Origin of the sequence: Leclercia sp. LSNIH3, from assembly GCF_002935105.1 — a bacterium.
Lineage (GTDB): Bacteria > Pseudomonadota > Gammaproteobacteria > Enterobacterales > Enterobacteriaceae > Enterobacter > Enterobacter adecarboxylatus.
The window spans coordinates 115,343-168,801 of the sequence record NZ_CP026391.1 but is presented as its reverse complement, the minus strand read 5'-3'; the positions used below and the strand labels follow the sequence as shown (position 1 = coordinate 168,801).

73 protein-coding genes and 3 pseudogenes (1 of these 76 cut by a window edge) are annotated in these 53,459 nt (G+C 48.7%); 20 read left to right on the top strand and 56 right to left on the bottom strand.

Features of this window, described 5'->3' with window-relative positions; all coding sequences use genetic code 11:
- The first annotated feature begins 813 nt into the window (after positions 1–813).
- From C3F35_RS25650 to C3F35_RS25605, 10 genes are all read left to right on the top strand, one after another.
- Entirely contained in the window at positions 814–1,197 is a 384-nt protein-coding gene (locus C3F35_RS25650) for a hypothetical protein (protein WP_050596975.1), read from the top strand.
- Positions 1,198–1,207: 10 nt separating this feature from the next.
- Complete coding sequence (locus C3F35_RS25645; RefSeq protein ID WP_032610479.1) at positions 1,208–1,462, top strand: hypothetical protein; 255 nt, start codon at positions 1,208–1,210, stop codon at positions 1,460–1,462.
- Positions 1,462–1,878: a hypothetical protein gene (locus tag C3F35_RS25640; protein WP_040113313.1), complete on the top strand. Its 417-nt coding sequence runs from the start codon at positions 1,462–1,464 to the stop codon at positions 1,876–1,878. Before C3F35_RS25645 ends, C3F35_RS25640 begins: the two co-directional genes overlap by 1 nt.
- Before the next feature lie 117 nt (positions 1,879–1,995).
- Positions 1,996–2,277 (top strand): hypothetical protein, encoded by a 282-nt coding sequence (locus tag C3F35_RS25635; protein ID WP_032610524.1) that lies wholly within the window; start codon positions 1,996–1,998, stop codon positions 2,275–2,277.
- A 185-nt stretch (positions 2,278–2,462) separates the two neighbouring features.
- Positions 2,463–3,017 (top strand): hypothetical protein, encoded by a 555-nt coding sequence (locus C3F35_RS25630; RefSeq protein ID WP_052134036.1) that lies wholly within the window; start codon positions 2,463–2,465, stop codon positions 3,015–3,017.
- Positions 3,018–3,076: 59 nt separating this feature from the next.
- Entirely contained in the window at positions 3,077–3,325 is a 249-nt protein-coding gene (locus C3F35_RS25625; protein WP_050596976.1) for a hypothetical protein, read from the top strand.
- Between the two features lie 124 nt (positions 3,326–3,449).
- Positions 3,450–3,782 (top strand): DUF5417 domain-containing protein, encoded by a 333-nt coding sequence (locus C3F35_RS25620; RefSeq protein WP_032610481.1) that lies wholly within the window; start codon positions 3,450–3,452, stop codon positions 3,780–3,782.
- Between the two features lie 44 nt (positions 3,783–3,826).
- Positions 3,827–4,396 (top strand): hypothetical protein, encoded by a 570-nt coding sequence (locus C3F35_RS25615; protein WP_040113312.1) that lies wholly within the window; start codon positions 3,827–3,829, stop codon positions 4,394–4,396.
- A gap of 23 nt (positions 4,397–4,419) precedes the next feature.
- Positions 4,420–4,770: a hypothetical protein gene (locus C3F35_RS25610; RefSeq protein ID WP_032610485.1), complete on the top strand. Its 351-nt coding sequence runs from the start codon at positions 4,420–4,422 to the stop codon at positions 4,768–4,770.
- Positions 4,771–4,809: 39 nt separating this feature from the next.
- Positions 4,810–5,016, top strand: a complete 207-nt coding sequence (locus tag C3F35_RS25605; protein ID WP_044713525.1) for a hypothetical protein — start codon at positions 4,810–4,812, stop codon at positions 5,014–5,016.
- Between the two features lie 232 nt (positions 5,017–5,248).
- On the opposite strand, the gene C3F35_RS25595 is transcribed toward C3F35_RS25605, so the two are convergent.
- From C3F35_RS25595 to relB, 3 genes are all read right to left on the bottom strand, one after another.
- The gene (locus C3F35_RS25595) at positions 5,249–5,407 is read right to left on the bottom strand and encodes a type I toxin-antitoxin system Hok family toxin (RefSeq protein ID WP_001447600.1); all 159 of its coding nucleotides are present in this window, start codon (positions 5,405–5,407) and stop codon (positions 5,249–5,251) included.
- Positions 5,408–5,477: 70 nt separating this feature from the next.
- Complete coding sequence (relE, locus tag C3F35_RS25590; protein WP_000323025.1) at positions 5,478–5,765, bottom strand: type II toxin-antitoxin system mRNA interferase RelE; 288 nt, start codon at positions 5,763–5,765, stop codon at positions 5,478–5,480.
- Positions 5,765–6,004: a type II toxin-antitoxin system antitoxin RelB gene (gene relB / locus C3F35_RS25585; protein WP_000534858.1), complete on the bottom strand. Its 240-nt coding sequence runs from the start codon at positions 6,002–6,004 to the stop codon at positions 5,765–5,767. The genes relE and relB overlap by 1 nt, the downstream gene beginning before the upstream one ends.
- Positions 6,005–6,028: 24 nt before the next feature.
- Between relB and C3F35_RS27205 the strand changes: the two are divergent.
- Positions 6,029–6,145, top strand: a pseudogene (locus C3F35_RS27205) (hypothetical protein); the annotation flags it as partial.
- Between the two features lie 121 nt (positions 6,146–6,266).
- Here the strand turns inward: C3F35_RS27205 and C3F35_RS25575 are convergent.
- Both C3F35_RS25575 and C3F35_RS25570 read right to left on the bottom strand, forming a co-directional pair.
- Positions 6,267–7,190: a cation diffusion facilitator family transporter gene (locus C3F35_RS25575; RefSeq protein ID WP_000167917.1), complete on the bottom strand. Its 924-nt coding sequence runs from the start codon at positions 7,188–7,190 to the stop codon at positions 6,267–6,269.
- Positions 7,191–7,389: 199 nt separating this feature from the next.
- Entirely contained in the window at positions 7,390–7,962 is a 573-nt protein-coding gene (locus tag C3F35_RS25570; RefSeq protein WP_001515348.1) for a cytochrome b/b6 domain-containing protein, read from the bottom strand.
- A gap of 506 nt (positions 7,963–8,468) precedes the next feature.
- Here C3F35_RS25570 and C3F35_RS25560 point away from each other — a divergent pair.
- A complete protein-coding gene (locus C3F35_RS25560) occupies positions 8,469–9,629 on the top strand; it encodes an IS30-like element ISCfr4 family transposase (protein WP_000830285.1) in 1,161 nt (386 codons plus the stop codon).
- A gap of 198 nt (positions 9,630–9,827) precedes the next feature.
- Here the strand turns inward: C3F35_RS25560 and C3F35_RS25555 are convergent, their stop codons facing one another.
- The 25 genes from C3F35_RS25555 to C3F35_RS25430 all read right to left on the bottom strand — a co-directional run bounded on the left by C3F35_RS25555 (position 9,828) and on the right by C3F35_RS25430 (position 27,740).
- The gene (locus C3F35_RS25555; protein WP_000589001.1) at positions 9,828–11,168 is read right to left on the bottom strand and encodes an ISNCY family transposase; all 1,341 of its coding nucleotides are present in this window, start codon (positions 11,166–11,168) and stop codon (positions 9,828–9,830) included.
- Positions 11,169–11,601: 433 nt separating this feature from the next.
- The gene (locus C3F35_RS25550; protein WP_015063019.1) at positions 11,602–12,207 is read right to left on the bottom strand and encodes a hypothetical protein; all 606 of its coding nucleotides are present in this window, start codon (positions 12,205–12,207) and stop codon (positions 11,602–11,604) included.
- Positions 12,208–12,443: 236 nt separating this feature from the next.
- Positions 12,444–12,725, bottom strand: coding sequence for a hypothetical protein (locus C3F35_RS25545; protein ID WP_040113311.1), 282 nt, complete (start codon positions 12,723–12,725; stop codon positions 12,444–12,446).
- A gap of 120 nt (positions 12,726–12,845) precedes the next feature.
- On the bottom strand, positions 12,846–13,022 hold the full coding sequence (locus C3F35_RS26950; RefSeq protein ID WP_162859439.1) for a hypothetical protein: 177 nt from the start codon (positions 13,020–13,022) through the stop codon (positions 12,846–12,848).
- Between the two features lie 10 nt (positions 13,023–13,032).
- Positions 13,033–13,386: a hypothetical protein gene (locus tag C3F35_RS25540; RefSeq protein ID WP_022652347.1), complete on the bottom strand. Its 354-nt coding sequence runs from the start codon at positions 13,384–13,386 to the stop codon at positions 13,033–13,035.
- 229 nt (positions 13,387–13,615) lie between these two features.
- Positions 13,616–13,822, bottom strand: coding sequence for a hypothetical protein (locus tag C3F35_RS25535; protein ID WP_040113310.1), 207 nt, complete (start codon positions 13,820–13,822; stop codon positions 13,616–13,618).
- 34 nt (positions 13,823–13,856) lie between these two features.
- Positions 13,857–14,081 carry a hypothetical protein gene (locus C3F35_RS25530; protein ID WP_022652349.1) on the bottom strand — a complete coding sequence of 75 codons (225 nt, stop codon included), beginning with the start codon at positions 14,079–14,081 and terminating at the stop codon, positions 13,857–13,859.
- Between the two features lie 49 nt (positions 14,082–14,130).
- Positions 14,131–14,334 (bottom strand): hypothetical protein, encoded by a 204-nt coding sequence (locus tag C3F35_RS26945; RefSeq protein ID WP_022652350.1) that lies wholly within the window; start codon positions 14,332–14,334, stop codon positions 14,131–14,133.
- A 569-nt stretch (positions 14,335–14,903) separates the two neighbouring features.
- Positions 14,904–15,395, bottom strand: coding sequence for a DUF3085 domain-containing protein (locus C3F35_RS25515; protein ID WP_040113309.1), 492 nt, complete (start codon positions 15,393–15,395; stop codon positions 14,904–14,906).
- A 4-nt stretch (positions 15,396–15,399) separates the two neighbouring features.
- The gene (locus C3F35_RS25510; RefSeq protein ID WP_022652352.1) at positions 15,400–15,711 is read right to left on the bottom strand and encodes a DUF957 domain-containing protein; all 312 of its coding nucleotides are present in this window, start codon (positions 15,709–15,711) and stop codon (positions 15,400–15,402) included.
- Between the two features lie 199 nt (positions 15,712–15,910).
- Positions 15,911–16,291 carry a hypothetical protein gene (locus C3F35_RS25505; protein WP_015063021.1) on the bottom strand — a complete coding sequence of 127 codons (381 nt, stop codon included), beginning with the start codon at positions 16,289–16,291 and terminating at the stop codon, positions 15,911–15,913.
- Between the two features lie 84 nt (positions 16,292–16,375).
- Positions 16,376–16,624 (bottom strand): hypothetical protein, encoded by a 249-nt coding sequence (locus tag C3F35_RS25500; protein WP_022652354.1) that lies wholly within the window; start codon positions 16,622–16,624, stop codon positions 16,376–16,378.
- A gap of 33 nt (positions 16,625–16,657) precedes the next feature.
- Positions 16,658–16,894 (bottom strand): hypothetical protein, encoded by a 237-nt coding sequence (locus C3F35_RS25495; protein WP_022652355.1) that lies wholly within the window; start codon positions 16,892–16,894, stop codon positions 16,658–16,660.
- Positions 16,895–16,938: 44 nt separating this feature from the next.
- Positions 16,939–17,636, bottom strand: a protein-coding gene (locus tag C3F35_RS25490) for an IS1-like element IS1B family transposase (protein WP_103178130.1) whose coding sequence is annotated in 2 segments (ribosomal slippage) — positions 16,939–17,387 and positions 17,387–17,636 — 699 coding nt in all. Because the reading frame shifts where the segments join, the coding sequence is not laid out codon by codon here.
- A 190-nt stretch (positions 17,637–17,826) separates the two neighbouring features.
- The gene (locus tag C3F35_RS25480; RefSeq protein WP_233211677.1) at positions 17,827–18,441 is read right to left on the bottom strand and encodes a DUF6012 family protein; all 615 of its coding nucleotides are present in this window, start codon (positions 18,439–18,441) and stop codon (positions 17,827–17,829) included.
- A 24-nt stretch (positions 18,442–18,465) separates the two neighbouring features.
- Positions 18,466–18,990 carry an HNH endonuclease gene (locus C3F35_RS25475; RefSeq protein WP_040113339.1) on the bottom strand — a complete coding sequence of 175 codons (525 nt, stop codon included), beginning with the start codon at positions 18,988–18,990 and terminating at the stop codon, positions 18,466–18,468.
- A gap of 33 nt (positions 18,991–19,023) precedes the next feature.
- Positions 19,024–19,332: a hypothetical protein gene (locus tag C3F35_RS25470; RefSeq protein ID WP_040113307.1), complete on the bottom strand. Its 309-nt coding sequence runs from the start codon at positions 19,330–19,332 to the stop codon at positions 19,024–19,026.
- On the bottom strand, positions 19,329–20,027 hold the full coding sequence (locus C3F35_RS25465; protein ID WP_187116898.1) for a hypothetical protein: 699 nt from the start codon (positions 20,025–20,027) through the stop codon (positions 19,329–19,331). The genes C3F35_RS25470 and C3F35_RS25465 overlap by 4 nt, the downstream gene beginning before the upstream one ends.
- A 138-nt stretch (positions 20,028–20,165) precedes the next feature.
- Positions 20,166–20,390, bottom strand: a complete 225-nt coding sequence (locus C3F35_RS25460) for a hypothetical protein (protein ID WP_022652360.1) — start codon at positions 20,388–20,390, stop codon at positions 20,166–20,168.
- Between the two features lie 57 nt (positions 20,391–20,447).
- Entirely contained in the window at positions 20,448–20,942 is a 495-nt protein-coding gene (locus C3F35_RS25455) for a hypothetical protein (RefSeq protein ID WP_015063025.1), read from the bottom strand.
- A 181-nt stretch (positions 20,943–21,123) separates the two neighbouring features.
- Positions 21,124–22,530, bottom strand: a complete 1,407-nt coding sequence (locus C3F35_RS25450; protein WP_223866369.1) for a hypothetical protein — start codon at positions 22,528–22,530, stop codon at positions 21,124–21,126.
- A gap of 153 nt (positions 22,531–22,683) precedes the next feature.
- Entirely contained in the window at positions 22,684–23,013 is a 330-nt protein-coding gene (locus C3F35_RS25445) for a hypothetical protein (RefSeq protein WP_000140246.1), read from the bottom strand.
- A 204-nt stretch (positions 23,014–23,217) separates the two neighbouring features.
- A complete protein-coding gene (locus tag C3F35_RS25440) occupies positions 23,218–25,932 on the bottom strand; it encodes a P-loop NTPase fold protein (RefSeq protein WP_157843391.1) in 2,715 nt (904 codons plus the stop codon).
- Positions 25,933–26,056: 124 nt separating this feature from the next.
- A protein-coding gene (locus C3F35_RS25435) for an IS3 family transposase (RefSeq protein WP_087855188.1) occupies positions 26,057–27,207 on the bottom strand; the annotation gives its coding sequence in 2 pieces (ribosomal slippage) (positions 26,057–26,949 and positions 26,949–27,207; 1,152 coding nt in all).
- 44 nt (positions 27,208–27,251) lie between these two features.
- The gene (locus C3F35_RS25430) at positions 27,252–27,740 is read right to left on the bottom strand and encodes a P-loop NTPase fold protein (RefSeq protein ID WP_023280967.1); all 489 of its coding nucleotides are present in this window, start codon (positions 27,738–27,740) and stop codon (positions 27,252–27,254) included.
- Between the two features lie 858 nt (positions 27,741–28,598).
- Between C3F35_RS25430 and C3F35_RS25425 the strand changes: the two genes are divergently transcribed.
- Both C3F35_RS25425 and acuR read left to right on the top strand, forming a co-directional pair.
- Positions 28,599–28,895, top strand: coding sequence for a helix-turn-helix transcriptional regulator (locus tag C3F35_RS25425; protein ID WP_017384073.1), 297 nt, complete (start codon positions 28,599–28,601; stop codon positions 28,893–28,895).
- 423 nt (positions 28,896–29,318) lie between these two features.
- Complete coding sequence (gene acuR / locus C3F35_RS25420) at positions 29,319–29,975, top strand: acrylate utilization transcriptional regulator AcuR (RefSeq protein ID WP_023280966.1); 657 nt, start codon at positions 29,319–29,321, stop codon at positions 29,973–29,975.
- A gap of 62 nt (positions 29,976–30,037) precedes the next feature.
- Here the strand turns inward: acuR and acuI are convergent, their stop codons facing one another.
- The gene (acuI, locus tag C3F35_RS25415; protein WP_023280857.1) at positions 30,038–31,021 is read right to left on the bottom strand and encodes an acrylyl-CoA reductase (NADPH); all 984 of its coding nucleotides are present in this window, start codon (positions 31,019–31,021) and stop codon (positions 30,038–30,040) included.
- Between the two features lie 400 nt (positions 31,022–31,421).
- Between acuI and C3F35_RS25405 the strand changes: the two genes are divergently transcribed.
- The 5 genes from C3F35_RS25405 (at position 31,422) to fghA (ending at position 34,995) form a co-directional block, all read left to right on the top strand.
- Positions 31,422–32,119, top strand: a protein-coding gene (locus C3F35_RS25405; protein ID WP_223195083.1) for an IS1 family transposase whose coding sequence is annotated in 2 segments (ribosomal slippage) — positions 31,422–31,671 and positions 31,671–32,119 — 699 coding nt in all. Because the reading frame shifts where the segments join, the coding sequence is not laid out codon by codon here.
- A 113-nt stretch (positions 32,120–32,232) separates the two neighbouring features.
- Complete coding sequence (gene frmR / locus C3F35_RS25400) at positions 32,233–32,508, top strand: formaldehyde-responsive transcriptional repressor FrmR (RefSeq protein ID WP_017384071.1); 276 nt, start codon at positions 32,233–32,235, stop codon at positions 32,506–32,508.
- 34 nt (positions 32,509–32,542) lie between these two features.
- Complete coding sequence (gene frmA / locus C3F35_RS25395) at positions 32,543–33,652, top strand: S-(hydroxymethyl)glutathione dehydrogenase (protein WP_017384070.1); 1,110 nt, start codon at positions 32,543–32,545, stop codon at positions 33,650–33,652.
- Between the two features lie 43 nt (positions 33,653–33,695).
- Positions 33,696–34,094, top strand: a complete 399-nt coding sequence (locus tag C3F35_RS25390) for a VOC family protein (protein ID WP_012561111.1) — start codon at positions 33,696–33,698, stop codon at positions 34,092–34,094.
- 64 nt (positions 34,095–34,158) lie between these two features.
- A complete protein-coding gene (gene fghA, locus C3F35_RS25385; RefSeq protein WP_012561110.1) occupies positions 34,159–34,995 on the top strand; it encodes an S-formylglutathione hydrolase in 837 nt (278 codons plus the stop codon).
- A 199-nt stretch (positions 34,996–35,194) separates the two neighbouring features.
- Here fghA and C3F35_RS25380 read toward each other — a convergent pair.
- The 15 genes and pseudogenes from C3F35_RS25380 to C3F35_RS25295 form a co-directional block, all read right to left on the bottom strand.
- Positions 35,195–35,471: pseudogene (locus C3F35_RS25380) on the bottom strand (IS3 family transposase); the annotation flags it as partial.
- 16 nt (positions 35,472–35,487) lie between these two features.
- The gene (locus C3F35_RS25375; RefSeq protein WP_000227969.1) at positions 35,488–36,564 is read right to left on the bottom strand and encodes an IS110 family transposase; all 1,077 of its coding nucleotides are present in this window, start codon (positions 36,562–36,564) and stop codon (positions 35,488–35,490) included.
- Between the two features lie 272 nt (positions 36,565–36,836).
- A pseudogene (locus C3F35_RS25365) lies at positions 36,837–37,004 on the bottom strand (DDE-type integrase/transposase/recombinase); the annotation flags it as partial.
- A gap of 430 nt (positions 37,005–37,434) precedes the next feature.
- On the bottom strand, positions 37,435–37,746 hold the full coding sequence (locus tag C3F35_RS25355; protein WP_032610398.1) for a hypothetical protein: 312 nt from the start codon (positions 37,744–37,746) through the stop codon (positions 37,435–37,437).
- 84 nt (positions 37,747–37,830) lie between these two features.
- Entirely contained in the window at positions 37,831–38,085 is a 255-nt protein-coding gene (locus C3F35_RS25350; RefSeq protein ID WP_022652197.1) for a hypothetical protein, read from the bottom strand.
- 129 nt (positions 38,086–38,214) lie between these two features.
- Positions 38,215–39,126: an HNH endonuclease gene (locus C3F35_RS26940; RefSeq protein WP_022652196.1), complete on the bottom strand. Its 912-nt coding sequence runs from the start codon at positions 39,124–39,126 to the stop codon at positions 38,215–38,217.
- A 185-nt stretch (positions 39,127–39,311) separates the two neighbouring features.
- Entirely contained in the window at positions 39,312–39,515 is a 204-nt protein-coding gene (locus tag C3F35_RS25340; protein ID WP_022652195.1) for a hypothetical protein, read from the bottom strand.
- Positions 39,516–39,547: 32 nt separating this feature from the next.
- Entirely contained in the window at positions 39,548–39,955 is a 408-nt protein-coding gene (locus C3F35_RS25335) for a hypothetical protein (RefSeq protein WP_015063157.1), read from the bottom strand.
- A 114-nt stretch (positions 39,956–40,069) separates the two neighbouring features.
- Positions 40,070–40,705 (bottom strand): HNH endonuclease, encoded by a 636-nt coding sequence (locus C3F35_RS25330; protein ID WP_327062019.1) that lies wholly within the window; start codon positions 40,703–40,705, stop codon positions 40,070–40,072.
- A 268-nt stretch (positions 40,706–40,973) separates the two neighbouring features.
- Complete coding sequence (locus tag C3F35_RS25320) at positions 40,974–42,179, bottom strand: hypothetical protein (RefSeq protein ID WP_015063155.1); 1,206 nt, start codon at positions 42,177–42,179, stop codon at positions 40,974–40,976.
- A 152-nt stretch (positions 42,180–42,331) separates the two neighbouring features.
- Positions 42,332–42,562, bottom strand: a complete 231-nt coding sequence (locus C3F35_RS25315) for a hypothetical protein (RefSeq protein ID WP_022652194.1) — start codon at positions 42,560–42,562, stop codon at positions 42,332–42,334.
- A 409-nt stretch (positions 42,563–42,971) separates the two neighbouring features.
- Complete coding sequence (locus tag C3F35_RS25310; protein ID WP_022652193.1) at positions 42,972–43,364, bottom strand: hypothetical protein; 393 nt, start codon at positions 43,362–43,364, stop codon at positions 42,972–42,974.
- A 527-nt stretch (positions 43,365–43,891) separates the two neighbouring features.
- Positions 43,892–44,965: a competence protein CoiA family protein gene (locus tag C3F35_RS25305; protein ID WP_022652192.1), complete on the bottom strand. Its 1,074-nt coding sequence runs from the start codon at positions 44,963–44,965 to the stop codon at positions 43,892–43,894.
- A gap of 291 nt (positions 44,966–45,256) precedes the next feature.
- Complete coding sequence (locus tag C3F35_RS25300) at positions 45,257–45,898, bottom strand: hypothetical protein (RefSeq protein WP_015063153.1); 642 nt, start codon at positions 45,896–45,898, stop codon at positions 45,257–45,259.
- A 176-nt stretch (positions 45,899–46,074) separates the two neighbouring features.
- Positions 46,075–46,287, bottom strand: a complete 213-nt coding sequence (locus C3F35_RS25295; protein WP_022652191.1) for an Hha/YmoA family nucleoid-associated regulatory protein — start codon at positions 46,285–46,287, stop codon at positions 46,075–46,077.
- A gap of 216 nt (positions 46,288–46,503) precedes the next feature.
- On the opposite strand from C3F35_RS25295, the gene C3F35_RS25290 reads away from it, so the two are divergent.
- Positions 46,504–47,685 carry a tyrosine-type recombinase/integrase gene (locus C3F35_RS25290; RefSeq protein WP_015063151.1) on the top strand — a complete coding sequence of 394 codons (1,182 nt, stop codon included), beginning with the start codon at positions 46,504–46,506 and terminating at the stop codon, positions 47,683–47,685.
- Between the two features lie 24 nt (positions 47,686–47,709).
- Here C3F35_RS25290 and C3F35_RS25285 read toward each other — a convergent pair whose 3' ends face one another.
- From C3F35_RS25285 to C3F35_RS25235, 10 genes are all read right to left on the bottom strand, one after another.
- The gene (locus C3F35_RS25285; protein WP_015063150.1) at positions 47,710–48,054 is read right to left on the bottom strand and encodes a hypothetical protein; all 345 of its coding nucleotides are present in this window, start codon (positions 48,052–48,054) and stop codon (positions 47,710–47,712) included.
- Positions 47,990–48,898, bottom strand: coding sequence for a hypothetical protein (locus tag C3F35_RS25280; RefSeq protein ID WP_022652181.1), 909 nt, complete (start codon positions 48,896–48,898; stop codon positions 47,990–47,992). The genes C3F35_RS25285 and C3F35_RS25280 overlap by 65 nt, the downstream gene beginning before the upstream one ends.
- A 10-nt stretch (positions 48,899–48,908) precedes the next feature.
- Entirely contained in the window at positions 48,909–49,868 is a 960-nt protein-coding gene (locus C3F35_RS25275; protein ID WP_022652180.1) for a DNA replication terminus site-binding protein, read from the bottom strand.
- A complete protein-coding gene (locus C3F35_RS27200; RefSeq protein WP_015063147.1) occupies positions 49,858–50,466 on the bottom strand; it encodes a hypothetical protein in 609 nt (202 codons plus the stop codon). Before C3F35_RS27200 ends, C3F35_RS25275 begins: the two co-directional genes overlap by 11 nt.
- Positions 50,459–50,905 carry a hypothetical protein gene (locus tag C3F35_RS25260; RefSeq protein WP_015063146.1) on the bottom strand — a complete coding sequence of 149 codons (447 nt, stop codon included), beginning with the start codon at positions 50,903–50,905 and terminating at the stop codon, positions 50,459–50,461. The genes C3F35_RS27200 and C3F35_RS25260 overlap by 8 nt, the downstream gene beginning before the upstream one ends.
- A 16-nt stretch (positions 50,906–50,921) precedes the next feature.
- Positions 50,922–51,458, bottom strand: a complete 537-nt coding sequence (locus tag C3F35_RS25255) for a hypothetical protein (protein ID WP_015063145.1) — start codon at positions 51,456–51,458, stop codon at positions 50,922–50,924.
- A 73-nt stretch (positions 51,459–51,531) separates the two neighbouring features.
- The gene (locus tag C3F35_RS25250; RefSeq protein WP_015063144.1) at positions 51,532–51,789 is read right to left on the bottom strand and encodes a hypothetical protein; all 258 of its coding nucleotides are present in this window, start codon (positions 51,787–51,789) and stop codon (positions 51,532–51,534) included.
- Between the two features lie 7 nt (positions 51,790–51,796).
- On the bottom strand, positions 51,797–52,333 hold the full coding sequence (locus C3F35_RS25245) for a hypothetical protein (RefSeq protein ID WP_223203164.1): 537 nt from the start codon (positions 52,331–52,333) through the stop codon (positions 51,797–51,799).
- Between the two features lie 109 nt (positions 52,334–52,442).
- Positions 52,443–52,712, bottom strand: coding sequence for a hypothetical protein (locus C3F35_RS25240; protein ID WP_015063142.1), 270 nt, complete (start codon positions 52,710–52,712; stop codon positions 52,443–52,445).
- A 408-nt stretch (positions 52,713–53,120) separates the two neighbouring features.
- On the bottom strand, positions 53,121–53,459 hold the 3' portion of the coding sequence (locus C3F35_RS25235; protein ID WP_022652178.1) for a hypothetical protein. The gene runs 618 nt beyond the window's last position; the window shows 339 of its 957 coding nt (coding positions 619–957); the start codon falls outside the window, past its right edge; the stop codon is at positions 53,121–53,123.

Below are 53,459 nucleotides of genomic sequence, written 5' to 3'. Positions count from 1 at the left end.
AATCTATCTATCGCTATAAAAGAATAACCGGGATCACTGTCGAACATCTCAACGCGGGGCAGGTAGAATGAGGGAATTAAAATCGGGCCAGGCTAAATCTGCCCGGCCATCGGGAAAGGATACGGCGGCATGGGTCTTACACGAGATAATGCGAATGTATGGTCTTTTCCGGTTGCGACTGTTGGGTTTCTTTCTCACCTGTGGCTAACCGTCGGTATTCGGCGTCACAAAACATCCGTAAGTTGGTAAAGACTTTCTCCATAAACTCAGCGTGAGCAAACGACTCACCCGGGGATTGTGTACGTTCTTTCATACATTCCTTTTTAATCATGTCGACACCTTCGGCACAGGTTGCAGCGGGTACGTCAGCGGGTCACCGGCTGGCGCTGATAATTCGTGAATCCGGAATAGTATTCTACCCTGTTCGCATGCCACATCTGGTCGATAAGCGGGGAATTTCAATCCTATATTGAACCCAGCGACCACCGCAGGGAGAAGGGGCACATTCTCCCCCGCTCTTCTTCCGTCTGCGGGAGGTCACACTCGGCGCGGTGTCCCCGGGCAGAATCATGCTGTGACGGCTGGCGTCCATATCAAGATGTCAGCTCCTGGATTAAACCGCCTCCATCTTCTGTAAATGCAGGGGCTAATGACTGTGTGCAACTGAATTTACCGCAGCATCCGTCCTGTATAAAAAATCCTCAAAACGTTGTTTTCTATTGTATTGACAATAGAAGTTCAGAAGATCATAGTAATCCCATGGCGCGGCATCCGCACCAACGCCCCGGCGTTTCCGGGCATAAGGTAAGCATCATGACCCACGATATCGACACCCTCATTCGTCTGTCCCAGCATAAGTCCCACATCGTCGCTGTACGCCGCCTGCAACTGGCCTTTGAGCTAGAGCTGCGCGACGCAAAAATCAACTCACGTGACGTCGCTGATGCGCTGGCTACCTTGAATGCGGCTATCAGTCTGGAAGAAGAGCTGAACGGCTCTGCGTATGACGATCTGCATTTTGACCTGACCGATGGCGCGAAAGTCGACGCAGCCGAACTGGCAGCGTACCGGGCACAGAAACCGGTGGCTTCCTGCATCGTGGCCGATGGCAGCATTGTGCCAGACGGTTTCGGTGATTACTGCGAGCCGCTGGCAGATGGGGCGCATGACTTGTTTGTCCGTCCGGTCTCGGCATAAGGAGCGATCCATGAGCAAAGAGACTCTGTCACTGGCAACCCGTTACGCAGGCAACTCCTCTGTGATTTCGGAAATGCAGACAGCGCTGGACGTAATGCCGCTGGTGACGGAAGCCGTTCAGAGCGTGTGCGAACGGGTTGAATGTGAGCCCACTGAATTTCTGGACGCGATGGCGCTTGTAAAACGTTTCCTGCTGGCAAAACAAGATGAACTCCGTGCGGAAAGCGTTTCAATCCGCAAGCAGCTGGGTGAGATGGGGGAATAATGATGATTAAGGCTACTATCAGCAACGATGCGCTTCGCACCCGTATTCAGGCGCTGCGTAAAACCAGTGCAAACACCCTTGTCAGCACGACGAAATTCGACGCTGATGCGCTGGAGGAGCTCCTGCGCCTGCGTACCGCAGTGAAGCTGAGACGAGTACGCGTGGTCCAGAGTGGCACCTGCGACTGCGAGGAGCCCTGTGAATGCATGCCCGGGCTGTATGTAACCGTCGACTCCGGCGTGGGTCACGGCCAGGCGGTCTGGACTTACCGGGACGACGGAAAATCCGGTCTGGCGTACTGGTGCGAATTTATGGGACTCGCTCCATTCTGGGCCGAAGACCAGATGCATGCCGCCGAACTGCTTCGCGAGAAGCTGGCCTGGCTGGGTGAACATGTCGAGGTGGTCCCGTGGTAATGAAGCTGTATTGCCCCGAGTGCCTGGCGTACCTTGAAGGGGGGGATGGAACGCTACAGGACTGTCACTGCGGCTGGAAACAGCCGGTCAGCTCTTCCACTGAAGAGGGCGATGATCATGACGCTGACTAACGCCCAAATTTATACTCTGCGTCGGCTGAATACCGGAACCCGCTACCTGATGCAGGGCAACGGAAAGAAAGGGATGGAGCAGCGTCCAGATTGCCTCAGTACGCTGGGATATTTTCCGGTTAATGCCCCCAGTCTGCCACCCCTCTTCCGGCTGGGCCTGATTGAGTTCACTCTGAAAAGTGGGTTAGAACAGAGCTGTTTCTATCGCGTACGGCTGACCGGGCGTGGGCAGGAGTTAGCCACAACGGCGGTGATCTCGGTGGGCTGACTCAGCCCGCTGCTGCACTGCTCATTACAACTTTAACAGTCTGATTTAAAAAATAAATACAGCTATCAGGTGGAAAAAGCACCCGTTGTTTTGTATTGACAAAACAACTCTGATTCTGTATATTTAATCACACAGCGGCACTCTGGCCGCACGCCCCGGCGTTTCCGGGCATACAGGATAACCCCATGAAACCGATGCTTAAATCCGCTTTCTTCTCAGCTGTTAAATCACTCCTCACCAACGGCTTCAGACCAACCTTCTACACCGTTAACTGTGGCCGAATCGGCATTATCGCCTTTACCGATAAAAACGGTTCTAAGCAGGTTGAACAGGTCTATTCCTGTACCTCGCTTGCCGTGAAGACCATTGCTCCCCGTTTCGAAAAGTGGTTTGCTGCTGCCGTGGCGGAATTTCATGCGGCCGCAGCTGAGACTCTGGAGTCGGGCCAGCGGGTCCTGGACAAGGGTACTGTTCGTACCGTGACGGGATTTCGAAGTGCATTCATCCGCAGCGCTAACGGCACACCCCGTGCCCAGGCACGGACTGGCATAGTCATGCTTGATCATCGGCACGAAGTTATGGCCGGTGATCTTGTTCGAATGGCTGACAATCCATCAGACACCGTCGTCCATAATACAGACCAACAGCCTGACCAGACAATTCATTCTAACGTGCAGAACGTTTCCGTAAACCTCGCCACAGGACTGGCCCCTGACCCGACGGTTTCAACAGCGACATGACACGGCTGCACTCTCCCCCTGGGAGCCGCACTACGCGGCTCTGTTTGACCGAGAACACTATGACCGATAACAATGAAAAGCACGTTAACGCGATCCATATGAAGGGCAACGATAACGCGAAAAAAGATGAGGCCGACAAAGCAACGGCACTGGTCCAGATGCGTATGACCCCGGAGAAAAAATCACGCTATGTCCGTGAGGCGAAGCGTAATGGCCTGACTATCTCGGCATGGATTCAGCGTCATATGGATCAGGTATGTGATGAGTCAGACGTAAACTATCTAAAGAAAAAGGCTGGCGAGCAATAGGCGACAGTCCACCAGCAGCAGCGAAAAGTTACTTTCCCGGTTGCCTGAAAAGGACCGCATACTGCAAACACAAGGTGTGAACATCACACCCCCGCCCCGGCGGCTCCGGGCAAAGGAGTATCCAATGAAACTTTCCCGCCAGACCACGAACGACACTGCTGTAATCGAAGGTACCCGCAGCCACTTCTGGGGTCGCTCGCTCTACTTCATCATTGAGAATGCGCCCAGGGCACACCTCGTCGCTATTGATGAATTGCTGGATGCAGCGGGTTGGGAAAGCGATCACTGTCCAAACTACGAAGATGACGATGCGTTTGGGCATGCCGGTTACAGCTGCGGGTACATGATTGAGATCGATGACGTGGCACGCTTCAGGGCTGACTATAAGCGCCTCAAAAAGCAGATTGCCGCCCATATCGCCGCCCAGCGTAAAGCCGCAGCCAAACAGACGGCATGAATTTTAATGCAAGCGTTGAGCCTGCATCTAAAAGGAACTGTGCAATGACCGAACAACTATCGGATGAAAAACTGCACCAGCTGGAAGGTGCTGCCGCAAATTACCGTACGACATACCAGGCGCACCTCGCTAATCCACTGGATGGCTCCGCAGTACAGGACTGGGATGAAGCGACCCGTCAACTAATGGCGGTCATCAATTACGATGAAGCCAATATTATCGCGCACCTACTGGCTCGCCGGGATGCAGATCTTGCCAGGCATGAAAGCGACATGACCCGGGCTATCGCAGCTTGGCAGACGGCATCCGTGAAGCTGTCCGAGCAGGCCAGCCAGCAACCAGAATTCCACCTCCGCCGTGTTGGTGGGGACGAGGAGCTCTATGCCCCTTGTGGAAAAGATTATCCACGGGGAAGAGCGTACTACGTTAAGCCGGTAGTGAGCCTGGTTACCGTAAATTCTCCGCCCTGCGACCAATGCTTTGATTCTGCCGACGCCGCAACGGCCTACCGGGATGAGCAGTGGAGACATGTGCTGAGTGAAGCTGGTGTGCTGGTTACGCCGGGGGAGACAGCCCCGGTTCAGCCCACTGAAGACAAGCCGCTTTCCAAATAGTGCGATTGAAAATGAAAACGAAGATGAAACAGCCCAAATCTGCACTTCAGAATGCGATGAAGGGCGAAGAGCCTGCGAGCGTACAAATTCAGATGCGTGCCACTGTAACAAGAAAAGAACGCTATAAGGCGCAGGCAATTCAGGAGGATCTGAATTTAACCGAATGGATGGCGAATCATCTGGACGCCGTCTGTGACGCCGCCGAAGGAAAGGCATCCGTCAGCATCTTTTCCCCGGTTGTACCGGAGAAGATCCCAGACAGCGTCTACCAGGTCATCTATCAGGAATGCGGCGGGTTCGTGGACTGCGATGCGAATGCCCAGACGATCTGGAATGCCTGCCGCCAGGCCATTCTGAAAAACGTGAAAGACTGAATACCCGGCGTCATTTTACCGGATGCAGCAAGGACAAACATGACCATAATTGAACGCCGTGCAGAGATGCGCCAGACGGCCATTAAAGCTCTGCTGGATGCTGAAGAAGCACTGACCGCACTGGCTATGTCCTATGAGCTACAGCCCAATGAGAAGACCAGTGCATGTCATCCACAAACCAGTACTCTCTCCACGACCAGCCAGGTTCGGAAAATGCGGCGGGTCCTCGAAAAATTGAGGCGTTGAGAATTAAACAGGACGCAGGAGGAGGTACCCAGTGCGAGCCGCAGCCGTTCTGGGGAGAATTTTAATCCGACGGTATTCCACTGAGACTGTTGAATGCCTTGGGTAATTGAGTGGCGGTCTGCCACCGAACGGAAGGAAAAAAGGGTTTCCCCGACCGGAGAAACCCTTTTCTAAAGGTGCTATTGGCTTGCTGGCCACATCTGAATCGAGGGGGGTTACCCCCCTCTTTCAGCTACTTACCGGATTCGTAGTCCATCACAGCCGACACTTCCCGCGTACCGTCTTTCAGCCGCAGTTCGCAGAGCGAATTGCGCGTAAGCCAGGTGAATATCAACAGCGTAAGACATACTATCAATACGCACAAAACAACGGGTTGGTTCGGCAGTTTCATGGCTTCTTCTCCTGTCAACGCAAAGCAGAAGTGTCACCATCGGTGCGAAACAGAGATGTCATGCTTTGGTTCAGAGAATGCGTTTGACCGCCTCGCTATATACTTCCGAGCGTTCTCTTTTCCCAACAGAAATCACGAAAACGACAACTTTCTCGTCTATAACCTGGTATACAAGGCGATAGCCTGAAGACCGGAGCTTAATCTTGTAACAATCAGGCATACCACGGAGCTTGTTTGCTTCAATCCGGGGTGACTCAAGTACTTCAACCAGCTTCTTTTTCAACTGTTCACGTACCGTCGAGCCCAGCTTTCGCCATTCCTTTAGTGCCCGCTCGTCAAAATCCAGAAAATACGCCATCAGAGTTCATCCAGCGTCACACGTACTGGCTTAGGATTACGAAGTCGTTCTTTCACTATCTCCACAAGTTCAGCATCTTCATCACTCAGGAGTGTCTGTTTGAACGGCAAGCGTTCATTGTCAGCGATATACTCGAGCATGAGACGAAGCGCTTCAGAAGGAGTTACGCCCATTTTTTCAAGCGCGGCGTAAGAACGCGCTTTAAGTTCATCGTCAATACGTAGGTTAATGCTACCCATGTCTTACACCCCTTGTAATTACAAATGTCATTACAAGTATCGCACTACAACATGCTTAGGGCAAGTCACGAAGTAAGTCAGAAAGTAGTCGTAAGAACGGTGATCACTGTCCGCTTTGTGCCAGAAGCGGACTTTTTAAAAATATTGCGTGCCCAACAATTGGGCGCAGGTCACATCAAGTACCCTCAGAATTATAGAGAATACCTGAAATTTTTGTAGAGCGAGGTTTGTTACCCTGCCCGACCAGCGACATGTGGTTAGTTTAGTGATCAGAAATGTCGAGCGTTTGGTCGTTCATTGACGCGGGATCTTCCAACGGTTCCACATGAGTGGTGATATGGATAAAAGGCAGTGCGGTGCGGATATCATTCTCTATACGCTCGGCCCAGTCGTGCCCATATTGAACAGTCCATCGCCCAGGAACTAGGATGTGCATTGTCATAAACGCCCGCCCGCCAGCCTGGCGTGTACGTAGTGCATGGAAATCAAGCCCCTGTTCACGATATCCTGCCAGCAGTGACTCGATTTTTTTGAGTTCTTCCGTGGGTAGCGATACGTCCATCAGACCTGCAGCTGAACGACTCATAAGCTGATAACCAGTCCAAACGATGTTGGCTGCGACCAGCAATGCAACGATCGGATCGACCCAAAACCAGCCGGTCAGATAAACCAGTCCGACACCAAAAATGACACCGACCGACGTCCAGACATCGGTCAGCAGGTGATGAGCATCTGCCTCAAGAGTGATAGAGTTGTGCTGCCTGCCAGCCCTTAACAAAATGCGAGCCGTCACAAAATTAAGGATTGATGCGACTGTTGAAACCAGTAATCCGAGACCAATCTCCTCAAGCGGCTGTGGAGTTAACATCCGCTCAACTGCGGTATAGGCGATACTGGCTGCCGCCAATAGGATCAGAAATCCTTCGAAAGCACTCGAGAAATATTCGGCTTTGCCGTGCCCATATGCATGGTTCTCATCGGCCGGAAGCGCAGCCAAGGTCAGCATCCAGAGCGCCATTAGGGCTCCTGCGAGGTTAACTACGGATTCGATGGCATCAGATAGCAGACCGACCGAACCGGTCATTTTCCACGCCACACCTTTGAGTCCGATAGTGGCAATAGCCGTGGCAATGGAAAGCCAAGCGTAGTGCGTCAGCGGACGAGGTAACCCTTTTGTTTTAGTCATTATTAACTTCCTAAAATAGGACGACTAACTCACATTTCTATCCATGATAGATAATTAAACAATCATTTCGCCATGAATATTTTTTCGTTTTTATTAAATTTAATTAAAAAGTCTCTGCAAGTGCTGTTTCATCTTCTAGTAAACTAAATTTTATTTTTAGGGTTTTCTTCAACTTGAAGTAATATTATCTCACAACAGATTAGTCACTTAGGTTAACTGAGCGGCTTTTATATTTTTCAATTAAAATATGCAAAACTCCCATTGCACCATGTGCATAAAAATAGACCTCAATGAAAGTAGTAAAGAACTTATGCCAGTGGATTACTGTTTCAGCCAGATTTGACTGCATGGTATTCAACAAGAACCATAGGCCACCTGAAAGTGCTACAATTAGCAATGCTAGAACTCCAAATCCTTGGATTGTACTGGCAATACCTCCCGAATGTGCATCGGGCAGTCGGAAACTAGTCAACGTTTTTATATCTTGCTTAATACCACTAAAGTCAAGCCCTACCCATGAAAAATAATAAGTAAAACCTCTTTGAGTAAGCATCCAACTTAACATAATAAAACCACAAATAATCAGTCCTAACCCTGAAATAATGTGCATCCAGGTTATAACTCCTTCAAGACTATGTTCACCAATTGCTTCGGTCTCTGTCAGATTAGAGTTAATAATTTGTGATAATATTAGAAATGCCACAATGATGTGAAGAATACGAAAAAAAGGAGCGTAATCATGGGGTAATAGATTCCAGAGTCGCAATTTCATTAATGAGTCCTTAGTAAATTTATCGATGATCTTAATCATACAAAAGAATTATTAGGATAACCTTAATTCTTAAAATTGCAGCAGGCATTAGTTCACCTCTGATATGGCCACTTGCGAAATGGGAATGGTAACTGTTATTACTATGTATTTACTTGCTGTTCTTGTTACGCAGCCCCTTAAACACATTACTTTCAAATATGATTTCCTGCTGGGTTTAAATATGTGTCTTTCTATAGTGCGGCAACCTATTTTTACACCAACTCATGAATTAAATAAGAATCATAAATTAAATGAGAGGTTTAATTCTCTTGCTTAACGCGATGATATTAAATGGAAATTTTAATTTTTGTAATTTATTAAACAGTTAGAATGAGACATGGTAAATACGATCTTCCTTTAGATAATTCTGATAGCACTTTTTCTACTGGGCAGTCTGCAATGTCCGCTTCTCGCTGTGAGTTCAATGGGTCGATGCAACGCTATCCTTAATCAAGGGGGACGTTGTCATGAAACGAAGAACTCGGATTAACTACACGCCAGAGCAGAAGGCAATTATCTGGGACAGATATAAGCAAGGTGATTCTCTACATGATATCGCCAGAATGTTCGACAGATATCATTCTTCCATTATGCCCACTATCCACCAGACAGGCGGCTACCGTCCTCCCGTGCGAAAACGGCACCGATTAGCGCTTTCGCTTGATGAAAGAGAGGAGATATCCAGAGGGCTGGTAGCAAAACTCAGCATCAGGGACATCGCCGCCAAATTATCAAGAGCGCCCTCAACGATTAGCCGCGAGGTCAGGAGGCACAGTGGTGCAAAACAATACCGAGCAGCAAAAGCCGATGCTACTGCGTGGGAAAATGCGCTGAGACCAAAACCGTGCAAGCTAATTGAAAGCCCCGCATTGTGTAAAATCATTGCAGAGAAGATGCATCAGGACTGGTCGCCGGAACAGATCGCCGGTTGGCTGAAACGTTGTTATCCGGATAATCAGGAAATGCATGTGTCACACGAAACGATTTATAAAACGCTTTTTATACAAACCCGGGGAGCATTAAAAAAAGAGCTGCAGCAATGCCTCAGAAGCGGAAGAGCAGTGCGTAGATCCAGAACGTCATCGCTTAAAGGGAAAGGATTAGGGTCAATCCCGAACACGATACCTATCAGCGAAAGGCCACCAGAGGCGGCTGACAGAGCCATTCCAGGTCACTGGGAAGGTGACTTGATTCAGGGCTCGAAAAACTCCTATATAATCACCCTCGTAGAACGTCATTCCCGTTTTGTTATGCTGGCGAAGATCAGAGACAACAAGACCATAACGGTTATATCTGCACTCATCAGACAAGCCCGGGAATTACCTGCTGAACTTTATAAAACATTAACCTGGGACCGGGGCGCTGAAATGACCAGCCACACCCGGTTTACTGTAGCCACAGATATTCAGGTTTACTTCTGCGATCCTCAATCCCCCTGGCAACGTGGCTCAAATGAAAATACGAACAGATTGCTCAGACAATATTTTCCAAAAGGAACTGACTTATCGGTTCACAGCCAGCAAAGACTTAACAGTGTTGCCAGACAGCTCAACGAAAGGCCGAGAAAAACGCTAGACTATGAATCACCCGCAGAACGGTTCAATAAGTGTGTTGCGTCCATCAGTTGAACTCACAGCTCTTAGCGGACATTAGCATAGGCTATTTACCATAACGCCGCATTACGCGTACCGCTCAGACGGCCTGAGCGCGTTTCTGACGTGTCCCCGTTAAAAACAGTAACAAACCACCCGAAAATGCACGCCAGAAACGCTACGTAAGAATCTATCCTATGACTGGATATGCACTCAACTGAATAACGCCTGGTTTCAGTCCATTTTATCGGGATCAGCCTTCTTTCTGGGTAATTTAGGGGGCTTCACTTGCTGATTACTTTGCGTGCGGCGCGTGAGCCAAGGATGGTCAGCTTTAGGTTTTACGTAGAATTTTGAGCGTAAATCAAAACGGGCATTATCCACACGTTCATGGACACTTTTTTCATCATCCAGTGGTATAGGCTCCGGGCCATCAACATATTTTTCCCATCCCAACGCTTTCCCATCATACAGAACCTTAATTTCACCGTTAAAGCTTTCGCATACCGTGACAACCGAATGCCGAAGTCGATATCCCCGGCCTTCACTGCGAATCTGAAACGCACTGCTTTTGTACTGGAAAGTGAGATTTTTGGAGAGAACGCGCTTCGCCTGGAGGCTGAAGATATAACCCAGTTCCTCTTCAGAATGGTGTACATCAAGATGGGCGTTATCAGCAATACGAGGCGGCGTAGCAAACCGGTTGTTATAGGCTTCAATAAAGGTCGGCAACCATGCGTTTGCTGTTTCAATATCACTGATACCCTGAAGCCGCATTTCTTTGACCAGCCTGTCCTGCAGTGTCTGATTGGCACGCTCTACCCGCCCTTTTGCCTGCGGGCTGTTGGCATGGATTGGCTCGATGCCCAGTGTCTTTATCGCACGTGTGAACTGAGTCAACTCTCCTTCCCGCTCCGGGTTATTTACTCTGAATATACTGTGTCTGTCAGAATAGAGAGCCAGTGGTACGCCATGATCATTAAGGTAACCCCGGAGGGTTTCCATGTAAGCCCGGGTTGTTTCTGCAGGAGCGAATCGTAGCGCCATCAGAGCGCTGGTAGCATCATCGATAAAGACTATCAGTGTGCATTTGGGGCCCCGACCTTCAAACCAGTCATGAGGCGAGCCATCAATCTGGATGAGTTCACCGTAGGATGGGCGCCGCATCCGGCGCTGATAAATTCGGGCAAACTTACGACGACGTTCGCGCCATATGCCCTCCTCTACCATCCACTTCCTGAGAGTTTCAATGGATAAACACAAGCCGTGTATCTCGCGCAATTTTTCGCACGCAAGCGTAGGTCCAAAATCAGCGTAGCGGCCTTTGAGGAGTGAAATTACTGTTGCTCTGAATTCGGTAGAAAAGGAATTATTGGGACGCTTTCCACGTCGGCGGGAAACTAGACCAGAAGGCCCTTCATTTCTATACCGTTGCACCAGACGTTTAACCTGCCGAATAGAAATGCCAATGCGTGCCGCAGCTTGTTCCTGAGTAATATGGCGATTAAGTGACTCCTGAATAATGTGAAGTCGGTCGAGTTCCTTATGACTCATCGTAACAGTCTCTTTGATCATGAAAAATCCCCCAGAGAATTGTCTGGGGACATTTTAGAATGGTTCAAAGGGGACATTACAGCTTGGTGTTAACACATGGCTTCTTCTCCTTGCATTTTTGCAGGTAAGAGGCTAACCTTTAATGTGACTAGCATCAGGGGCCTCGGGTTAATTTGAAAAAATTACTCGGGGCTTTCTGCTTTTTACCACAGTCAAACAGTGATTCTGCTGGCTGGGGCAAAAGCCTCCAGCACCGAAGCCATTATACCACCCAGCCCCCTTCAAACGAACAGGTCGACCGCCTAAATATTTAATAAGTAAGTATTTCAGGTTTTGCTGCCTCGCAGGCCGTAACAGCGGACGGCTGACGTAATCGCTGACGAAACAGACGGATGCAAATCTCTACACTCAACGCCGCCAGCCCGTCCGGTCCCCCGCTTCTTTCCGGCTGTAATCAGTCAGTCTTCGAACCCGCGATCAGTGACAAACGGTGAGCACGAACACAACTGTGCATTAGGCTATCCGGGTAATGGGCGATTTTCTCCAGTTTCTCATCGAGGCGGGTATACGTCAGTCGCCTGATTTTCGTTAGTTCCTCGTGAAGCCAGCGTTTGATAAAGGGATTGCTGGAAAGCAGCACCAAATCGGAGTCCTCCACTTCATCAAAAAGCCAGACGGGTTTTGCCGGAGTAAGACGATAGAGCCAGGGACGCGAATAGTCCCCCGTCGCAATCAGGAACCAGACAACAATGCCAAGTGCGAGCTCCATGACCAGCATCAGGGTAAACTGAATATCCCGGACGTCAGGCTCTCCGGTAAAGCTCATCAGTCGGTCGCCAGTTGCCACACGCTGGATAATACATACCAGCATCAGCAGAGCAAGCAAAAGCCCCATGAGCAGCCCGCCATTCACCTCAAAAGTAGCTTTCTGGACGCGATCAGGCGGTACCTGTCTACGGTAGCGGCCGACCACTTCGCCGATCAGTTCCCTGATGGCCATGCGTTCTTCATCGACCGTTGTTGCGGTATATCCGGACGGGTCCGATTCAGTTTGGTTCATGTACCCTCTCCTCACTCTGAAAATTAATGGTCACAGACACGCTGATCATACCCGGTGAACGGGAGCTAGTTTGCGGGTTAAGGGCTCGAAAAAAACGGGAATAAAGAGGGAAATGACAGCAGGAAGGTGGGATGCAATGAGCTGTTTTGTTTCCCTACAGTTAAGTGGGGGGGAAAACTGCCATCACCGGAATACGCTGAGAACGGAACGGGCCAAACCGATAAGATGGACGGGCGCTATTTTGATTCCAATATTCGGGATTTTTCTTCCCGCGTCGCCAAACGGACACTTCCGGAACGGTCGCGGATGAGTAGCGGCTTATCTTTTTTCCAGCTACTTATCGCCGTTTCCCCGAACCGACGCGGCGCATTGCGGTTCCAGCTGGCGATAACGTGGTTATCGTAAACCTCCTGAATAACGACAGAATGAAGAGTTACTGTCTTAATGGTGGTATTGCCCATTTTGGTTCGGAAGAGTGACCAAACGGTCATCCCCGCCTCCAACTGACTGAGTTTCATCTTTGCTCCGGTGATATCGGGGAAATCGACGTGGTGACGTATTTAATCATAATCACTCACAGCGGATAATGCCGCCAGGTAACAGGGTACTGTCAGCCCAGGCATGAGCAGTCCTTACGGCTATCGTGATTCGGCCAGTGTGCGGGTAATAGTCGCACGCTGACGCTGACGCTCAGCCTTACGCTGGCTGCGGCGGTAAAGCGGTTTCGCAGCAGCATAACGGCAATCCTCCGGGTAGTACCAGCAGCAGCCACAGGGCTCAGGCTGCGGTTTTCCGGCAAGTCCAAATGGTTTCATAATGTCACCTTTAAATGGAAATATTGTTCAGTTCCCGGCCTTCAGACACGGGTTCATTAATGAAGCGGCGTTGCATAAACAGGTACAGATAACCCTCTGTCGAGAACATACAAAGATTCTCAGTAATACAGGCATCGAGATATTCTGTGTCGCTCTGGAGTCGTTTAATGACGCTCATCTGGTTAGCCGCCGACTGAATCAGCGGATAGCCATTAACAGCACGATGAATACCTGAGCGGAATAACGAACGAGCCTTTCCAATCTTTTCCCGGGCAGCGGTCATTTCCATCTCGATAACCGACTGTCGCGCAAGATTAATAGCATCGCCAGATAATTCCGCAAAGCTGACCAGAGACTTATTCATCTAAAACTCCTTTCAGAAATGTGAGCTCATTATATCAATACGGCCTCTGGCCCAAATAACCCGTGGTGAAATATTTTGACGAATATCTGAAAAGTGAAAATGGCAACCGGGAAAAGGACGGTTTTTATTTTAAGTGTGCCGATGACGTCTGACAGGGGAATTAAATTTGACGGTCTTTGATTTAAAAAAAGGTAGAAGGAGGTCACCTGGACACCTCCTTCTCCGGCGCTCAGTTTGAGAATACGTTAACGCTGTAGCGTCTACCGAGCACCTCGGCAGTGGTATCCACAATTTTCTGAATATCATCGGTAATCGTGGGTTTACTGAATGCGACAGTATGCAGTTCGCCAGCTTGTTCCGCCGTCGCGCCATCATGAAAGCGGCTGGCATCGTACAGCTGGACCCGGAGCGTCCGGGTGTGATCAACATGGGGCAATGTTCTTCTCCTGTTCAGCCAGTCGCCATAAGCGTTAATAATCACTTTCTTCCGGTTGCGGCTGAGTGACAAACTGGTACTTTACTCCATTAGGGACACCAACGGCTTTTGCTACGGATTCACACAGCAGCGACAGGTCATTCAGCGTCATCGGATATTCGATGTCGACTGAATATAGGGCCCCGGCATTCTCGGCGTCTTCGATGTTTTTAAACTGGGCGCTGAAAATGGCGACGGTAGAAATTTCAATGTTGTGCATGAGTCAGTCCTTATGAAAAAAAAGCCACCGAAAGGTGGCTGAGTAAAAGTTACTGCGCCTGGCTGGCCTTGTCCGCATTTTTGGTGTAACCAACTCGGGCAATGACGACGGCAATTGCAAGGAGAGCAGCGAGACCGCCGTAGAATACAGATCGGGAAACATCGGCGAACATATCGCTCAAGTTATCAACGCCGAGGAGAAATACACAGATAATGACGATAAAGCGAACTGGTTTGCTATAAAACAATTTCATCAGTAGCTATCCTTCTGGGGTGAAATGACAACAGCATTACACCACATCAGATACCGTTTTTTTTTCGCTAACGGGCCTATTTTGACCAGAAAAAAATAGCGCCTCAGGGTTGGCAATGGCGAGGTTCTTTTCGAGGTACCTGTGGTCATCCCGTCCTGATATCAGAGAGAAAAACGGTTCCAATTGAAAAATTTAGTCGCGTTCGATGGACCTCAGGAGATCACTCCCAGTGGCGCTCAGCTTGACCTGATAATAACTTCCCGGTAAAGGCCGCTGGGACGGATTAACCAGCTCAACCAACCCAAGCCGAAAGAGGACCGGGGTGCTACGGCATCGCACATCATCCGATGCCCCCCTATACATCCGGCATTCCCGGGCCCGACGAAATTCACCGCAGATCTCATACTTCGTTCCGCTTGCCAGACGATGCAACACATAGATTTGGGCCTGTGTAAGCGGGGAAATAGGTCGCTTTGTGTCAGCCATAATACTCCTTTTAAGGTGGGTCTGTTCGGCTGGCTGAAAGATCAGGGACAGACCATGTTAGACCGATACAGCCTGTGACTCGTTTATCCATTCACCAGCGTTATTTTTGTAGGGGATACTTTGAGACTAAAAGCCTTAAGTTTCTTTTCGATTGCGAGTTCAAACCACTCAAGCGGTACAGTAACTGTACTATCATCTCCTCCCATAATCTGATCAGACTCATAATTCCAATCTTCATCAAGCGACGGATTCATTCCACGGGCATAGATAGCTGTATCTCGGGAGACAGGACTTCCATCCAGAGAAGCATTGGTAATCAGACAGACGCCATGGCCTTTTACCAGAGTAATCTGAGGGGTCAGACGGGTCTGAACCATATGCTTTGGCGATGGCCAGAAAACTTCCCCTGCCAGGCAAGCTTCTTTTTCCGTCTTACCAGCTTCGTTAAGAGGCACCCCCCCCGGATAATTTGTTGGCTCAAAAAGCTGATCAACGGTTGCAAGGAATTGCTCCGCTGACTGGATTTCTTTAAGCAGTTTTTTTACCCCTGAAATCTCGAATGTTAATCTGCTCATCTGATTATTCTCCGCAATCCGGCGCTAGCATCAAATGCTTGGTTGCCAAGAGCAGCTCTTTGACGTCAGCAGGAGAAACCTCCCCATTGCCTTCGACAGCGTCCTGTAAACGCTGACGCGTCGCCTGAATCGTATCAGACGACAGAGATGCAAGTTTGCTCAATACCGCGTTAGCTTTTTCCACTGCGGGATACAGGGCTTCTGAGGTGGTATTGTCTACATCATTATCGAAGACCAGCTCAGACTCCATATTAATATTGTCTTCAAGCCAGCTAGAAAGAATATCAAGAAAAGACATGACTTTATTAATCTGCATTTTTTTGCCCTCGGTTGGTGTAAACCCAATATAACAAACCGACTCTCCCGGCTAATAACCCAAAGAGCAAAAAAATAGATAAATTAGATAGGACAGAATTTAGTTTAAAAAGGTGTAAAGACAGACCCGCTATAAATAAACTCAGCACTGAAGGAAAAAACCTTCCATATCGGAAGGCTTATGGTGCATCAGGTAAAAACTACTGCTGCTTCTGGAACGCGACGAACGTCGCAAAAACAGCTATCAACACTGCCATGAAGTAAACCAGGTATGAGCCGGATTGCCAGATATTTACGCCGAAAAAAGAAAGTAACTTTCCGTCCGGGATAATAGAAAAAGCCAGGTTCCATAATCCGGTCAGTACAACCTGAGCGATAATCATTTTTCCCAGCGCACCCAGTTCCTGAGTTGCATACATTGCAGCCATTACAAATGTCAGAACTACCACAAGGAGAGCAGACAAAGCCACAACCGAAATGCTCAGTCCGACGGACGTAAATATAATGGCTTCTTTAAAAGCCAGACCTGTAAACCCCCAGATCAGAATGACTAAAATGAAAAACAACAGGATAAATTTCATTAAAATTGCGTCCCTCTTTCAGTGGTAGAATCTGGCTACGATGTCAAAGGCCAGCCTACCACTCGCAGAATGTATAACATGAGGTTAAATACAAATCCGTTCACAGGCCCGTTTCAGTGTTTCTTTGGTATGACATTGTGTGGCCTGATTTAACTGTGTCCGGATATGCTGCTCATCATGGCCGTCAGCAACAAAGAGTTTGATTTTACTTTCAAGACGGCTCATTGCTTCGTACAATTTCGCTTCTTTATTGTTCTTCATGAAGCGAAGAACGTAATCCGCAATAATATGCACAGGCGGTGTTTTGATTTCACGGGAGCGATTGCTGGTCATGATTCTTTCCAATTTTTTGTATTGAAAATACCGTTATACGGTGCCACCACATTTAAGCCAACCTTTTCCGGTTGTATAAGAAATGCGACCGTCCTTAATTAGCGATTGCAAACGGCGGTCAAGAATCCGCAATGGTTGCGGATTGCTTTCCCTAGCGGCAATCCTGTGACACTCTGCTTTGATTTCTCCGGCAAATAATGTCGCGAACGGCTTAGGAACCGGGGTTAGAACTTCGATGAGTGCCTTGTCCAGCGCCAGATATTCATCCATGTTTATGTCCTTACACATAATAAACTAACGGTAATGACTCCAACTTATTGATAGTGTTTTATGTTCAGATAATGCCCGATGACTTTGTCATGCAGCTCCACCGATTTTGAGAACGACAGCGACTTCCGTCCCAGCCGTGCCAGGTGCTGCCTCAGATTCAGGTTATGCCGCTCAATTCGCTGCGTATATCGCTTGCTGATTACGTGCAGCTTTCCCTTCAGGCGGGATTCATACAGCGGCCAGCCATCCGTCATCCATATCACCACGTCAAAGGGTGACAGCAGGCTCATAAGACGCCCCAGCGTCGCCATAGTGCGTTCACCGAATACGTGCGCAACAACCGTCTTCCGGAGCCTGTCATACGCGTAAAACAGCCAGCGCTGGCGCGATTTAGCCCCGACGTATCCCCACTGTTCGTCCATTTCCGCGCAGACGATGACGTCACTGCCCGGCTGTATGCGCGAGGTTACCAACTGCGGCCTGAGTTTTTTAAATGGCGGAAAATCGTGTTGAGGCCAACGCCCATAATGCGGGCGGTTGCCCGGCATCCAACGCCATTCATGGCCATATCAATGATTTTCTGGTGCGTACCGGGTTGAGAAGCGGTGTAAGTGAACTGCAGTTGCCATGTTTTACGGCAGTGAGAGCAGAGATAGCGCTGATGTCCGGCAGTGCTTTTGCCGTTACGCACCACCCCGTCAGTAGCTGAACAGGAGGGACAGCTGATAGAAACAGAAGCCACTGGAGCACCTCAAAAACACCATCATACACTAAATCAGTAAGTTGGCAGCATCACCTAAACTAACTATGATTTAACTAATTATACCGAATCGGGGTACGAACCGAATAACCTACAGGTTGGAAAATCAACTTCCCCGGTATATCCATTGAGAGTCTGTCAGCCTGTGCAACGACATCAGGCTGATCGCCACTCACCCGCTAATAACAATGGCCTGCTCCGGTTGTGGCTGGCGATCCCCCCGCAGTGCCTCAGACTCCCTGAGACGGGCTGATGGCATCGTCATTGCCTTAAACCCCTCTTCCCGCGTACGCACCAGCATCCCCCACGAATAGGTTTCACAGACATCGTTCTCTAAATTGGGTTCGGTCGACAGCAGGGACTCCATCTTCGGTTCGATGTGTACCGGCGCAATGTTTTTATAGACAGGGTGAACACGATACTCTTCAGACGCCTGTGCCCGGTAGCTCCCTTGCGCCAGCAGCACGTCATGGGAAACCAGGTCATATTCCGTATCTTCGACAAAGGTCTTCAGGGTGTGCGTTATTTTGCCGTATCCTTCAATATTCCAGACGGAGACCATCGTAAACTCTTCTAACGCTCGGGGAATTTTGACCAGAAATCCATTCAATGCCTTGCGACCCTTCAGCATACCCACCAGGTATTGCTTGTTCGGATAAGGGCGCATCGCAAACAGGTCATTTCCTGTCAGGTGAAGCGACAGTTCCGTGACGCTCACGGAATCCAGCGTGCAGAGATTTCCCATCGGATGCAGGATTTTAGGTACCAGGTGTAAAAACATCGTCATTATCCTCGTTTATTATGGTTTCAATTATTTCGGTGTCGCTTGATACATTTCGAACCAGAAGACAATCGGCTTCTCCGTGACTTCAATTAATCCAAATCGCTCTGCGGTCCTGAAGTTGACGCTGTATGCCCTGGCGCGTTCTACCTGGCGGCTTATTTCTTTCCGCATTCCTTCAACACTCAATGCACCTTTAAAGAGATTGCAGGGGGCGCAAGCCGGAAAAAGATTTTCGCTTGCATGCAGTTCAGGATGCATGACCTTACCGGTACTTCGAGCCTGGTGTGTCACTCGGCTTCCAGCGGGGGCTCTGACCATTTCAAAATCCCGCCTCACCGGTTCAACATGATCGGCATGCCAGCCTTTTTCCGGCAGAGTACAGCCGCAATAGGCACACCGACCACCAAATTTCAAACGCAGTTCGGCTCGTTGCTCTTTGGATATTTTATTTTTGGGCTTTGAAAATCGCCCATCATCAGATTTAACCTTCGGGAGGAGTTCTGAAAAATTGGGTAATTCGATTACTGAGCCTTTGTTATTTAGAACTTTCACCGGACCTCCCAACCATATTAAGACGGTTTTTTATTAAATTTCCTGAATTAGTTTTCGGATTTTAATCAGGTGTGGTCGGCTTAATTTACATAGCTGTTCGGTCGCGGCATCCAGAGTGGGGAATACATGGGCCTCATTAATATCCACTGTCCAGCATTTCGCCTTCCCTTCCCCCAGATCAGATTCAAAATAATTTCGCTTTACTCCGACCTGCTTTGGTCTTCCATTTATCCTGATAATCTCGTGCCGCTCATCGAAGATAAAACCATCACCGACTAACGTCAGAAGAACAAAAGGACCTTCGGGTTTTTCCGTACCCAGCGAACTCACCTCATTATTCATGCGACTTCCCCAGCAATGCGCTCAAAATTGATTACCCACACCCACGGGTTGGCCTGCCAACTGTCTTCTCCATAGGTGTCTTTCCAAAGGCTGCGGAAGCCAAGAAAATGCTTATCGCCAATAACACAACATTCGGTTGGGGCTCCTTCAGCTTTCGCATCCTCTTCGCTGATGCAGTTTAACCGCTCTACTCGCAAATCGGTGATTTCCAGTACTATACGGCTGGCCCAGCGAGGCATATGGATAGAAGGTGTCCACGCACCTTCGAACTTCATATTTTCTGTACGGGGCTTCCAGTCGGCCTCATCAGGGATCGACCACAGCCCATAATCCCCCGAACGCTGTTCACAGCTCGCACGGTAAATGCGGGCTGCTTCAGATCTGTCCATCACAATGTTGTCATTCCAGTCCACCGCGCACGCATCTTCATTCCCGAGCAAGGAAAACGCTTCACGTACAGTAATACGGTCGCCAACTACACCGTACGGACAGGCGCGAAGCGCCGAATTTGGCTGAGTTCCTGTTGGAAGCCACCAGTCATGCGTATGCCCACGATGTCGCGGTGTTTGCGCAGGCCTTACCGACCATTCAGGTGAACTGTACTGAGGCTCTATAATCCGCCGCGTCTGTGTTTTCTGGTTTGCCAGAATTGCCCTGACCATTTCATCTTTAAAAAGCATTCCACGTGTCTTCACTGTGGTTTCTCCTTTCACACATGGTTCACACATTGAGAAGCCTATCCATCTTTATTCGCCCATCCCTGGAAACGACAGTCGTTACACGGTCGCGGGACTCTACATCCCTTCCTGAAAACGTGGTGTACACACCCCGAATTAATCTTCATCCGCTTCCACTACCGGCTCGGTCGTAATTTCATATTTCACGCAACCAGGTGCATCCAACGCTTTCGCGACAGACTCACACAGCAATGACAAATCATTCAGGGTCATCGGATATTCAACTTCCAGGCTGTAAAGTGCATTGGCGCTGGAGGCAGTGGCCTTGTCAGCGTGGCAGGCATTAAAAATGAAAACGGTATTTTTTTCTTGAATAGTCATAGTGCAATCCTCTGGATAATTAGCCCTGTTTTCAGGACGGTTTTCGATTAAAATTATCTATTCTTTTTTATTACTTACTGAAATCTGTTGAACAGGTTCTGACTGATCATTTTCTCCGACCGGTGTTTTGTCGACAAATGACCATTCTTGTTTGGGTTCTTTATATAAAGCACTAGCCTCAGTATTCATCCATGATTCAAAAGCAACATAAGTCATGCCTTCCTCACTAACGCGGGCCTTAAAAACCTCCCAAGCTTGCAGATCAAGCGGCTGGTACTCTTTCAGCGACTGGTCAAGCCATCCCTTCCAGATTTCCTTACGATGTTTAAAATGAGGTATAGCCAGGTATGCATAACTACCCGCAACACAAATTAAATACAGGAAGCCGCTCCATAGAGAGGAATTGAAAAAAATCTGACTAGGGAAAATACATGCCACTATGGCAATAATTAATAGCAGGTGTTCCTTACCAGTGGGCTTATTAAATTCCCAGTTGATTGAAATGCCCCTTATCTTCCTTAAGTTCCTTTTTTTATCCTCTTTATCGGTCATATATCAGTCCCTAATAGTTTTAAAATGGATGTTGTTAGTCTGATGAAAAAAGTTACTTTTCAAACCCGCACCGTAACGGACTTCACCCCTGCGAGCATTACACCACACACATTTCATCTATTTTTCCGTTAACGGGGCTATTTTCACGCTTTTTTAGGTCTGTCTGATTGTGCTAATTGCCTCACGCCAGCAGGCGGACCAGACGATTCAGCAGAGGCCTTAACAGTGCCGCAGTACTCTCCCGGCAATCATCCACATGCCGGAATCCCGTCTTTTTCGAAGACTGGGGACCGGACAGCATCCTCAGCGCCCAAATAACCTCCCGTAAGGTTTCGTCGTACTCCTGGGAAATACACCTGGCTAACGTCGTCAGAAAGCGTTTTCTGACAGCCCGGTAATACAACCGTTCCTCCGGTTGCATTGATTGAGGCTTAATCCGCAGGTTACAGAGAGTCAGTACAGCGTCGAGCAGACCGGCTTTCAGTTCGTCACCCGTCCGGGCCAGATGTTGCTGGCGTTCGTTCTCCAGTTGCGTCGTGATCCATGCCCCAAGAGGCGTTCGGTTGTGGGTGTGCAGCGCCACACAGGCCGCAACACAGCACCAGAAGCGCAGTTTCTGCCGCTGCCCCCGCAGTTTACGGGCAACGAGCAGGCGGTAATCGCAGTCGGTCAGGATCTTGAAACGGTGGCTGACGAGCAGGGACGGCAGCGGCGTCTGGTCGTTAATGCCAAGACGTGAAAAGGCCTGCCCGCGTTGAGCGAGGCGGTGGTACACCGCACCTTTCCCCCGGGAAATTCGGACGGCGCCGTATCTAAGCAGGTACTGTGCCGCCGCCACGGGGGTAAACTCACCGTCAGACACACGCTGGCGTAATCCGTCATATTCATGCCAGATAATCCAGGACGCAGTGTCTTCATCGACCGTCAGCTCATCCTCTTCTTCGAATGCAACGATGTTCAGGCTTTCCCCGCTGCTCAGCAGGCTGCGGGAAGCACGGTCATCCTCCCGACCGTCAAAATAGGCCATTTCGGCAGACGGATCAGACAGCCCGTCAAATGACGTCCCGATACGGCCTTCCGGCAACTTCATCCAGCGTGGTGCTGGCATCGGCGTGCGGGGTACGGGTTGCATAGCTGGCTCATCGTCGAGCAGATCCAGTGCCCCCCCTTCCCACACCTGGCGGTAAAGTTCGATGGCGCGAAATGGTCGCGGGTTAAAGCAATGCAGTGACCAGAGAAAGTCGATATGCAGCACGTTGGCTTCCTGCACCAGTCGAAACTGCGGCTCCGCCATGCGGCGGTTATGCGCCGTATCTTCGACCTCGCCAGAAAGTAACTTTTCCCGCACCGCTGCGGCCCGCTGGGCCTCCACGTAATCGAGGCTGCAACAGATATGGAACAGTCGTTCGGTCAGGGACGACGAGAAAACATTGGGCTGAAGACGCACATACCCGCCCTCAAACACTTTGCGGCCGATATAATCCCGAAGGCTCCAGTCGTACTGGATTTTGGTCAGGAAACGCTGAAGGCGGTTTAGACCAGCCTGGTAGCCGTACTTCTCAGGATCAGTGCGGAGTAAGGTTTCCATCGAGTGGTCAATGCCGACGGCGCAGCATAAGGAGCACCCTATAATTCTGATCATTTAGAAATTTTTTTGCGTTTAAAATCAATGAATTGAAAGATTTCATTTTTCTAAGTCTGATAAAACAGATGAAAACCCAACTGACTATACTCATAAAACTCAATCTTTGCGCTGCTGTACGATACCAGTAATTACAGGCGCCGAGTTTAACATCATGAAAAGTAGCCCAATAATGAATGACGCAACGCCAGCTGCGGTGCCTAACTTCTGACTGAACACCATTGAAACAAAGTACATATTTGGGATAAAAACGGACATAGCAATCACGAAAAGTAACTTATTCAGATAATTATTTATTCGGGTCTTAACCTCAACTCTATCATAAAAAGCCATCGAAACGTAAGCAGTTATCAGTGAATAAAAAGACCATGTCATATAGTTAACCGATTCATTAAATGCCTCTCGCAAAAGCAAAGCACTTTCTGTCATTCCCTACCTCATTAAATCAATAGAAAATAAATCTGAATAATTTATTTTTAAAAGAAAAGAACACAACATAACTTCAGTAGTTATGATTAATCCCTGAATGATTATTTCTTAGCAAGATATAACATGCTTAATGTATATCAGGCAATAAAAAAACTCCCAAAGACCACCGCTGTGGTCTTCAGGTATAGGATTTAAAGAACGAACTCAGTCCGGAAACGTATCACTATCTTCTGTAACGTCCGCTTTCTCTGGTAACATTCTGTTTTTAATATACTGTGAATTCCTGCAGATGAGAGGAAAAATCTCCGAGTTATTCATTATACAACTCGTTGCCGTACGGGCGTCCTCCGGAGACCATGATGAAAATGAAAACGTCTGACGGTCAAGCCATTGAGACAATAATACATTATCAACAGAAGCGCTAAACAGCGCCGCAATAGCCCTGCGTTCAACGGCCTTCTCAGGTTCAATAAACGACAACTCATTATGAAAACGGGTAATAATCGCAATACGGCTGTCAATACGAATATGTCTTTCAAGTAAGACATCGTGCAACTCATCAAGTACAGTCTCTCTCTGGGTATCGTCGAGGCAAGACCACAGGAAATGAATGTTCTCGGCATTTGTGACAACGTCTGGCTCTGCATCACGGAACCATGATGCAAAGATACCCACACTACCTTCCATCCGGATATGCTGCCCCTGAAGTTGCATTTGTTCAAGGATAAAGCGCATGTTCACAGGAAGAACCGTAAAACACTCAATAAGCCTTTCAGAAGAACTAAATACTCCACATGCCAGGGCGTTCAGCTTTTTCTTCAAAATATCAAACTGCTCACCTGACTGATATACGTCATGGAGAAATACTGGACCCATAGCATTCACATCAGACTCAATTATTTTCTCTGACAGTGCTTTTTGACGCTCTCGCACAAATATTAAAAGAGAGGTTGCATTTGTAGCTTCTTTGATGACGTCATACTGACCTTTAACAAAGCTCAGGACAGGTATATTCACCAGAAGACCTAAATCAACAATCCTGCCAACAGCATTTTTGATGTACGGCAGAACATTTTTATCCTTAAGTGCTATAAAGATACTCTCGGCAGTACGTAGATAACGAAGATATGCAGCCAAAGCCAGGTCAAACCGTTCCTCACCAATATGTTCACTGTACGACTCGATACCGGCATAGTTACCATGGAGCACCATGTGAGCAACAGCCTGTGCAGCAAATTCCGCAGGGAAGAGATTCCTCGTCGCCGTATTATTAAGATAATATTGATTTAAAACATTATTATTCCAGTCCGGGCTCAGAACAATTTTTCTGAAATGGATAACGTCCTCAACAACCTGACGATTTTTAAGCGTCATTATTGCAGAGCTAACCTGAGCCCCACCTGTACCATCATTCTTTCCAATTACGTTCTGTACCGCCTTCGATGCAATATTGATATGCCGGATAATTCCCGGATTAAAAAGGTCTATCTGAGGTTGCTCAGCTCCATAGCGTAACATCTCCTCCCGACCGTGATTTCCGATATCTAGTGTGCCAATTTTCAGGTTTGACAAGGTCTCTTCATTATTGACAAGGTATTCCACATAAAATACGCCATCTACAAAATTCTCCATTTTATTCAGTAGTGATTCACCGGCCAGAACAGAGTATGAATCAGCTTCCTGCAGCAACGTCTGCGTGGATTCAGCCTCCAATTTTTCTGAATCCTGAATTTCATCAAGTTTACTCACAATAAACGATATTTGCCTTTCGACGAAAGGCTCTAGGCTTATCCGCCCGTCAGCCATCAGTTTCTGCAGACTCAATACGAAACCTTCATCATTCTTTTCTCTGAGTGAAACAGCATAACTCTGATTCAGCATTTGCACTGCGACTTTGAGTTGCGGTTCGGCGAGAGCCTGACACTTCTCATCCATCCGGCTATAAGAAACCAGCCAGTCTCGCATCTGAATATGTGGTGCCACTCGCTGCCATGCTTCAGCGAAACCCCACAAGGCCGTCAGTTCTTCAAGCCGTGGGATATTTATAGCACCAATCGCGTCTTTAAGAGGCGTATCAAGCAACTCGCTCCTGGCAAGCTCCACCGTGGACTGATAGTGGATGCTCATCAGAAATTCGCTCCATCTTTCTGTATCGTTATTAAAAATTCGGGATATTTGTTGATAAGTTAGCGAGAGCATCTCGTCAAAATCATCCGGAGCAATACCGGGTTCGGTCTGACTAGCTTTGGGATCGCGAAGTAATACTTTAATATCTCGCTCCCCGTATCTGACCACCAGTAAGTAGAGAGCAATAAGAATATGGCGATGATCTTCTGTTGCAGGAACGGTAAGGTTCAGAATATGAATATCATTAACAAACTTCTTCATTAATCGCGGTGTGATACGAGGATACTCAGAGGGTTTCCAGCGCTCAAGCAACACCGTTGCTTCCCGGCACGCTATCCCTGCATCCTCATTTACTGTTTCTTTCCAGTACTGCCTTAACGCTTCCTGCCATCCTGCCGAAATAAGAGGAGGAACCTGAAAACTTACAGGAATCCGCTTTGCAATAAACTCACGCCCGCTGAAACCCGCCACAGAAAGTGAGGCTGAAACCTGTCTTGCCGAATAGGGCACCACTATCCTGAAGTGTTCATGAGTGGCTCCGGCAATAAGCTCCATATCACTCCAGAGCTCTTTCACTTTGTCTGCACTGATTCGGTCCAGATTATCAATGATAAGGATGAAGCGATCTCCATGGGAAATGACCTCTTTGGAGGTAAATCCCTGCAGAGCTTCAGCCAGCTCAATAGCTCCGACCTCCTTATTAACTAGCCAAGTCTCTTCAATCCTGTCAGTACTGTTGCGTTTGAACAAATCACCAATACTCGAATACCCTTTCTTTCTGTACCATTCCATGTTCTGCAGGCATGCCAGTCCTGCGACCATAATGGCAGGAGAAAGAAACGCGGCCACCTCAACATAAAAAAGCCACCCTAATAATGACTCCTTGTGATCCTACCCACGTAATGTGGACACGGCCCTAAGCGAGGTTCTGGTTTTCAAATTGTTCGGGACTGAGTCCGCCACAGGCACTGTGTCGGCGCCACCGATTGTAATCACACTCGATATAATTAAACACCGTCATCCGCATGATTTCCCGGCTGATAAGGCGTTCCCCGTGGATACATTCCACCTTCAGCGAGTGGAAGAAGCTTTCCGCGCAGGCATTGTCGTAACAACATCCTTTGGCACTCATGCTACCGTGCAGATTATGCCGCTTCAGTAACGCCAGATAGTCTGCCGAACAGTACTGCCCGCCTCTGTCCGTATGCACGATGACATTTTCCGGGCGCTTACGTCGCCAGAGTGCCATCTGTAGCGCATCGCAGGCCAGCTGCGCTGTCATCCGCGACGACATCGACCAGCCGATGACAGCACGGGACCACAGGTCAATGACCACCGCCAGGTACAACCAGCCTTCGTCCGTGCGCAAGTACGTGATGTCACCCGCCCACTTCTGATTCGGGCCACTCGCGTAAAAATCCTGTTTCAGCAGATTTTCAGACACCGGCAGGCCATGTTCGCGGTATCGGACCGGGCTGAACTTCCGGGCCGCTTTTGCGCGAAGCCCCTGACGCCGCAGGCTGGCGGCAATGGTTTTGACGTTGTACTCAGGCAGTTCGTCAGCGAGACGAGGCGCACCATAACGCTGTTTTGCCTCAGTGAATGCCTGACGGACAGCAGTATCACAGACGAGCCGGAACTGCTGACGTGGTGTTATCTGCTGACGACGCAGACGCCACGCATACCAGCCGCTACGGGCGACCCGCAGTACCCGGCATATGGCTTTGACGCTGAACTCAGCCCGATGTTTTTCAATAAAGACATACTTCATTTCAGGCGCTTCGCGAAGTATGTCGCGGCCTTTTGGAGAATGGCCAGCTCCTCTGCCTGTTCCGCCAGTTGGCGCTTAAGACGGGCAATTTCAACGGACATTTCCTGCTCACGTTCGGAAGAGCTGCGGGCATTGTTAATCTTACTGCGCCATGCGTAGAGCTGGGATTCGTACAGGCTGAGTTCCCGGGCAGCGGCAGCAACACCGATACGTTCCGCAAGCTTCAGGGCTTCGTTGCGGAATTCAGGCGTGTACTGTTTGCGGGGCTTCTTACTGGTTGATGCTGGTTTTGTCATGAGTCACCTCTGGTTAAGAGTTTACTCACTTAGTCGTGTGTCCACTATTCGTGGGTAAGATCATTGTTAGTAAAATATTGATTAAGGTCTGTTAGCACATAACGAAGCATCTGCACGGAAAGCAATGACAGTAAAATAAAAACGACGGTCAACCAGCTTAGCCTGCTGCTGACCCTCTTGTCGTATTCAACGATGTTACCCAGAGCCAGATTTTTATACTTATCCAACACATCCCGGGAGCCCGGACATTGTAGGCTGACCCCGTGGTGGATGACATCGATAAGCGCTTTTTTAGTTGAGCCATGATGGTAACGTTCTGCATCAAAGTTAATGAACGTAAAATCATCTTTAAGCTTTTTCTGCAGGAACTTCAATATTGTTGACTTACCTGAACCCAGCTCACCTTCCAGACCAATAATATTGACATCAGGTGTCCTGATGATCTGAGCCACATTCTCTGCAACTTTTTCATGACTGCTGCCTCTAAACATATCCTGGTCAGCGGGTGATTCCGTCTGCAATCGTAGAGTCATTCAGCAATTTCCTTCGTTATAACGTAAGATTCTTTCACTATTAGACACAGTACAGAGCCCACAGCAACCAAATGACTGCAGCCGGGGCAGTTTAGTTTTAAGCATGCATAAGCCGATTTCGATGGAATCCCTTTCACACAATAATATTGAATTGAAGCAATGAAAACATTAATGTGTTTGTTGTGACTAGCTGCAGGGGCCTGGAAGAAATTCCAAAGCCTGACAAACCGGAACAGGGCTTGCTCTGCTCCGGTTTTATCCAGTTCATCTTGAAGCCCTTGTTTTTGTTACATATCCCTGCTCACTCTTTCAGCCATTGTTAAGCTTCTTGTGTGTAATCTGCGAATAATACGGATGCAAAATTGATGCAATGGATTATACATACCTACAGCGCACGTTACGCTGAGCTGAATCGAATTTCAGAGAACGTTCTTCGCTATTACCCTGCCCAGCCAGTTGAACACATTTTATCATCCGGCCCCGAGAGTGACATGTTCTCTGCCTGGTACAGCCTTCATCAGAGTCAAACTAGACGTTATTTACAGGCAAAAGAAGACAGCTACAGAGTTTAAGTCTGACATTATTCGTGGCTGTGTCTGCCTTCGGAGTTTTCAGCTTATCCCGATAACAGCGGTTTTGAAAAATTGACGTTTTTTACACCGGTACATTGCCCGAACGCAATCTCCCCCGTAGCGAAATACCGCCCCGCAGAAAATCGTCCATGCTCGGCATGCCCCTGGAACATCAGCATCTTTTCAATAAAGGTTTTACAGCCTATAGTCTGTATAACACAAAATACACCTTACCTGCTGTATTACAGGGCGGTACTCCCTACTCAGTCTGCGAGGCAGGTCACTTATGAATAATCAGTTCCCGATAAAAACGCTGAACCAGCTCAGACCTGTGCTAATCGGGTTTCGCAAAATCAAGGGCTTCACGCAAAAAGATGTGTCTGAGAGGCTTGGCGTAACGCAGCAAACCTATGCCCGCCTGGAAGCAAACCCTGCTAGCGCCAGTATTGATCGTCTGTACAAGGTATTCAGTATTCTGGGCGTAGAAATAACGCTGTCATCTATTTCCCCTTCACCCTTCATTTCCCACACAGAGATGAGGGGGGCATTTGACAGCACTCCCGCCAGACGGGAGAAATGGTGACTATTAGAAGTTTGCTAGTTTTGTCGAATGACGCCAACTACATGTCCGCATCCATCGAGTAGTGGCTTCAAGCCACGATTGTCACTGCCTCCGCTGCCTTTTTCCAGTAACTCTCTCCTTTTAATTCTAATATTTAGGGGTGTCAACGCAAAGCAGAAACGGCACCTTCTTTGCGAGACAGAAATGACCTGTGATTGCCTGGCCGATTTATGGCAGCTAAGTGCGAGAAGCGGATATAGCGAATTCGCCATTGTACGGGATTAGCAGGTTTACTGAAGCAACCTGCGATGGCGTTATGGCAATAGTCAGTCCCCTGTCCAGTCGGCATAGGTGGCCACCTCGTCACCGCCGGGGATAAACTGATTGAAGCCTCCGCGCAAAATCACTTATTCTTTTCCGTTAATAAAATGCAGGAGCAAAGTCATGACTGGCGAAATTCGTGGGCGAGGCAGGCCACGAAAAACAGAGAGTACCTATACAGATACCCGTAATGACCTGATCCGAAGCGGGCTTGAACTGCTCACGCAGAATGGTTTTCTTTCAACGGGAGTCGATGCCATTGTCAAAAATGCCAGTGTTCCTAAAGGCTCATTTTATTACTATTTCAAGAGCAAAGAAGAGTATGCCCAGACTGTTCTGAGCGCCTATGACAGTTTCTTTGTGCATAAACTCCAAAAACATCTGTATGAATCATCCTTCACACCAATGATGCGTCTGGAAAATTTCATCGACGATGCCTGCGACGGCATTAAAAAGTACAATTTCACCCGGGGCTGTCTGGTTGGCAATATGATGCAGGAGAGTCCGGGTCTTCCACTGTCCTTTATCAAACAGCTCCACGAAATACTTGAGCGCTGGCAGGCGCTTGTGGCGTGCTGTCTGTCCGACGCGTTATCTTCGGGCGAAATCCGTTCCGATATGAATAATACGCAACTGGCGGCCATTTTCTGGAGCAGTTGGGAGGGTGCCGTAATGCGTGCCAAACTTTATTGCTCAACCCAGCCTGTGTACGACTTCTGGAGCTATTTCAAAAAGTCAGTACGCTATCAGCCCTCTAAGGACACGGCTGTTGAAAAGTAAAAAAGGGGCCGCAGCCCCTGATAATAATTATCAAACCCAGGCTGAGCCTGGCTTCCACTTCATTAGCTACACTGAATTACTGCCCGGCCACGAATTCCGCCACTCAGAAGTTTTTCGGCCACATTGATGGCATCACTCAGCGGATAAACGGTGGTCAGGCTATCCAGTCTGGACTCCGGTAAATACTGTACCGCCTGCTGCCAGATCGCCGCTCTTTTTTCCTTCGCGAACATGACACTGTCAATCCCTTTCAGCGTGACGCCACGCAGGATAAACGGAGCCACATTCCCCATTAGTTCCATCCCCTGTGCCATGCCGCAGGCTGCAACAATACTGCCATAACGCACCCCGGCGCATACATTGCAGAGCGTATGGCTACCGACTGTATCAATGGCGGCAGCCCAGCGTTCTTTCTGTAACGGTTTTCCGGGACAGGAGAGCTCGGAACGGTTAATAATCTCGTCCACACCGACCGTTTTATAGAGCCAGGCAGCCTCTTCCGGGCGTCCAGTAGACGCCGTAACGCGGTACCCCATTGATGCAAGGATCATGGCCGCAATGCTCCCGACGCCGCCGCTGGCACCGGTAACAAGTACCGGACCATCTTCAGGCTTAATACCATGATTCAGAAGTGCGTCTACGCACAGCATCGCGGTAAACCCAGCTGTTCCGATTGCCATTACGTGTTTGCCGTTAGCGCCAGCCGGGAGCGGCGTCAGCCAGTCTCCATTTACCCGTGCTTTTTCGGATAGTCCGCCCCAGTGTTTTTCCCCAACACCCCAGCCGGTCAGGAGAACCTTATCTCCGGCCTGATATTCGGGATGTGAACTGGCGGACACTGTACCGGTAAAATCAATGCCGGGCACCATGGGAAAGCGTCGGACGATTGGGCCCCGGCCCGTAATGGCCAGTGCGTCTTTGTAGTTGATGGATGAATAGTCAACATTGACCTCCACATCCCCCTGCGGTAGTTCACTTTCAGCGATTTCAGCAAGTTGCGCACTATAGCGTCCATCTGTTTTGTTGATTAATAAAGATTTAAACACGTTCACCTCGTTTGTCCGGGCGTTTACCGTTCAGTCATTAAGTCGTCAATAAATAATATTGACCGATCGTCTAATAATCAACACTACTATCCCAGTGCTTTGCCAGCATTCAAGAAACATTATTCATTTCATGCACTTAAAGCTGTCTTTTTTGACCGACATCAAACTGTATTCTGGTTTATCTGGTGCAGAGGGAAAATCAGCATCCCTGAAGATACATAGCTAATGCTTCAGAACACGGCTGATGATGCGATAAAACAACCAGGCTTTAATGAGTTAGTCTGAGCGGACCTTCGGCTCAGTAAATAGGTCCGCTCCGTGCCAAGAGCAGACGCTGGTAATTCGGGTAATGGTGCCAACTTACTGATTTAGTGTATGATGGTGTTTTTGAGGTGCTCCAGTGGCTTCTGTTTCTATCAGCTGTCCCTCCTGTTCAGCTACTGAAGGCGTGGTGCGTAACGGTAAAAGTACTGCCGGACATCAGCGCTATCTCTGCTCTCACTGCCGTAAAACATGGCAGCTACAGTTCACTTACACCGTCTCTCAGCCCGGTACACACCAGAAAATTATTGATATGGCCATGAATGGCGTCGGATGTCGCGCCAGTGCACGCATTATGGGCGTTGGCCTCAACACGATTTTACGACACTTAAAAAACTCAGGCCGCAGTCGGTAAACTCACGCATACAACCGGGCAGTGACGTCATTGTTTGCGCGGAAATGGACGAACAGTGGGGTTACGTCGGCGCTAAATCACGCCAGCGCTGGTTGTTTTACGCGTATGACAGGATACGGAGGACGGTTGTGGCGCACGTATTCGGTGAACGCACGTTGGTCACGCTGGAGCGTCTTCTGGGCCTGCTGTCGGCCTTTGAGGTCGTGGTATGGATGACGGATGGCTGGCCGCTTTATGAATCACGCCTGAAGGGAGAACTGCACGTTATCAGCAAGCGATATACGCAGCGCATTGAGCGGCATAACCTGAATCTGAGGCAGCATCTGGCAAGGCTGGGCAGGAAGTCACTGTCGTTCTCAAAATCGGTGGAGCTGCATGACAAAGTCATCGGGCATTATCTGAACATAAAACACTATCAGTAAGTTGGAGTCATTACCGGTGCTCTGATATATTTATTATACTATAGTGGGGTATGTGTTGATCTTAATGTAATACTCCCCTATAGTATAAGAAATACAGAGCAGTGAGGTAAGCAATGCCCAGTACTCCTGAAGAGAAAAAAAAGGTCCTAACCCGGGTTCGCCGTATCCGGGGTCAGATTGATGCTCTGGAAAGAGCACTTGAAAGTGGCGCTGAATGCCGTTCCGTTCTCCAGCAAATCGCCGCCGTCCGGGGCGCCGCTAACGGACTGATGGCAGAGGTGCTGGAGAGCCACATACGGGAAACCTTTGACCAGAATGACAGCTACAGTCATGAAGTCAGTAAATCAGTTGACGATACGATTGAGCTGGTTCGTGCCTATCTTAAATAGGTGAGGCCATTATTACATTGAGGATATATTACGTATGAAATCACGTGCCGCTGTTGCATTTGCACCAGGGAAGCCCCTGGAGATTGTTGAAATTGATGTTGCTCCGCCTAAAAAAGGCGAGGTGCTGATTAAAAACACCCACACAGGTGTCTGCCATACCGATGCCTTTACCCTCTCAGGGAATGACCCTGAGGGCGTTTTCCCGGTGGTTCTCGGCCACGAGGGAGCCGGTATCGTCGTTGAAGTTGGTGAAGGCGTCACCAGTGTGAAGCCGGGTGACCATGTTATTCCGCTCTACACCGCTGAATGCGGGGAGTGTGAATTCTGCCAGTCCGGTAAAACGAACCTCTGTGTATCGGTTCGCGAGACTCAGGGCAAAGGACTGATGCCTGACGGGACCACTCGCTTTTCATACAACGGTCAGCCTCTTTACCACTACATGGGATGTTCCACATTCAGTGAATACACCGTTGTGGCCGAGGTTTCTCTGGCAAAAATTAACCCGGAGGCGAACCATGAACACGTCTGCCTGTTGGGTTGTGGCGTGACTACCGGTATTGGCGCCGTCCATAACACGGCTAAAGTGCAGCCGGGCGATTCAGTTGCCATTTTTGGTCTGGGGGCAATTGGTCTGGCTGCGGTACAGGGGGCCCGTCAGGCAAAAGCGGGACGTATTATCGCTATCGATACTAATCCGACAAAATTTGACCTGGCCCGTCAGTTCGGGGCCACTGACTGCATTAACCCGAATGATTATGACAAACCGATTAAAGATGTTCTGCTGGATATCAACAAGTGGGGTATTGACCATACCTTTGAATGTATCGGTAACGTTAACGTCATGCGTGCAGCGCTGGAAAGTGCTCACCGTGGGTGGGGGCAGTCCGTTGTCATTGGTGTCGCAGGGGCCGGACAGGAGATTTCCACCCGTCCTTTCCAGCTGGTCACCGGGCGCGTATGGAAAGGTTCCGCGTTTGGCGGAGTAAAAGGCCGCACTCAGCTCCCCGGTATGGTCGAGGATGCCATGAAGGGGGATATTGACCTTGAGCCATTTGTAACCCATACGATGACACTGGATGAAATCAATGACGCCTTCGAGCTTATGCATGAAGGCAAATCTATCCGGACAGTGATTCATTACTGATCCCATCAGAATTTTAATCAACTCAAACTGAAGGAAGTGGAAAATGACAACTCCGGTAATTTCTGGTGACGGCATCTTTTCTCATGTGTTCATTGGCGCAGCCGATGTCGAGAAATCCTCCGCATTTTACGATGTCGTCCTGGGCACGCTTGGTATCAATAACCTCGGCCCGTTTGGCAACGGCTGGGTACTCTATGGCCGCGAAAAGCCGGCATTTATCATTGCCCGTCCGGGCAACGGTGAAGCACCTTCCGCTAACGGGGTGACTGTCGGCTTCGCTGCTGCCACCCCGGAAGAGGTTGATGCTTTCCATGCTGCCGGCCTTGCCGCCGGTGGAGCTGATGAAGGTCAACCTGGCCCGCGTGGTCACCTTCCCGGGGCCTATGCTGCCTACCTGCGGGATCCGGCGGGTAACAAAATCACGGCGTATACGTTTATCTGACGTCCGGATTTAAAGATACTTCCCCTGGCTTCGGTCAGGGGAAATAACCATGAGATAACGGCTGATGGAACTCATTGAGCAGCATGCCAGCTCTGGCGGCTGGCAAAACGTGTACCGGCATTATTCACAATCCCTTAATTGTGAAATGAATTTCGGTGTGTATCTTCCTCCCAAAGCAGTAACAGAAAAACTGCCGGTACTATACTGGTTGTCGGGCCTGACCTGTACTGAGCAGAATTTCATCACCAAATCAGGTATGCAGCATTATGCAGCCCGGCATAACGTCATCGTTGTTGTCCCGGATACCAGTCCCCGGGGTAATAATGTCCCGGATGCCGACAGTTACGATCTTGGCCAGGGGGCCGGTTTTTATCTGAACGCGACGGAACAGCCGTGGAATGTTCATTACAGGATGTATGACTATATTCTCAGAGAGCTTCCGGATGTCGTCATGAATCATTTTCCTGCAACGGCAAGAAAATCTATATCCGGTCATTCTATGGGAGGGCTGGGTGCTCTGGTGCTGGCTCTGCGAAATCCTGGTGAATATGTGAGCGTATCAGCATTTTCCCCGATAGTATCGCCTTCTCAGGTGCCATGGGGGCAACAGGCATTTAGCGCTTACCTGGGTGAAAACAGAAAAACGTGGGAAGCCTACGATCCAGTCAGCCTCATTTTACAGGGTGAAAAATTACCAGAAATCTTCATTGATCAGGGGCTGAGTGACGCCTTTTATGAAGAGCAACTGCGCACCAAAATCCTTGAGAGAGTATGCAATGAGATGAACCTCAATGCGTCGTTCCGATATCATACTGGATACGACCACAGCTATTATTTCATTTCCAGCTTTATTGGTGAGCACATTGCTTACCATGCCAACAGGCTCAGGCTGTCAGCATGAGTTGATTTCCAGCCTCAGAAAATGTGCTTAATTTTCAGGCCTGAACAGGGCCTGAACCCTGCAGACCTGAGATGTACTGTAACTGAATCGCCACGGATAATCTAGACACTTCCGAGCCGTTGATGGACTGACCCCGCCCCGGTAGACGATCCTGCCCTATAGTTTGGACTGACCCCACGCCTGTAGACAAATCCTGTCCTCACGACGAGGCCTGTTCGAAGGCCTCCGGACTGACGTCGCCGAGGTGGCTGTGGCGCCGGGACCGGTTATAGAAGACTTCAATGTAATCGAAGATCCGCCCGGGCCAGATCCCTGGTTTTATATATGCGTTTTCTGATCCGTTCTTTTTTCAGCGAACTGAAGAACGATTCGGCCACCGCATTATCCCAGCAGTTGCCACGCCGGCTCATGCTCGGCGCCAGGTTATTGGCCCGGTAGAAGCGCTGCCAGTCGTCACTGCCGTACTGGCTGCCCTGGACGCCCTTCTAAGAGTCAAGCTGTTATCGGGATACTGTTGATCCGCCTGTTTTGATTGCGCAGTAACGTGTAAACTTCGCGGGAGATATATCGCTTTAGACAGCGTATCGCTTCCATTTTTGTATGTCCTTCGGCTACACGCCTGGCGACATATTCCTTTGTTTTTGCGTCAGTTCGTAAGCGTCCGATGGCGATGATGTGAAGTGCACTATTTGCAGCACGATCTCCACCACGATTAAGTCGGTAACGGTTCGTTTTTCCAGAAGAAACGGGGACCGGGCTGACACCACACAGTGCCGCAAATCCTGATTCTGATCTTAACCGTTGAGGATTGTCTCCGGCAGTGATCAGCAACTGTGAAGCGCTTTCGTATCCGATAGCATTACGTTTAATCAGCTCAGGTGCCAACTCGTCGACAATTGCCGCAATCATGACATCCAGATCAGCGATTTCGTCATGTAACTCGAGATAGCGTCGGGCAAGGGACTTTAATGAAATGCGATAAACGTTGGTTACATTGCGGTATTCACTGGCATCAGGTCTCCAGGAACCCAGGGTCCTGATGAGCTGCATGCGCGTCATATTTCTGAGCTGTTCACGTAATTCATCCGGGGCAGAGATAATATTTGAATGGATAATCTGGAGAGCGACTCTGCGGGCTGATATTGCTGTTTTTCGGCAAGTTTTTAATACCCGCAGGGACTCAATCATGCCATCACGCGTTTTGGGAGTAACTGTCCTGATGCCTGAGAATGCTGCATGAGCGGCACATTCAGCATCAATTGTGTCACTTTTACCCCGTTTGCGTCGCTCCATCCGGTCTGGAGCAGTCACCTCAAGAACTTCTAACCCGGCGTTCTGAAAATAACGAAGCAAACCGGAACCATAGGTACCTGTGCACTCAACACCAATTCGCTTTAATGTCCCAAACGAGGTCATCCATGCCAGCATCTGCCGGTAACCTTGTCGTGTTGTGGAGAAATACTGAGTCCCAAGGACTTTATTGTTCTGATCTACGACAGCGGCAACGTGCAAATCTTTATGTGTATCCACGCCACCCACAACGGCAGCTTCGGTAACTTTATCAACCATGACAGAGCTCCTGTGAGGAAACAGAGTTGAATCTCCAGACAGATAACCCGGACAGGACAGTAACGAGACAAGCCGTCAGGCCCTTCTTGAGTCACGCGCATCGGTGAGGAGATGCCTCGCATGAAGGCGCTTCCGGCAACCGACGGGTCCAGGGCAGGACACAAAAGGTCGATCGCTGTGTGAGTCAGGATGCGGGAAGGTCTTCACTGCATCAGTAATCACACCAATCTGGTTAAACGGCAAACTAAGTGGTGGTAAAGACTGACATCGGCATTATTACTATCGCTGTGGAACATCACCCCGACGGGCTTACCACGGGTTTCCCATGCCATTTCCAGTGCTTTCATGGTAAGCCTGCTGTCCGGCGAGAACGACATGGCCCAGCCCACTGGTTTTCTTGAGAACAGGTCGAGAACAACGGCGAGGTACGCCCAGCGCTTAGGTCCATTATCCGGCACAACCCTGCAACCACCGTGATTTCTGTATATTCCGTTTCCGGAAAAGGCCATAAAGACGCCTACCCCATTAAGTTCAAATGGAGCATAATCTGCATCATTGAGAGTTAATTTGCCTTTTAACGCCATAGCGACCTACATCCATATAAATGATGTGGGTATAGTACAAATATATGAATCAAAAGCTAAGTCTAATATATTACAAGTTGTAACCACCGGTCTCATGAACCGATATTCAGAATTTTCTTAGAAACCACAACCAGGATCTCTGATTGTGGTAATGCAGGAACGCAATCCGGCAGTTCTCATTCACTCAACGTCCCCGTTGTGCAGATGAACGCTATACATAAGCCGACGTTTATAAAGGGAAACAATAACTCAGAAAGCGTGCAAGCGGTGCATTCATTGAGGGATTCTATGTGAAATAGCGAATCACTAAAGTGATGACTGCCCCTAACAGTGCCACGACCGCCAACAATTTTAAAATATGTGCTGAAATCGTATCTGTAAACATCACCATTACACCAGTGATAATAAACGCAATTGCAGCCAACCACATACTTGCTGTGGAAACTATGGGGCTCGCAACCCCGAGAATATCACCGAGACTATTGCCAAATGCAAATATAAAAGCAATCAGTGCTGGCCTAATCCACTTTTCGTTACGAGCATAATAAGAGTCATTGATATCTGCCATCATTTTTACCTCGAATTGAACGTAAGCCATTTGAATTTCTTAGTTCTTGTGAATGTTCGAAGGCTAACATAGCCTCATTGTGATCTTTGATACTAACAGTTTTTCTATTGTGTATTATTCAGTGTGAGTAGATTCATTTTTAGTGCTAACACCATGAATGACAATTGTTTTACCATCAGGCAGATGAACCCCTATCAAACGAAGGACAAAACCTCGCCAACCAGAATTTGCTTCCTTTATGCAGCGATACAGTTCGTTATTTTCGTTTTTCAGTTTATTCCATTCAAGAGAAAGGGTCTCGGAATCTAACTCTGAGATGTGTTTCACTTCATTGTTTATGCGTACAGTATTCATACCACTCCCAGTCATAAATAATCTCCATAGGTTTGATAAACAGGTTGAACATTGACAAAACTTCTTGTAGCAAGCTTTATCAAATAAGAATGCCATTAGGCTAACATAGCCTCATAGTGCATGTTGCTGCTAACTGGGCGTTTTTCATAATTGTTGATTTTTATTATTTGGCTCTTTCTTTCTGAATGGATTGCCATGACGGTTAAAAAATTCGTTCCAGTGATGTCGCAGGTATTCAATATTGATAGGCATTTGCAAGCGGGAAAAATCAATTTGCTTGCCTTCCAGTTGTAGCAAGTCTTTATCGACGGAGAGCACATCCGGGCTGAAACGGGCTTTCATTGAATCAGGGTCGATTGAAAAGTGCCAATTGTCAAAGAGGGTGTGGATGTCACTTCGCAGTAGAATCCCGTTTGTCACATCCGGCTCACCACCAGCATGACGGGGTTTAATGTGCGCTGCCTCAGTTCTTTGTCTGGCTCGAACGCCGGTAAGAACACACGTACCGGCGCAGTTTTTCCGGACATCTTCGGAAAATGGTGCCTGGTCCGGGCTCGACATTGTGATTTGTTCCTGCCCCTCCTGATACGTTCGGGAAGGAAAAGTTACTTTTGTTGATGTTACTGCGGGGATCGAGAGATAGGCAATTCCTCGCCGACTGAACTTTCCTCCATTAAAAACCTTCCGGATGGAGTAAGTCATGCCCACCAGGACAGGGTTACTCATTTCGACGATTTTGCTTTTGCAGTTTTCAACCGGATATAATTTTATGAAAGAGCCGGTGAATATGTCATAGGCTCCGTCTGGACGCTCAACACACAGAACAACATGTTCAAAGTAGTCCCTTGAGTCAGCGATAACCCAGTTGCCGGTCATGATCCGTTTCGTTTGGCAGGGACCCGTTTTGAAGATACCAGGCTTCAGGTCTGGAGTTAAGGTTCCAGTTTTCCCGTCCGTGCGAATGGAAATAATTTCCCCTGTTAACCCCAGCTCTTCCAGTTTCTGGAAGACAGGGCGAAGCCTGACGGGTTGAGGCTTATTCACTCTGGTGTTCATGTTGTTTCCGGTTTGCATCCCATTGTTCATTCAGGTTGGCACTGGCGTCCACGCCTAGTCATAAAAACGAGCCCTCGTCGCTAAGAGGCCTGTTCACGGCGTCCACATCAGAATCTCTTCAAAACTCATGAAATCCGTTATAGGTCAGGCAATCAATCAGCCAGATGCGAAGCTAGCAGGTCTCATTATCTCACAGGCAAAGCACCAACCATGCGGAGGGCATTCATTACTTCGTTAATACCAAACATTTCCTGTTCCGGCCATTCTTTCCCCGCTAATGAACATGCCGTGCAAGCTGAATTAAAACTATTAACGCGTTCACGATGCAGGGCCAGTAGTGCGACGACGATCAGCTCTCTTTCTTTTCCAACCAAATCTTGAATGCCCATAGTATGAATCCTAATTTGATTAACTTAATTGGCTATTTTACCCAGGGCATCACATAACTGTTATCCGGGCGCATCACAATGGTCCGATCCTTTTTATGTTCAATCGTCCATGTTTCCTGGCGTCGGAATTGCTTTGTCGCATCAACAACGATGACCGCGACAGTCTCAGAGTGATTCTCAATGAGGACGCAACCGCCCTCAGACGTAGTGTTGCCGTTAGCATCTGGGCATTGGCTGCTCCCGAATATAAGTGCTTCCTTGCCGTGGTCATCCATTCGCCAGCCCGGACTCATCACGATAGTCGGCTCCCTGAAAGGTCCATTCGTGTATTTCTGATACACTCCACTTTCCGTCGCACCATTTGCCAGGTCGCAACCTGACAGGCCCGCAGATAAAATAACAATGGTCGCTTTTAAATATCCCGTAAGGTAATTTGGCATTAGTGGTATCAACTCTGTCGGTTTTCAATAAAATGGTGGCGTGCAGTCAGCACATCTCAGAATGAGGTGCCTAACCAGGAAACACTGTCATCCGGTATAGGCTGGATTTTCCATCTATTCCTCGGTACCGAGGAAATCAGCCCAGCGAGCAGCCAGCCGGTCTGTATCCAGGTCATACACCAACGGGTTGAGCGTTTTGCCTTCAAACAGCTCTCCCGCCTCGATGCCCGGTTTAAAATGAACGGTGAGTGTGGACGGGTCTATACCCATCAGATCCGCGTCAAACAGCGCGTGCATTGTCGGCGTCAACAGGATGCCGTTCGAAGGGTTGTAGCGCGTCCCATGCTCGATATGAGCCGCTACCAGCACACCACCATTAACCCATCCCGTGACCGCACACCGACCCGCGAAATTCTCAACAAGGAGATTCTTGAATTTTGTCTGCGCTGCGCCGCTCCGCTGGGTCACAAAGCGCTCGCAAGGCTCTCCCTGAATGTCCACGTCAGGTTTTCGCTTCCGTTCGCTGGTGGCGTTCTCAGAGCGTTTTAACGGGATTCGTGGATAAGCCAGATTGTAGGCAGCGCCTGTGGTCATTTGTTCGATAACGGCCGGTGCATATCCATCCGCTTCGAGCTTACGGTAGGCGGCACGGTAGTCCTGCTGGGTTTTCACCGGAAAAATGTCGCCGCCGGTACCGTTACCGGGCGCGGAGATCTGTCGCACATACCGGAATATCTCCGAGTCAATCATCCACCAGCTGTTGTAGTTGAGCATGCAGCTCAGCAACCGTCATAACTTCAATTTGAGTTGTCATCAGATTTCCCTACTGAGTGATATTTAAGCAGGCAAGAACCATCCCACTGCCGAGCAAAACACAGGCCAGAAAGGTCGTACAAAGTTCCCACGCATCTCTGAGTCCTGAGCTGATGGCATTTATTTCATGATCGTCTGCCTGCTCAATGAGCCAGTCGACGTATTCATCGTGCTTTTTGTTAGAATCCATATTGGTTAGTGCTTATCATTTCCGGCCGTTCTGTGTGGCCGTCAGGAGGGTACTACTTACTTTTCTCATCTGACGGAAGGTATCGGAAAGTGTGCTGATCGGATGGCCTTCATTTCCTGCGGCCGCAGAATCACCGGCAACAAATTTCATGGCCACGGATACCTGATACGCCAGCCCAGAAAGAGCGGTATCGAACTGCTGAGCCTCTGAGCCAAAACGATAGGCATCCTCAACCGAGGCTCCTGTCAGCCATGCGTGTGCGATGAGTCTTCCTGTTTTTTCCGGGTTGTCGCGGGACACATTCGAACTGACGGTACTGCCAATAAGGTGATAAAGAAATCCGTCGCACCTCTCAGGGTATTCCCACATCGATTCACAGTACTCGTCATAGGCTCTCTGGATAGCGGCCGGGGACAACATGGACAGCTCCGGGTATATAGCCTGGAATTGCTGGTGGTATTCCGGATCGAGTTCGTCAACGTCACTGGATTTGAGCTCCAGCTGCTCCAGTCCGAACTCTCCCGCCCGGGGCCACAACGAGGCGAAACACTCCGGATTTCCCATGTACGCGCATGTCGCGGCGATAGCGTGGTTCCATTCCCACTCCGCTGATTTAACCTCGTTAAACAAAGATTCGGAAACCGGCGCGAAGCCACTGACAAAATCCGTGTTCCAGAGATGCGTGTAGGCACCGGGATTTTCATACACCGGCACATCCCATTCAGGCCGTGGGGGAAGACGGTCGAGTGTAAAGGGCTGGCGAAGGATCATGGACTGCCCCCGGTAGACAAAATCCCCCTCACCCTCGACAGGATTACCGAGAAGCAATCTGGTCGCATCCGCATTACAGGCGTCACGGTCAGGATATTTCCGGGGCAAATACGCATTGAAATAAGGGTGGTAGATCGCCTGACTATGGTCGGTATTATTGATCTCACGAGAATATGGCGCCGGGAAGACCGACCACTCCTCAATAGCCTCTGAGGCGGTCATTGTTGCCTGCGGAACGAGGTCTAAGGCTGTTGCCAGGTTATGGCCATTCTGTTTCACCAGTTGGACAAGTTTCTCGAACACGAAAACATTATCGCCATATACCTGATAGCTCACACCGGGGATACCGTCTATTGAGCGGAGCCTTTCGCGAATGACATCATCGTTCATATGATGATTGTGGAACTCATCCATACAAAAAAACCTACCAGCAGGTACTTCACGGCTCATAACGAATTCCTCACGGATTATTGAGACTCTACTTCAGACCGGTCTAAAGAGATGAAAGCGATGTACATCATAACATCAGCCAAGTCGGTGACTAATAGGTTGCATGACCTCATCATCAGTGTGAGATGTGCCCCACAGTCGTCTTACCCGTATCAACCTCCCTTGGTAGTTTGATCGGTCATATTGAAAGTCTGTTTGCGCTCTGTTGTAGGGGAAAAACAATCACGCTTTTTGCTTTCGCGCATCAAATGCACAACGCCTTTGCTGGCGTGCCCCAGATCAAACACAACGACCTGTCCAACCTCTATGCCCTGCCCAACCAGCTCCGGATCAATCATCATGACCTGGCCTAAATGCTCTGACTTTTGCTCAGTTCTAAACATAGTAACCCTCTCTTATTAAAAGCTAACGTTTATGGTGTAACTGAACTGGCGACTGCCATGAGTCAACAGCGTCAGATACATCATGAAGTTGCATGTCCTCATCCAACTAGTGCTTGTTAACTACAAAACATCGTGCCCGACATTAACAATGTGCAGCCATCAGTATCACGTATTTGACAATTGTGCCCTGGCAAGGCCGCCCGCGAATTTCGAGTAAACAGGAAGAAAATAAAAAGAAAACAAAGAGTTATAGCCTGATGTATACGCGCCGATCGGGAATCAGGCGAAGCCTGACCGCACGGAAGGGTCTGGCAGGGGGCATTAGGGATGAGGACATGCAATTGTGTTATCACGTCCGCACCAGCTGTCGTGGAAATCATCCCCGGCCGGTTAACCCGGTTTCGGATGTTCACCAGTTTTCCGGGTAGCAAGGCCAGCTCATCCAGACATCGAGCACCTCGGTATCACTGACCGCCGCAGCGTAAATCCCGGCACCCGGGAAGAAATAGACAGGCAGGCTGGCGGCGGGTGACGTGCTGTCATCCGTCAGGGAGCCGACAACCTCATGCGGCCCCCGGAGTAAATCACCCAGGTAGTCATCCGGCCTGATGCCGTTGCGGGATGCAGCCATCTCCACAAACTCCGCCAGCGGATGGCGGGTCGGATAACCCCTGAACACTTCATACGATGGCGAAACACATTCGCCGCTGGTGGACCGCCCCCAGTACCCGGCCAGTTGTTCCGGACCGAGTCCACAGGCATGTTGGGTGACCTGTGCTTTAAACTGTTCGAACGTATTCATTCCTGAAGTCCCTGTAGGGTATATTTGGCAAACCTCCCTGCCAGCGTCACTACCGGCAGGACACCGCATTGTCAGACGCGACCACCGGCTATGAACCGGCAAGACGTCAGTCGCCCGCCAGCCCGGGTGAGGTGGAATACAGTTTACCAGTTCCGGCCGACTGACTTTGCCGCCAGGAGACGCTAATTACACTATTATTGAATCTTTGCATCTTCGATGACCAATATCGCCCCGACGCTGAACGCTACTGGAATGCATCTCTTGCCACGATTGAAAGGATCAAACACACCTACCGCGCAAAAATCCGGAACTCCTGATCCAGTCTTTCGGCCATAACAGCCCAACGCTAATGTATGTCCATTAGCGTTGGGCTGTTATGATGGCTGTGCCAGTTTATATTACCGGACTGATCATGATAGGTACTCTGAGACCATGTAAGAAATGAACAACCCATTACTGCTTAAGGCGAGCAAGTAGATTTTGTTTACGTTTCCATGCCCGCCAGGCCCGTAACTCCCCAGCCCCCTTCAGAGCAATGAGAAATTTGTTGGTCCTTCAGTTGTTGCCACCTTACTGTCTTCGCAGGCCGTCAGGCAGACACTTTTAAGTCGGTGGTTGTAGAGGCCAATACGGGCGATTTCCTGGAGATAATCCCGTTCCTCCATCGTTAGCGACTGCCCTTCCTGTGATTTTGTGATCATGTCCTGCCAGTTCAGCAATTTCTCGTAATTCACATGCTCACTGGTGTCGAGACAATGCAGACGGAAGTAACGTATAAACAGCGGAAATTCATCAGTCTGGGCTATATTGGATGCTCTGACGGTGAGCCGACACAAACAAACGATGGTGTCCTGCTGCATTCTTATCAGCGTATTCATGCTCTGGGGTAAGATGTCCGGCAGCTTCATGTAGCAGTCGGAAAGACGCTGGAGAAGTGGTCCTGCTTCCGCAGGCTCACGGCCCTGATAAACCTTCAGGGGTTCAGTCCCCAGTTCCTGCATCATGGGATGATACAACCACTCTCGTGACTCCGTCTCATCAATGATAATTTTCTCGATACGTTCGCTGTAGGTTCCATCTCGCCTGCCAAGTTGTACCTGACTGATTTCGTATTCTATATCCGGCAGATCGATACGTAATGCTGCTACCATTTCCGAGGGATGGAGATGGTCGAACGTCAGCTTCCCGGCCACGCTGCGATCGGTATCAAGAAACACGGCGACACAGAGGTCGTTAACCTTCACAAACAGATCTGCCGTGGCGCCGAACATGCTTCCGCTGCCGCTTACCTCATCAAGTGGCACCTTCCCGCCTTCATAACCGGCCAGAAGATGCGGGAAACCGAGAAGATGTCTTTCCCGGACAACTTCAATAATTTTTCCCCGAATCGCCTCCATCAAGCCGTCACAATCACCGAAGAGGTCCGTGGTGTGGCTATAGTGCCAGAGTTTGACCTCACCCTGCCTGGCGATCAAATCCGTACGACACCCGGGGCAGATACAGTTGCATGCACTCCCTCTGCTTACTTCCGTGATGTCCAGATACCGTCCAGTTTCGCGATGGAGTCCGAAAGGAATCCCATAGGTATAGCTCTTTCGCATGTTATTTCCCCCGCAGCATACAGACATTCACTATATCGGACGAAAGCAGTATGACATTTCGATAAGAGGTCTTTTTTCATGAGTTTTTAAGTTGCTTTTATTACTGTGGCAGGGGCAAATGGATAAAGCGATGGCAATTCTATGCTGGTAAAAAGCTACTTTTCCGGTTGCCCGTCCCTCCACCAGCAGTGAGACTTATTAATACGGACGGAACCGGAATTAGTGAGCATTCCAACAGTGGGCTCACTTTCAGGACGAAAGCTGATTTAATATAAATACTGGACCCTACATTCAATGCAGTTTGTGTTGATCAATATAACCCATCATAAATTGCATAAGTTCCGGGTCACTCCGGGCAGAAAAAAGTACAGTCACTACGTTTTTCATCGCACTTGTCGCATTGCTGGCGTCAATAGCATTCTTGTCATTTATAATTGCATTATTCCCAATTTTATTAATCTGATTAATTACTTCATCCTCACTGATGCTTGTACTCCGGATTGAATCAAAAATCGGGTAGGCCTGCGCCGCATATTCAGTGAAGCGGACAGCATCAAGGCTCGATGCCAACGCCGCCTTTTCCTGTCGGGAATATACCGCCAAAGCGGTCTGACTCAGCAACTCCGAAGGCGTCTCGCAGGCCGCAGTACTGGTGTTCCCCTGGATCATGCCCATTCTGAAAAAATTCGAGACAACCTTGTTTATTTCATCATTCATTATCTGGCTGAAACCAACTTTTGGGTCTGAGGTAGTGAAATTTGCCCTGTAGTTCTCAAGCGCCAGAGAGGCAACCTCTGCGTTGCCCGTCTGAGTTGCGTTACAGGCGTAACGGTAACCTTCATCCAGTTTTTGACTGAACTCGTTTAGGCTCGCCGCGTTTAAATAAAAGGAGATGAATGGAAGAGTTAAAATTAATAAAGGTTTAATTCCCATGCGTTTTACCACAACAGAGCAAGTAAAGCATTTTAAGTGAAGTTATTACTTTTCTGATTAAACTAATTCCCAGAGGTGGTAATAAATAATTTAATAAATTTATATGTTCAACAGACGATTTCATAAACCTCTTTTTGTTAAACGTCGGCTGTATAATGGTTCCCGGGATTTTCATTTTACTGACGAACCAGGGTCCATACACTGGCGGGGACTTTATCGTAGAGTTTTTTCATTGTCAGTTCAGCTTTTCGATGGTCATATGCCCCGGAAATTTCTAGTGAAACTATACCAACATTCTTTTCACAGAGTCGTTCAAATACTTTTTCCAGTGTGTCAAATGAAGAGCACTTACGAAATTTCATCAAATACGCCTGTTTAGTTTCGGACATGGTCAACCTTAAGTTATTTTCAGCAAAAGTACAGTATCCCAATCTTATGTGGATTTGTTCCGGGAATCTAATTTTTTTTGCAACTATTTGACGTATAACTCCGGCTCGTTGCTGAACTGGCGGGCCCCCTTTTTTTGTTGCCCGGAACCTGTTCATAAGCAGGTACCGCAATGCTAAAATGGCTGTAAATAAAAACAGTGTATTCAGGTGGACACAATGAATAGCCAGCCAGTAACCAGACGGTTTGCAGACAACGATCTCCATCAACAATTGTCTACGGTTAAAGTTAATGACAAGCAACTGATGCGCCTCATCCGCTATTTTTCTCACCTGAAATACCATACGGCTAAGACGTATCTCCATTGGCTGCGTTCCTGGAATGAGTGGTATCAGGCAAATGCAGGAAAGGAGGTGAACGAAGATTGGCCCGCCAGCTCTCTCCCGGTGACTGAAACTCCACTGCTGGCCTATTTAGACCATCTTCAGAAGTCACTGTCACGAAGCAGTATTAAAGGGTGCCTGCATGCCCTGAACAGTATCCAAAGGAAAGCACTCGATCAGCCTGGGATCATCACATCTGAAGTGGGTTATATTCTTGCGGCCCTCGAACAGGCTGAAGCCCGAAAGCAGAAAGTTACCCGCCAGGCTACGCCATTCATGGTGACGGATCTAAAGGCATTGATTAAAGCACACAGTACGACGCAGTCGGTGCGCAAACTCCGCGACCTTTGCCTAATTTGGACAGGGTTTGAAACACTGCTTCGCTCAGCGGAGATCAGGCGAATTCGGATGGAAGACCTTGTGCTGGATGAAAAGACCGGCAGCTTTACCTTGACGGTATACCGGACAAAATCCACTGTCAGTACCCTGCTCACCTATCATCTGACCCCTAACCTCACAGCCACACTGAGAAGGCTGATGGGTATGGTCGGAAGGGATCAATACAGCCATCCGAAGGACTATCTCTTTCAGGCCGTTAACTTTCAGGATAACGGATATATGCCACCTGAATGGGGTTTACGAAGCCAGGGTAACGAAATCAATGCGCTGCTGAGAAACCATAACATGCCCTATCTGCCTACCCGAACCCCGCTCGGGGGAAATGGCGAACCCATTCCCGTCGAGGATGAGGGTATGCTTAGTAAGAACACGCTACTCCGGGCCTTTGAAGCGCTTTGGGAAGAGCTTCATCCGCAGGAAACGGGCACCCGATGCTGGACCGGTCACAGCGTCCGCGTAGGCGGTGCCATCGAACTTGCTCATGCCGGGTATACGCTCTTGCAGATCATGGAGATGGGTAACTGGAGCAACGCGGAGATGGTTTCACGCTATATCCGTAACATTGAAGCTGGTAAAAAAGCGATGACGCAATTCATGCGCGGAGCGCTGGATGAGTAGCGCCCATGCGGGCGCTGCTGAGGGTTATTTCTTACGGAAAGGATTAAACCGGTTCAGATCCTGAAGGGCGTCTTTCGGCGGCAGCATACCTGTGCGTTTCATTTTATAAACGCCGTTAAGCTTCATAGTTTGCACACCCAAGTTTAACAGTGCCACCAGCTTAAGCGTATACAGAAACGTGAATGCCGGGGCCATCTGGATAAAAATAAACAACAAACCGGCACACATCACCCTCAGCCACGCCGCATATTCCATGCTCAGCGGTCGCTTAAAATAATGGATTTCCAGTAATCCCACCGCCTTGTTACTGATCCACACCGCTGCCAGTGAGAGTAACAACACGATGCACACCATAATGCCCAGTTCCATGATCCTCACTCCCCGTCGTTTTTATATTTTGTGTTTCTGATTTGCCTGCTTTGGTTTTGTTTTTCGCCTTCTTTTTGGGTTTGATATGGTGGAACAGGAAACAATCCACCAGCACCCAGCCATTGGCATACCGGGCCAACAGCAATTTCTGCCCCGGATAATGAGCATGAAAAAGCATTTTCACATCGGCGGTATTCATGATCTGTTGCTTACGCTTCAGCTCCTCCTCAGGCATCTCATATTCCTGAATAAATGGTGATGACAACCGCTGGCGAAGCATACGAATAGCGCTGGCATTTTCATCGTGTTTAGCCAGACGGCCAAAACGCACAAGCGCCTTATGAGACACCTGGACAGGTCCCAGATGGGAATCAACCAGTTCATACTGCCAGAAATATCGCAGATCCACTTTCACCCAGCTGATACTGTCTTCCTGTGCAGCTTTCATTATGGTTCCCGACATCGGGACCATTGTCAGTTTGGTCAGACGTATGTGAATATAATCAGCCAGGGTCCTGAGGGACTCCGGTACATTATTGTTCAGCAGAAGCTGCTGAAGCCCCGGGGTCGACGTCTGCCAGCTCAGGTTGCGGCCGTCAGGTAAAAATTCAAAGTTTTGATCCGCTGGCGCCGATTTCGCATTGTTTTCCTTCCTCATGAGAAAGTAATGGCCACACAGTAACTCGGACCGTACCTTATCCTCTCCCGGGTCATGTCGGGCTTTACTGAGATCCACCGTCAATACAACACGGTTAATAGCGTCCTCGTGGTATTTTTTCACCCAGACACAGACACGATAAAGTCTCTCATCGAGCTTCTGGCTGGTAGTGGAGATCCATTGCATGCTTTTCTCCTCAGACCTTACTCATAATGAAAATGCCAAGATCCGCACCGGGTACAAGCTCCGTGTAGCTATGGTTGATCCTTCGTGCATTTGACGGTGCGTCATCCGACGCAGGCACCCAGTTCTGAAGACCTTTAAATGCTGGCTTTTGTCCAACAGCGAAAATGGGCAGTGAGGCTTTCACCACCTTGTAATCCGTCTCGGCGTATTTGCTACTTCCACGCTCCGTGCCTTCAGGACGGTATGAGAACAGATGCGCGATCGGAACCGGGAAGGTATTGGTCCGACAAAGACGTAACGCATCCCCGTCTTGTAGGACCTTTCTTTCAAGTAATGCCTTCGCCCTATCGATGTTCGCAACCACTGTCAGGTCAGTGGTCGCTGGCGATTTGACCGCTGCCGTACGACGCTTATCCAGCATCGCGATGAGCTCACTGGCGTTGGTTTTTACCTGGTTCCGGTTTAGTCGCCAGCAAAAAGTAACTTTTTTAAGCCGTGCCTCCACAAACATAATTTTGCGAGTAGACGCCACTGTCACAAGGCCGGGAAGTTTACGGTGAACTTCCTCAAAGCGGATGTGTTTCTGATCATTTACCCTTTTCATAGCTGAGGCAAAGTCAGTTTTGGCGTCGTTGATATCGCGAATAATTCTGCTCAGCAGTTCGGCACCCTCAGGAACAATAATCAGCCCCGGATATTTGGTCGTTACTTTCGTTGAATTCCTGCTGAGTACATCGATGTCATCGATACAAAAATCCTGAAATACACGGATAATGTCATCTACAGAGGCATCAGAAATAGTACTCACCTCAATTGGGGTAACCTCTTTCAGCCGCTCTTCGTGGCGCGTGACGGCCCCCACAGTCATCAGTTCCGCCATCACCGGCTGATGGTTATTCAGAAAGGCTCTGAGCTGTTCAATTCGCTCCAGAATCCGATCACGGTAGAAAGGTAAATTTTCACTGGACATTCATCACTCCGGTTTCAATAAAACAGCGCAACACCGTTACATCCTCAACCACTTCTGAAGATGCGATACGCAGCCGGTAGCTGTACTTTTCCAACACCTTCCGCAGTTCATCGGAATTGCCTGTTGTATAAAGGGGCAGAGGTTCAGCCTGCTGGCCGTCATGCCTGAAACAACGATTAAGGTCGGACAAAAGGCCAAAACTGACAGGCCTGTGTTGCAGATTGATACGCTGCCAGTCCAGCGGTACACCGAACTTCACCCACCAGCCCAGTCCAATAAGTTCATTTCGTATACTCTGCACATTACCCAAATCCGATACTGTAACATCCGGGATAACGCCATTACCTTCCACCAGCAAATGCATCACGCTCTTAAAATCAGGCTGACGACACTTTCTGGCTTGCTTCAGAATGGTTCGGATCGAACGCAAACACTGACGAGAATGCAAATTACGACGTTCAGCCGAACTAAGCCATCTGTTGATGAGTTCATTCGAATACGCCACCGGGCATTCCCCGAGGCCTGACCTTCCGTTTTCACGGACATACAACAGACAGGAGGTAGCTGCACTCACTACAGCGTCATATTTTTCATTCATGTTTACCCCCGTTAATATCAGAAATCTGGTTATCCGGAGTCAGGAACAAAGGCTGATAATGCAAGCGCCACGGATAATGTACCGTTAGGCCATCCGTGCCAATACGGTTCAGCCTGTAGCGGCCGTTCATTCGATCAACAGACCAAATGCCGGGAACTACAGGACGGCTCCACCGACAAACCGGTAAACCTCCGAGCTGAAGGGTATTCACCAGCCCTTTATCAATCTCGGTCACGCGTACCTTCAACAAGAAGCATAACCAGGGAGAGCACCAGATAAACAGCCAGACGGGCGCTAGGACAAACTTGTTTAGCAAATGCCCTGTCATCAACATCGCAGATAACAGCATAAAACTGATGATCAACCAAAAAACCATCCATCCTAACCAGGCTCGTGTCTCACAAAGTTTCCATTCCAACAGGTAAAGTCGCTTTTTCATCCAGAGCCCCCGGAACTCAGTGAATGACTGAGGTGTGCTGCATCAAAATAGGTGTGCGTGGCAAGATCTCGTTTCGCCACAGCTCTTGCGCTGACGTCCATCCATGGAGAATTCCGTTGCCACAGTGTGAATTGAACGCCATTACCTCATCATTTAGCTGATAGACAAGCCTGTCTGGCATCTCAAGGTACTCAGGCAGAGAAAGCAGTACGCCGTGGATCATTTCGCCAGTCAGCCTGGATAACGTCTCTTCTTCGTCGAGATTTACTGTTGGCATTGCAGATAGTGGGATAGAGAAACAGCAGAGATCCATACCCACAGCGTCATAACCAACATCAAAACCATCATCATTAAGCACAAATCGAAAGATAGCCTCAGGTGCCTGACCCAACTCGGGCATCGGTGCTTCAGGCACCTCTGTGCCGGTAAAATATTTTTCGGTCCAGTTGCTAAAGGGACTGGTAAACATCCAACAGAGCAGCGACAACGCAATGTCCGTTTTGAGTACTCGTTTCGTGCCAGACGCTCCAAAAGGATGAAGATTGCTTTTCATGATTTACCTGTAGATTGCTTTATTTACAGCTATTTAAACACATTCCGGATTTTCCCCAATAGGTTGCAAAACGCTAAAATTCGCAGATGCTGGTCCCCTTCTGTTTTAGTCGATGCTCAAGATAGATGCTGGCCAGATCGAGAGGATGATTTTCTTCGAGGCATGCCCGAACGAGATCTTCAGTTGATACAGATTCCAGTCCCCGGGTTTCAAGAATTTCTTTCGCCGTCGTCAGCGCCCGGGAGGCACTTCGACTTAACTGAATTTTCACCTGAGAACTGCTTTCACACAGGGTGTCAGCTGGTACGGTCTGTGAATCGGTATTGTACATAGGGGTATCACTCCATATCAGGGATCGAATGAAAATTGACTGCAAGAGACGTCTCTGGTTCACCGTTTTCCACAGTGCTTAGCCAGGTTCGGGCAGGAAGTTGTTGCTCACAGAGAAGCAGGTAACCTTCGCCCATAAGATGCTTTTGTCCCAATGCATGCAGTAGATCCCCTGAATATGGACCCAGAGCAGTTTGGGTATAAAACAACGCGCCTGCGGGTATTTTTTTAGACAACATGCTCATTAATACGATCTTCTCGTCCTCATTTTCGGGTAAAACGAGGATTATCCTGAACCCCTTGTTAACGTGTGATTGCAGACCTGCAACCAGCGACCGAAACCTGAGCGCATAAATGACCATCCTGAATCGGGTCATTAACAGTGTTGTAGCAGCAAAAATAACGACGACTGAGCCGAATTTTGACCGGTAAAACCACCAGTTCAGGCCACCGGCCACAATCAAAACAACCAGAAGCACAATGCTTCCGTAAAAAAATGCAGCCGGGAAACGGGTTCTTTTTCCTTCGAGGAGCGCCGACGCCATTATTACGCCCGTGATGCAGTACACAACCCAGTCATAGAACGATTCAGTCATCATTAGGTGCTTGTGTCTCGTATTGTTATAAAATCGGACGCCTGCCTTTATAAAGCCCTCAGCAATCGTGTCCCATACAGCCATAGACTTCGCTAAAATTGTCGCAACTGTCTGTTGTCACAAAGAGTTCCCCACGGCCTAAACGACGCTGTAGATCGGCCTTTACTTCAGCTGCCGGTTTGAGAAAAAGATACTCCAGCTGTGAGTCACTTCCCGAAGAAAGCAGCAACTCAATACTGAAATCAACATGCCGATAAGAGAACTGGCTTTGGTCGTGGGAAAAGACCGAGTTCACAGGGATATTGCTCAGACTTATGGTGGCAGGCATAGTCACTCCTTTGTTTTAAACAGTATACAAATCTCTATCGTTCCATTTTTCGGATAAGAGACCTATTTTCGCGAAACTAAAACAAAGTAAGTAAATTTTATTTATGCAGTCTCCAGCATGTAGACTGATTGCGGCCGGAAACGGAAACACGTGTCAAAAAATTGAAACTAACCGGAGCAGGAAAGGAAGCAGCAGAAAGAGTGTCATTTTGGATTGGAGTTGATGCGGAAGGTAACGGATGGTTTATGAAGAGCTGTGACCGGAGAGCAATGCAGTTAATCATATCGGTCAATGAGTACGTTGAAATATAGCGGATTAAAGAACAGATTTGAGGAATAAAAAAAGGCACGGATAACCGTGCCTTCTTGGGAGTATAAAAAACTGAAGATATAAAACTATCTTCAGCACTCATGCCGCAACGGAGACTTTAACCTCTGTAGCGGGGATGAGTTTACGTAATGTGGAGAATACTTCATAAATTAGATCCTGACGGTCATGGATTTTAACCCGGCCACCAGTCAATTCAGATACATTCACCCCTTGGTAAAGTTCATTAACGACTTCACCATCTTGATCAAGGACTCGAACATGAGCAACCATATGAAAGTAAGATTTTGCAGCATAACTTTCATAAATATCAATAATCGATTCATTATTACGACGTAAAACTACTTTGCCGGACGGCAGCGTTGTTTCATCCATATAACAATCGGTTAATTGATCGTCGAAATCGTCCTCTTGAAGTGA

What these genes read in the sequence shown, in the direction of transcription:
- C3F35_RS25550 (WP_015063019.1), bottom strand. Translation starts at nt 12,207, where the DNA reads ATGAACCAAACTGAATCGGACCCGTCCGGATATACCGCAACAACGGTC.
- C3F35_RS25530 (WP_022652349.1), bottom strand. Translation starts at nt 14,081, where the DNA reads ATGCACAACATTGAAATTTCTACCGTCGCCATTTTCAGCGCCCAGTTT.
- C3F35_RS25470 (WP_040113307.1), bottom strand. Translation starts at nt 19,332, where the DNA reads ATGAATAATGAGGTGAGTTCGCTGGGTACGGAAAAACCCGAAGGTCCT.
- C3F35_RS25605 (WP_044713525.1), top strand. Translation starts at nt 4,810, where the DNA reads ATGACCATAATTGAACGCCGTGCAGAGATGCGCCAGACGGCCATTAAA.
- C3F35_RS25545 (WP_040113311.1), bottom strand. Translation starts at nt 12,725, where the DNA reads ATGAAACTCAGTCAGTTGGAGGCGGGGATGACCGTTTGGTCACTCTTC.
- C3F35_RS25560 (WP_000830285.1), top strand. Translation starts at nt 8,469, where the DNA reads ATGAAACGAAGAACTCGGATTAACTACACGCCAGAGCAGAAGGCAATT.
- C3F35_RS25425 (WP_017384073.1), top strand. Translation starts at nt 28,599, where the DNA reads ATGAATAATCAGTTCCCGATAAAAACGCTGAACCAGCTCAGACCTGTG.
- C3F35_RS25480 (WP_233211677.1), bottom strand. Translation starts at nt 18,441, where the DNA reads ATGACGATGTTTTTACACCTGGTACCTAAAATCCTGCATCCGATGGGA.
- C3F35_RS25260 (WP_015063146.1), bottom strand. Translation starts at nt 50,905, where the DNA reads ATGAAAAAGCGACTTTACCTGTTGGAATGGAAACTTTGTGAGACACGA.
- C3F35_RS25575 (WP_000167917.1), bottom strand. Translation starts at nt 7,190, where the DNA reads ATGACTAAAACAAAAGGGTTACCTCGTCCGCTGACGCACTACGCTTGG.
- C3F35_RS25315 (WP_022652194.1), bottom strand. Translation starts at nt 42,562, where the DNA reads ATGTTTAGAACTGAGCAAAAGTCAGAGCATTTAGGCCAGGTCATGATG.
- fghA (WP_012561110.1), top strand. Translation starts at nt 34,159, where the DNA reads ATGGAACTCATTGAGCAGCATGCCAGCTCTGGCGGCTGGCAAAACGTG.
- C3F35_RS25570 (WP_001515348.1), bottom strand. Translation starts at nt 7,962, where the DNA reads ATGAAATTGCGACTCTGGAATCTATTACCCCATGATTACGCTCCTTTT.
- C3F35_RS25625 (WP_050596976.1), top strand. Translation starts at nt 3,077, where the DNA reads ATGACCGATAACAATGAAAAGCACGTTAACGCGATCCATATGAAGGGC.
- C3F35_RS25610 (WP_032610485.1), top strand. Translation starts at nt 4,420, where the DNA reads ATGAAACAGCCCAAATCTGCACTTCAGAATGCGATGAAGGGCGAAGAG.
- C3F35_RS25595 (WP_001447600.1), bottom strand. Translation starts at nt 5,407, where the DNA reads ATGAAACTGCCGAACCAACCCGTTGTTTTGTGCGTATTGATAGTATGT.
- C3F35_RS25355 (WP_032610398.1), bottom strand. Translation starts at nt 37,746, where the DNA reads ATGGCTTACGTTCAATTCGAGGTAAAAATGATGGCAGATATCAATGAC.
- C3F35_RS25515 (WP_040113309.1), bottom strand. Translation starts at nt 15,395, where the DNA reads ATGAGCAGATTAACATTCGAGATTTCAGGGGTAAAAAAACTGCTTAAA.
- C3F35_RS25245 (WP_223203164.1), bottom strand. Translation starts at nt 52,333, where the DNA reads ATGGCGTCGGCGCTCCTCGAAGGAAAAAGAACCCGTTTCCCGGCTGCA.
- C3F35_RS25640 (WP_040113313.1), top strand. Translation starts at nt 1,462, where the DNA reads ATGATGATTAAGGCTACTATCAGCAACGATGCGCTTCGCACCCGTATT.
- C3F35_RS25285 (WP_015063150.1), bottom strand. Translation starts at nt 48,054, where the DNA reads ATGGAACTGGGCATTATGGTGTGCATCGTGTTGTTACTCTCACTGGCA.
- C3F35_RS25375 (WP_000227969.1), bottom strand. Translation starts at nt 36,564, where the DNA reads ATGGTTGATAAAGTTACCGAAGCTGCCGTTGTGGGTGGCGTGGATACA.
- C3F35_RS25255 (WP_015063145.1), bottom strand. Translation starts at nt 51,458, where the DNA reads ATGAAAAGCAATCTTCATCCTTTTGGAGCGTCTGGCACGAAACGAGTA.
- C3F35_RS25620 (WP_032610481.1), top strand. Translation starts at nt 3,450, where the DNA reads ATGAAACTTTCCCGCCAGACCACGAACGACACTGCTGTAATCGAAGGT.
- C3F35_RS25495 (WP_022652355.1), bottom strand. Translation starts at nt 16,894, where the DNA reads ATGGATGAATATCTGGCGCTGGACAAGGCACTCATCGAAGTTCTAACC.
- C3F35_RS25540 (WP_022652347.1), bottom strand. Translation starts at nt 13,386, where the DNA reads ATGAATAAGTCTCTGGTCAGCTTTGCGGAATTATCTGGCGATGCTATT.
- C3F35_RS25510 (WP_022652352.1), bottom strand. Translation starts at nt 15,711, where the DNA reads ATGCAGATTAATAAAGTCATGTCTTTTCTTGATATTCTTTCTAGCTGG.
- C3F35_RS25295 (WP_022652191.1), bottom strand. Translation starts at nt 46,287, where the DNA reads ATGTCCGAAACTAAACAGGCGTATTTGATGAAATTTCGTAAGTGCTCT.
- frmR (WP_017384071.1), top strand. Translation starts at nt 32,233, where the DNA reads ATGCCCAGTACTCCTGAAGAGAAAAAAAAGGTCCTAACCCGGGTTCGC.
- C3F35_RS25275 (WP_022652180.1), bottom strand. Translation starts at nt 49,868, where the DNA reads ATGTCCAGTGAAAATTTACCTTTCTACCGTGATCGGATTCTGGAGCGA.
- C3F35_RS25280 (WP_022652181.1), bottom strand. Translation starts at nt 48,898, where the DNA reads ATGCAATGGATCTCCACTACCAGCCAGAAGCTCGATGAGAGACTTTAT.
- C3F35_RS25430 (WP_023280967.1), bottom strand. Translation starts at nt 27,740, where the DNA reads ATGACTCTACGATTGCAGACGGAATCACCCGCTGACCAGGATATGTTT.
- C3F35_RS25290 (WP_015063151.1), top strand. Translation starts at nt 46,504, where the DNA reads ATGAATAGCCAGCCAGTAACCAGACGGTTTGCAGACAACGATCTCCAT.
- C3F35_RS25445 (WP_000140246.1), bottom strand. Translation starts at nt 23,013, where the DNA reads ATGACAGAAAGTGCTTTGCTTTTGCGAGAGGCATTTAATGAATCGGTT.
- C3F35_RS25500 (WP_022652354.1), bottom strand. Translation starts at nt 16,624, where the DNA reads ATGACCAGCAATCGCTCCCGTGAAATCAAAACACCGCCTGTGCATATT.
- C3F35_RS25645 (WP_032610479.1), top strand. Translation starts at nt 1,208, where the DNA reads ATGAGCAAAGAGACTCTGTCACTGGCAACCCGTTACGCAGGCAACTCC.
- C3F35_RS25310 (WP_022652193.1), bottom strand. Translation starts at nt 43,364, where the DNA reads ATGAATACGTTCGAACAGTTTAAAGCACAGGTCACCCAACATGCCTGT.
- C3F35_RS25240 (WP_015063142.1), bottom strand. Translation starts at nt 52,712, where the DNA reads ATGCCTGCCACCATAAGTCTGAGCAATATCCCTGTGAACTCGGTCTTT.
- C3F35_RS25440 (WP_157843391.1), bottom strand. Translation starts at nt 25,932, where the DNA reads ATGGAATGGTACAGAAAGAAAGGGTATTCGAGTATTGGTGATTTGTTC.
- C3F35_RS25450 (WP_223866369.1), bottom strand. Translation starts at nt 22,530, where the DNA reads ATGGAAACCTTACTCCGCACTGATCCTGAGAAGTACGGCTACCAGGCT.
- C3F35_RS25335 (WP_015063157.1), bottom strand. Translation starts at nt 39,955, where the DNA reads ATGCCAAATTACCTTACGGGATATTTAAAAGCGACCATTGTTATTTTA.
- relE (WP_000323025.1), bottom strand. Translation starts at nt 5,765, where the DNA reads ATGGCGTATTTTCTGGATTTTGACGAGCGGGCACTAAAGGAATGGCGA.
- C3F35_RS25350 (WP_022652197.1), bottom strand. Translation starts at nt 38,085, where the DNA reads ATGACTGGGAGTGGTATGAATACTGTACGCATAAACAATGAAGTGAAA.
- C3F35_RS25460 (WP_022652360.1), bottom strand. Translation starts at nt 20,390, where the DNA reads ATGACTATTCAAGAAAAAAATACCGTTTTCATTTTTAATGCCTGCCAC.
- C3F35_RS26950 (WP_162859439.1), bottom strand. Translation starts at nt 13,022, where the DNA reads ATGAAACCATTTGGACTTGCCGGAAAACCGCAGCCTGAGCCCTGTGGC.
- C3F35_RS25250 (WP_015063144.1), bottom strand. Translation starts at nt 51,789, where the DNA reads ATGTACAATACCGATTCACAGACCGTACCAGCTGACACCCTGTGTGAA.
- C3F35_RS26945 (WP_022652350.1), bottom strand. Translation starts at nt 14,334, where the DNA reads ATGAAATTGTTTTATAGCAAACCAGTTCGCTTTATCGTCATTATCTGT.
- C3F35_RS25505 (WP_015063021.1), bottom strand. Translation starts at nt 16,291, where the DNA reads ATGAAATTTATCCTGTTGTTTTTCATTTTAGTCATTCTGATCTGGGGG.
- C3F35_RS25635 (WP_032610524.1), top strand. Translation starts at nt 1,996, where the DNA reads ATGACGCTGACTAACGCCCAAATTTATACTCTGCGTCGGCTGAATACC.
- C3F35_RS25300 (WP_015063153.1), bottom strand. Translation starts at nt 45,898, where the DNA reads ATGGGAATTAAACCTTTATTAATTTTAACTCTTCCATTCATCTCCTTT.
- C3F35_RS27200 (WP_015063147.1), bottom strand. Translation starts at nt 50,466, where the DNA reads ATGAATGAAAAATATGACGCTGTAGTGAGTGCAGCTACCTCCTGTCTG.
- C3F35_RS25615 (WP_040113312.1), top strand. Translation starts at nt 3,827, where the DNA reads ATGACCGAACAACTATCGGATGAAAAACTGCACCAGCTGGAAGGTGCT.
- C3F35_RS25320 (WP_015063155.1), bottom strand. Translation starts at nt 42,179, where the DNA reads ATGAGCCGTGAAGTACCTGCTGGTAGGTTTTTTTGTATGGATGAGTTC.
- C3F35_RS25330 (WP_327062019.1), bottom strand. Translation starts at nt 40,705, where the DNA reads ATGATTGACTCGGAGATATTCCGGTATGTGCGACAGATCTCCGCGCCC.
- C3F35_RS26940 (WP_022652196.1), bottom strand. Translation starts at nt 39,126, where the DNA reads ATGAACACCAGAGTGAATAAGCCTCAACCCGTCAGGCTTCGCCCTGTC.
- C3F35_RS25650 (WP_050596975.1), top strand. Translation starts at nt 814, where the DNA reads ATGACCCACGATATCGACACCCTCATTCGTCTGTCCCAGCATAAGTCC.
- C3F35_RS25455 (WP_015063025.1), bottom strand. Translation starts at nt 20,942, where the DNA reads ATGACCGATAAAGAGGATAAAAAAAGGAACTTAAGGAAGATAAGGGGC.
- C3F35_RS25340 (WP_022652195.1), bottom strand. Translation starts at nt 39,515, where the DNA reads ATGGGCATTCAAGATTTGGTTGGAAAAGAAAGAGAGCTGATCGTCGTC.
- C3F35_RS25390 (WP_012561111.1), top strand. Translation starts at nt 33,696, where the DNA reads ATGACAACTCCGGTAATTTCTGGTGACGGCATCTTTTCTCATGTGTTC.
- C3F35_RS25305 (WP_022652192.1), bottom strand. Translation starts at nt 44,965, where the DNA reads ATGCGAAAGAGCTATACCTATGGGATTCCTTTCGGACTCCATCGCGAA.
- frmA (WP_017384070.1), top strand. Translation starts at nt 32,543, where the DNA reads ATGAAATCACGTGCCGCTGTTGCATTTGCACCAGGGAAGCCCCTGGAG.
- acuR (WP_023280966.1), top strand. Translation starts at nt 29,319, where the DNA reads ATGACTGGCGAAATTCGTGGGCGAGGCAGGCCACGAAAAACAGAGAGT.
- C3F35_RS25555 (WP_000589001.1), bottom strand. Translation starts at nt 11,168, where the DNA reads ATGATCAAAGAGACTGTTACGATGAGTCATAAGGAACTCGACCGACTT.
- C3F35_RS25630 (WP_052134036.1), top strand. Translation starts at nt 2,463, where the DNA reads ATGAAACCGATGCTTAAATCCGCTTTCTTCTCAGCTGTTAAATCACTC.
- relB (WP_000534858.1), bottom strand. Translation starts at nt 6,004, where the DNA reads ATGGGTAGCATTAACCTACGTATTGACGATGAACTTAAAGCGCGTTCT.